At 37.6% G+C, this 57,671-nt stretch carries 59 protein-coding genes, 1 pseudogene and 2 other annotated features (2 of these 62 running past the window's edge); of the genes and pseudogenes, 54 read left to right on the forward strand and 6 right to left on the reverse strand.

All coding sequences use genetic code 11. The features are described from left to right. The 6 genes in view from hemA to hemL are tightly spaced (at most 24 nt apart) and all read left to right on the forward strand, a layout consistent with a single transcriptional unit that may run on beyond the window. Positions 1–430, forward strand: partial view of a glutamyl-tRNA reductase gene (hemA, locus tag B9N79_RS01240; RefSeq protein WP_040056869.1) — the 3' portion only. 911 nt of this gene lie to the left of the window's left edge; the window shows 430 of its 1,341 coding nt (coding positions 912–1,341); the start codon falls outside the window, past its left edge; it ends in the stop codon at positions 428–430. A 14-nt stretch (positions 431–444) separates the two neighbouring features. Continuing rightward, on the forward strand, positions 445–1,278 hold the full coding sequence (locus tag B9N79_RS01245; protein ID WP_040056868.1) for a cytochrome C assembly family protein: 834 nt from the start codon (positions 445–447) through the stop codon (positions 1,276–1,278). Between the two features lie 12 nt (positions 1,279–1,290). Continuing rightward, a complete protein-coding gene (gene hemC / locus B9N79_RS01250; protein ID WP_019391307.1) occupies positions 1,291–2,223 on the forward strand; it encodes a hydroxymethylbilane synthase in 933 nt (310 codons plus the stop codon). After that, positions 2,223–3,014, forward strand: a complete 792-nt coding sequence (locus tag B9N79_RS01255; protein ID WP_040056867.1) for a uroporphyrinogen-III synthase — start codon at positions 2,223–2,225, stop codon at positions 3,012–3,014. Before hemC ends, B9N79_RS01255 begins: the two co-directional genes overlap by 1 nt. A gap of 14 nt (positions 3,015–3,028) precedes the next feature. Next, positions 3,029–4,000, forward strand: a complete 972-nt coding sequence (gene hemB, locus B9N79_RS01260) for a porphobilinogen synthase (protein ID WP_040057067.1) — start codon at positions 3,029–3,031, stop codon at positions 3,998–4,000. A gap of 24 nt (positions 4,001–4,024) precedes the next feature. Next, positions 4,025–5,314: a glutamate-1-semialdehyde 2,1-aminomutase gene (gene hemL / locus B9N79_RS01265; RefSeq protein ID WP_046217888.1), complete on the forward strand. Its 1,290-nt coding sequence runs from the start codon at positions 4,025–4,027 to the stop codon at positions 5,312–5,314. Positions 5,315–5,331: 17 nt separating this feature from the next. Here the strand turns inward: hemL and mscL are convergent, their stop codons facing one another. Further along, on the reverse strand, positions 5,332–5,721 hold the full coding sequence (gene mscL / locus B9N79_RS01270; protein WP_046217992.1) for a large conductance mechanosensitive channel protein MscL: 390 nt from the start codon (positions 5,719–5,721) through the stop codon (positions 5,332–5,334). 212 nt (positions 5,722–5,933) lie between these two features. Here mscL and B9N79_RS01275 point away from each other — a divergent pair, with 212 nt between their 5' ends. The 3 genes from B9N79_RS01275 to ysxE all read left to right on the forward strand — a co-directional run bounded on the left by B9N79_RS01275 (position 5,934) and on the right by ysxE (position 8,770). Then, positions 5,934–6,116: a hypothetical protein gene (locus B9N79_RS01275; RefSeq protein ID WP_040056866.1), complete on the forward strand. Its 183-nt coding sequence runs from the start codon at positions 5,934–5,936 to the stop codon at positions 6,114–6,116. 299 nt (positions 6,117–6,415) lie between these two features. After that, positions 6,416–7,705, forward strand: coding sequence for a LysM peptidoglycan-binding domain-containing protein (locus tag B9N79_RS01280; RefSeq protein ID WP_046217887.1), 1,290 nt, complete (start codon positions 6,416–6,418; stop codon positions 7,703–7,705). Between the two features lie 33 nt (positions 7,706–7,738). Beyond that, positions 7,739–8,770, forward strand: coding sequence for a spore coat protein YsxE (ysxE, locus tag B9N79_RS01285; RefSeq protein WP_040056864.1), 1,032 nt, complete (start codon positions 7,739–7,741; stop codon positions 8,768–8,770). 7 nt (positions 8,771–8,777) lie between these two features. On the opposite strand, the gene B9N79_RS01290 is transcribed toward ysxE, so the two are convergent. Continuing rightward, complete coding sequence (locus tag B9N79_RS01290; protein WP_019391315.1) at positions 8,778–8,969, reverse strand: hypothetical protein; 192 nt, start codon at positions 8,967–8,969, stop codon at positions 8,778–8,780. Between the two features lie 171 nt (positions 8,970–9,140). Continuing rightward, positions 9,141–9,380 (forward strand) — a binding site (T-box leader). A 68-nt stretch (positions 9,381–9,448) separates the two neighbouring features. Between B9N79_RS01290 and B9N79_RS01295 the strand changes: the two genes are divergently transcribed. From B9N79_RS01295 to pheA, 27 genes are all read left to right on the forward strand, one after another. Further along, the gene (locus tag B9N79_RS01295; protein ID WP_046217886.1) at positions 9,449–12,088 is read left to right on the forward strand and encodes a valine--tRNA ligase; all 2,640 of its coding nucleotides are present in this window, start codon (positions 9,449–9,451) and stop codon (positions 12,086–12,088) included. Between the two features lie 58 nt (positions 12,089–12,146). Then, positions 12,147–13,445 (forward strand): bifunctional folylpolyglutamate synthase/dihydrofolate synthase, encoded by a 1,299-nt coding sequence (locus B9N79_RS01300; RefSeq protein WP_019391317.1) that lies wholly within the window; start codon positions 12,147–12,149, stop codon positions 13,443–13,445. Between the two features lie 220 nt (positions 13,446–13,665). Continuing rightward, on the forward strand, positions 13,666–14,907 hold the full coding sequence (locus tag B9N79_RS01305) for a VanW family protein (RefSeq protein ID WP_040056860.1): 1,242 nt from the start codon (positions 13,666–13,668) through the stop codon (positions 14,905–14,907). A 69-nt stretch (positions 14,908–14,976) separates the two neighbouring features. Continuing rightward, positions 14,977–15,114 (forward strand): pilus assembly FimT family protein, encoded by a 138-nt coding sequence (locus B9N79_RS25955; RefSeq protein WP_019391319.1) that lies wholly within the window; start codon positions 14,977–14,979, stop codon positions 15,112–15,114. Positions 15,115–15,173: 59 nt separating this feature from the next. Then, positions 15,174–15,926, forward strand: a complete 753-nt coding sequence (locus B9N79_RS01310; protein ID WP_046217990.1) for a prepilin peptidase — start codon at positions 15,174–15,176, stop codon at positions 15,924–15,926. A gap of 100 nt (positions 15,927–16,026) precedes the next feature. Further along, positions 16,027–16,989 (forward strand): type IV pilus biogenesis protein PilM, encoded by a 963-nt coding sequence (pilM, locus tag B9N79_RS01315; RefSeq protein ID WP_040056859.1) that lies wholly within the window; start codon positions 16,027–16,029, stop codon positions 16,987–16,989. Continuing rightward, entirely contained in the window at positions 16,986–17,570 is a 585-nt protein-coding gene (locus B9N79_RS01320; RefSeq protein WP_046217885.1) for a hypothetical protein, read from the forward strand. Before pilM ends, B9N79_RS01320 begins: the two co-directional genes overlap by 4 nt. Then, positions 17,571–18,314 carry a hypothetical protein gene (locus B9N79_RS01325; RefSeq protein WP_046217884.1) on the forward strand — a complete coding sequence of 248 codons (744 nt, stop codon included), beginning with the start codon at positions 17,571–17,573 and terminating at the stop codon, positions 18,312–18,314. Positions 18,315–18,469: 155 nt separating this feature from the next. After that, complete coding sequence (locus tag B9N79_RS01330; RefSeq protein ID WP_040056856.1) at positions 18,470–19,444, forward strand: SPOR domain-containing protein; 975 nt, start codon at positions 18,470–18,472, stop codon at positions 19,442–19,444. 118 nt (positions 19,445–19,562) lie between these two features. After that, positions 19,563–20,132: a Maf family protein gene (locus tag B9N79_RS01335; RefSeq protein ID WP_019391325.1), complete on the forward strand. Its 570-nt coding sequence runs from the start codon at positions 19,563–19,565 to the stop codon at positions 20,130–20,132. Positions 20,133–20,169: 37 nt separating this feature from the next. Then, positions 20,170–20,841 (forward strand): RadC family protein, encoded by a 672-nt coding sequence (radC, locus tag B9N79_RS01340; RefSeq protein ID WP_040057064.1) that lies wholly within the window; start codon positions 20,170–20,172, stop codon positions 20,839–20,841. Positions 20,842–21,220: 379 nt separating this feature from the next. Further along, entirely contained in the window at positions 21,221–22,243 is a 1,023-nt protein-coding gene (locus B9N79_RS01345) for a rod shape-determining protein (RefSeq protein ID WP_019391327.1), read from the forward strand. A gap of 18 nt (positions 22,244–22,261) precedes the next feature. Then, complete coding sequence (gene mreC / locus B9N79_RS01350) at positions 22,262–23,134, forward strand: rod shape-determining protein MreC (protein ID WP_019391328.1); 873 nt, start codon at positions 22,262–22,264, stop codon at positions 23,132–23,134. Continuing rightward, positions 23,131–23,646, forward strand: a complete 516-nt coding sequence (gene mreD / locus B9N79_RS01355; RefSeq protein ID WP_040056855.1) for a rod shape-determining protein MreD — start codon at positions 23,131–23,133, stop codon at positions 23,644–23,646. Before mreC ends, mreD begins: the two co-directional genes overlap by 4 nt. A 56-nt stretch (positions 23,647–23,702) precedes the next feature. Further along, the gene (minC, locus tag B9N79_RS01360) at positions 23,703–24,383 is read left to right on the forward strand and encodes a septum site-determining protein MinC (protein ID WP_040056854.1); all 681 of its coding nucleotides are present in this window, start codon (positions 23,703–23,705) and stop codon (positions 24,381–24,383) included. A 2-nt stretch (positions 24,384–24,385) separates the two neighbouring features. Next, complete coding sequence (gene minD, locus B9N79_RS01365) at positions 24,386–25,183, forward strand: septum site-determining protein MinD (RefSeq protein WP_019391331.1); 798 nt, start codon at positions 24,386–24,388, stop codon at positions 25,181–25,183. Positions 25,184–25,307: 124 nt separating this feature from the next. Beyond that, positions 25,308–26,087, forward strand: a complete 780-nt coding sequence (locus B9N79_RS01370; protein ID WP_019391332.1) for a M23 family metallopeptidase — start codon at positions 25,308–25,310, stop codon at positions 26,085–26,087. Continuing rightward, positions 26,080–26,943: a site-2 protease family protein gene (locus B9N79_RS01375; protein WP_040056853.1), complete on the forward strand. Its 864-nt coding sequence runs from the start codon at positions 26,080–26,082 to the stop codon at positions 26,941–26,943. The genes B9N79_RS01370 and B9N79_RS01375 overlap by 8 nt, the downstream gene beginning before the upstream one ends. A gap of 99 nt (positions 26,944–27,042) precedes the next feature. Continuing rightward, positions 27,043–28,476, forward strand: coding sequence for an Rne/Rng family ribonuclease (locus tag B9N79_RS01380; protein WP_048896881.1), 1,434 nt, complete (start codon positions 27,043–27,045; stop codon positions 28,474–28,476). Between the two features lie 192 nt (positions 28,477–28,668). Beyond that, positions 28,669–29,982: a CitMHS family transporter gene (locus B9N79_RS01385; protein WP_040056852.1), complete on the forward strand. Its 1,314-nt coding sequence runs from the start codon at positions 28,669–28,671 to the stop codon at positions 29,980–29,982. Between the two features lie 120 nt (positions 29,983–30,102). After that, positions 30,103–30,175, forward strand: a sequence feature (ribosomal protein L21 leader region). Positions 30,176–30,189: 14 nt separating this feature from the next. Continuing rightward, positions 30,190–30,498 carry a 50S ribosomal protein L21 gene (rplU, locus tag B9N79_RS01390; protein WP_019391336.1) on the forward strand — a complete coding sequence of 103 codons (309 nt, stop codon included), beginning with the start codon at positions 30,190–30,192 and terminating at the stop codon, positions 30,496–30,498. Positions 30,499–30,509: 11 nt separating this feature from the next. Continuing rightward, positions 30,510–30,842, forward strand: a complete 333-nt coding sequence (locus tag B9N79_RS01395) for a ribosomal-processing cysteine protease Prp (protein ID WP_019391337.1) — start codon at positions 30,510–30,512, stop codon at positions 30,840–30,842. Positions 30,843–30,858: 16 nt separating this feature from the next. Then, positions 30,859–31,149: a 50S ribosomal protein L27 gene (rpmA, locus tag B9N79_RS01400; protein WP_019391338.1), complete on the forward strand. Its 291-nt coding sequence runs from the start codon at positions 30,859–30,861 to the stop codon at positions 31,147–31,149. Positions 31,150–31,338: 189 nt separating this feature from the next. After that, the gene (locus B9N79_RS01405; RefSeq protein ID WP_019391339.1) at positions 31,339–31,890 is read left to right on the forward strand and encodes a Spo0B C-terminal domain-containing protein; all 552 of its coding nucleotides are present in this window, start codon (positions 31,339–31,341) and stop codon (positions 31,888–31,890) included. 39 nt (positions 31,891–31,929) lie between these two features. After that, entirely contained in the window at positions 31,930–33,216 is a 1,287-nt protein-coding gene (obgE, locus tag B9N79_RS01410) for a GTPase ObgE (RefSeq protein WP_019391340.1), read from the forward strand. A 32-nt stretch (positions 33,217–33,248) separates the two neighbouring features. Further along, positions 33,249–33,698, forward strand: coding sequence for an ACT domain-containing protein (locus B9N79_RS01415; protein WP_019391341.1), 450 nt, complete (start codon positions 33,249–33,251; stop codon positions 33,696–33,698). 87 nt (positions 33,699–33,785) lie between these two features. Beyond that, a complete protein-coding gene (gene pheA / locus B9N79_RS01420) occupies positions 33,786–34,640 on the forward strand; it encodes a prephenate dehydratase (protein ID WP_046217882.1) in 855 nt (284 codons plus the stop codon). An 88-nt stretch (positions 34,641–34,728) separates the two neighbouring features. On the opposite strand, the gene B9N79_RS01425 is transcribed toward pheA, so the two are convergent. Together B9N79_RS01425 and B9N79_RS01430 are read right to left on the reverse strand one after the other, a co-directional pair. Further along, complete coding sequence (locus tag B9N79_RS01425) at positions 34,729–35,271, reverse strand: transcription repressor NadR (RefSeq protein ID WP_019391343.1); 543 nt, start codon at positions 35,269–35,271, stop codon at positions 34,729–34,731. Positions 35,272–35,283: 12 nt separating this feature from the next. Further along, on the reverse strand, positions 35,284–36,363 hold the full coding sequence (locus tag B9N79_RS01430; protein ID WP_046217881.1) for an IscS subfamily cysteine desulfurase: 1,080 nt from the start codon (positions 36,361–36,363) through the stop codon (positions 35,284–35,286). Positions 36,364–36,460: 97 nt separating this feature from the next. Here B9N79_RS01430 and nadB point away from each other — a divergent pair, with 97 nt between their 5' ends. The 12 genes and pseudogenes from nadB (at position 36,461) to yajC (ending at position 47,672) form a co-directional block, all read left to right on the forward strand. Continuing rightward, positions 36,461–37,945 carry an L-aspartate oxidase gene (gene nadB, locus B9N79_RS01435; protein WP_040056848.1) on the forward strand — a complete coding sequence of 495 codons (1,485 nt, stop codon included), beginning with the start codon at positions 36,461–36,463 and terminating at the stop codon, positions 37,943–37,945. 11 nt (positions 37,946–37,956) lie between these two features. Next, entirely contained in the window at positions 37,957–38,811 is an 855-nt protein-coding gene (nadC, locus tag B9N79_RS01440; RefSeq protein WP_085117684.1) for a carboxylating nicotinate-nucleotide diphosphorylase, read from the forward strand. Continuing rightward, positions 38,808–39,905, forward strand: coding sequence for a quinolinate synthase NadA (nadA, locus tag B9N79_RS01445; protein ID WP_046217880.1), 1,098 nt, complete (start codon positions 38,808–38,810; stop codon positions 39,903–39,905). Before nadC ends, nadA begins: the two co-directional genes overlap by 4 nt. Positions 39,906–40,077: 172 nt before the next feature. Next, positions 40,078–40,228: pseudogene (gene safA, locus B9N79_RS26915) on the forward strand (SafA/ExsA family spore coat assembly protein); the annotation flags it as partial. 1,359 nt (positions 40,229–41,587) lie between these two features. Beyond that, positions 41,588–42,529, forward strand: a complete 942-nt coding sequence (locus tag B9N79_RS01455; RefSeq protein WP_046217879.1) for a phosphotransferase — start codon at positions 41,588–41,590, stop codon at positions 42,527–42,529. Between the two features lie 84 nt (positions 42,530–42,613). Continuing rightward, a complete protein-coding gene (locus tag B9N79_RS01460; protein WP_040056844.1) occupies positions 42,614–43,132 on the forward strand; it encodes a BofC C-terminal domain-containing protein in 519 nt (172 codons plus the stop codon). A gap of 131 nt (positions 43,133–43,263) precedes the next feature. Next, entirely contained in the window at positions 43,264–43,872 is a 609-nt protein-coding gene (ruvA, locus tag B9N79_RS01465; protein WP_019391351.1) for a Holliday junction branch migration protein RuvA, read from the forward strand. An 11-nt stretch (positions 43,873–43,883) separates the two neighbouring features. Further along, a complete protein-coding gene (gene ruvB, locus B9N79_RS01470) occupies positions 43,884–44,882 on the forward strand; it encodes a Holliday junction branch migration DNA helicase RuvB (protein ID WP_019391352.1) in 999 nt (332 codons plus the stop codon). Beyond that, positions 44,882–45,082: a DUF2905 domain-containing protein gene (locus tag B9N79_RS01475; protein ID WP_019391353.1), complete on the forward strand. Its 201-nt coding sequence runs from the start codon at positions 44,882–44,884 to the stop codon at positions 45,080–45,082. The genes ruvB and B9N79_RS01475 overlap by 1 nt, the downstream gene beginning before the upstream one ends. A 31-nt stretch (positions 45,083–45,113) precedes the next feature. Then, positions 45,114–46,142, forward strand: a complete 1,029-nt coding sequence (gene queA / locus B9N79_RS01480; RefSeq protein ID WP_046217878.1) for a tRNA preQ1(34) S-adenosylmethionine ribosyltransferase-isomerase QueA — start codon at positions 45,114–45,116, stop codon at positions 46,140–46,142. A 40-nt stretch (positions 46,143–46,182) separates the two neighbouring features. Further along, entirely contained in the window at positions 46,183–47,322 is a 1,140-nt protein-coding gene (gene tgt / locus B9N79_RS01485) for a tRNA guanosine(34) transglycosylase Tgt (protein ID WP_085117687.1), read from the forward strand. A gap of 68 nt (positions 47,323–47,390) precedes the next feature. Next, positions 47,391–47,672, forward strand: a complete 282-nt coding sequence (yajC, locus tag B9N79_RS01490) for a preprotein translocase subunit YajC (RefSeq protein ID WP_019391356.1) — start codon at positions 47,391–47,393, stop codon at positions 47,670–47,672. 28 nt (positions 47,673–47,700) lie between these two features. Here yajC and B9N79_RS01495 read toward each other — a convergent pair whose 3' ends face one another. Beyond that, a complete protein-coding gene (locus B9N79_RS01495) occupies positions 47,701–48,081 on the reverse strand; it encodes a TIGR04086 family membrane protein (protein ID WP_019391357.1) in 381 nt (126 codons plus the stop codon). Positions 48,082–48,202: 121 nt separating this feature from the next. On the opposite strand from B9N79_RS01495, the gene B9N79_RS01500 reads away from it, so the two are divergent. Continuing rightward, positions 48,203–48,850 carry a DUF421 domain-containing protein gene (locus B9N79_RS01500; RefSeq protein ID WP_019391358.1) on the forward strand — a complete coding sequence of 216 codons (648 nt, stop codon included), beginning with the start codon at positions 48,203–48,205 and terminating at the stop codon, positions 48,848–48,850. 4 nt (positions 48,851–48,854) lie between these two features. On the opposite strand, the gene spoVB is transcribed toward B9N79_RS01500, so the two are convergent. Continuing rightward, positions 48,855–50,414, reverse strand: coding sequence for a stage V sporulation protein B (gene spoVB / locus B9N79_RS01505; protein WP_019391359.1), 1,560 nt, complete (start codon positions 50,412–50,414; stop codon positions 48,855–48,857). Positions 50,415–50,547: 133 nt separating this feature from the next. Between spoVB and B9N79_RS01510 the strand changes: the two genes are divergently transcribed. The 5 genes from B9N79_RS01510 to B9N79_RS01530 all read left to right on the forward strand — a co-directional run. Continuing rightward, positions 50,548–50,838: a post-transcriptional regulator gene (locus tag B9N79_RS01510; protein WP_019391360.1), complete on the forward strand. Its 291-nt coding sequence runs from the start codon at positions 50,548–50,550 to the stop codon at positions 50,836–50,838. A gap of 147 nt (positions 50,839–50,985) precedes the next feature. Next, positions 50,986–53,223 (forward strand): protein translocase subunit SecDF, encoded by a 2,238-nt coding sequence (gene secDF / locus B9N79_RS01515; protein ID WP_019391361.1) that lies wholly within the window; start codon positions 50,986–50,988, stop codon positions 53,221–53,223. Between the two features lie 111 nt (positions 53,224–53,334). Then, positions 53,335–55,692 (forward strand): single-stranded-DNA-specific exonuclease RecJ, encoded by a 2,358-nt coding sequence (gene recJ, locus B9N79_RS01520; RefSeq protein ID WP_046217876.1) that lies wholly within the window; start codon positions 53,335–53,337, stop codon positions 55,690–55,692. After that, a complete protein-coding gene (locus B9N79_RS01525) occupies positions 55,692–56,213 on the forward strand; it encodes an adenine phosphoribosyltransferase (RefSeq protein ID WP_019391363.1) in 522 nt (173 codons plus the stop codon). Before recJ ends, B9N79_RS01525 begins: the two co-directional genes overlap by 1 nt. Before the next feature lie 187 nt (positions 56,214–56,400). Beyond that, a protein-coding gene (locus B9N79_RS01530; protein ID WP_046217875.1) for a RelA/SpoT family protein crosses the window boundary here: on the forward strand, positions 56,401–57,671 show its 5' portion. It continues 937 nt past the right edge of the window; the window shows 1,271 of its 2,208 coding nt (coding positions 1–1,271); it begins with the start codon at positions 56,401–56,403; its stop codon lies beyond the right edge, outside the window.

The raw sequence follows: 57,671 nt of genomic DNA on the forward strand, positions 1-57,671 counted from the left end.
GGGTATTGTGGAAGCAAACCTGCAAGAACGTCAGAAGGCAGCTGAGACAATTGAAATTATGATTGAAGCAGCTGTTGTAGAATTTAAAACATGGATTGGAACGCTTGGTGTTGTGCCTGTCATTTCAGCACTTCGTCAAAAAGCGCTCAATATCCAAAGTGAAACAATGAAAAGCATTGAGCGAAAGCTTCCAAATTTGACAGAACGTGAGCGGAAAGTATTAAATAAACATACAAAAAGCATTATTAATCAGCTACTGAAAGATCCAATTTTAAGTGCGAAAGAGCTTGCTGGTCAAAAAGGTGCAGAAGAGTCACTTCAGTTATTTATGAAGATTTTTGATATCGAACATATGGTACAAGATGAACGTACTATTGAAAAGAAGGTAGAAAAAGCGCCCCTTGCTCATGAAATTGTACATCCGTCATAAGAAAGGATTGTTAAATGGTAGAAATCAATTTAACAAGAATTTATGAGCTTGTTGTCGTACTTTATGCTATAAGTGTGCTATTATATTTTATCGATTTTTTACTTAACAACCGGAAGGCGAATCGAACAGCCTTCTGGTTGCTTGCTATTGTCTGGGTATTACAAACATTTTTTCTCCTGTTCAGAATGATAGAAACAGGAAGATTTCCCATCTTAACGATATTTGAAGGGATCTATTTTTATGCATGGGTACTTATTACACTCTCTCTTCTTATCAATCGCTTTTTGAGAGTGGATTTTCTTGTGTTCTTCACAAATGTAATTGGTTTTTTTGTGATGGCGTTACATACTTTTGTACCTATGCAAGACTATTCTACTGTTCAAGGAGAACGCCTAGTTTCAGAGTTATTAATTTTTCATATTACAATGGCAATTTTGTCGTATGGGGCATTCTCGATTTCTTTTGTTTTTTCATCACTTTATGTTCTGCAATATCATCTCTTGAAAAAGAAAAAGTGGGGGAAACGGCTGATAAGGCTTGGAGATTTATCAAGACTTGATTATCTCTCTTATCTTTTAAATGTTGTTGCTCTTCCGCTCTTGCTCCTCTCTCTTCTTTTAGGCGTTATGTGGGCTTATATGAAACTTGATCATTTTCATTGGTATGACGTAAAAGTACTTGGTTCTTTTCTTGTACTTATTGTCTATAGTGTCTATCTTTATGTAAGAATAAGTAGGGGACAGCAAGGAAAATCAATGGCCTTTTGGAATATGGCTTCGTTTTTAATTTTACTAATAAACTTCTTTTTATTTGGAAGTTTATCTAACTTTCATTTTTGGAACTCGTAGTAGGAGGATTTTATGCGGAAAATTGTTGTTGGTTCAAGAAAAAGTAAATTAGCATTAACACAAACAAAATGGGTGATTGAACAGCTGAAAAAGCTTGGTGGAAACTATGACTTTGAAATTAAAGAGATTGTAACACGAGGCGACCAAATTTTAGATGTAACATTATCTAAAGTAGGAGGAAAAGGTCTTTTTGTGAAAGAAATTGAGCAATCAATGTTAAATAAAGAAATTGATTTTGCTGTTCATAGCATGAAAGACATGCCAGCTGTTCTTCCAGATGGACTTACAATTGGCTGCATTCCGGTTCGTGAAGACCATCGTGATGCATTCATTTCAAAAACTGGCGAAGGACTAGCAAATATTAAAGAAAAAGCTATTATCGGTACAAGTAGCTTAAGACGCGGAGCCCAAATTTTATCCTATCGTCCAGATCTTGAAATTAAATGGATTCGCGGAAATATTGATACGCGGTTAGGAAAGCTAGAAAGTGAAGACTATGATGCAATTGTGCTTGCTGCAGCGGGGTTAAAGCGTATGGGCTGGTCTGATGATGTTGTAAGCGAATATATGAATGAGGAAGTTTGTGTTCCTGCAATTGGTCAAGGTGCTTTAGCGATTGAATGTCGTGAAGATGATCAAGAACTAATGGATCTCCTTCACAAGTTAGATGATTATAAAACAAGTATAACTGTTACAGCGGAGCGTGCTTTTCTTCATAAGATGGAAGGCGGCTGTCAAGTTCCGATTGCAGGTTACGCTACACTTGAAGGCGAAGAAGTTGTATTAACAGCTCTTGTTGCTTCACCAGACGGAAAACAAATGTATAAAGAGCGTGTTGTCGGTAATAATCCAACAGAGGTAGGACATGAAGCTGCTCGCATTTTATCAAGTCAAGGTGCAAAAAAGTTAATTGATAAAGTCAAAGAGGAGCTTGGTGAGTCGTGATGGACTCAGCTCCTCTTTTTGGTAAACGCATTTTGATTACGCGTCCAAAAGAGCAGAGTGCTCCATTTGTTCGGTTAATTGAACAATATGGAGGAACGCCGCTTGTAGTGCCTCTTTTAAAAATTCGCCATGTGAAAAATAAAGAAAAAGTAAAAGAAACGCTGAGACATGTACATGAATATCAATGGCTTGTTTTTACAAGCCAAAATGGAGTCTCCATTTTTTTTGATTTGTTAAAAGGTCCATCTGTTAATCAAAAAATAAAGAGTACAGCAAAGATAGCGGTAGTTGGAGACAAGACAGAAAAGGTACTAAAAGAACATGGATATTCTTCTATTTTAAAACCTTCTGTGTTTACAGGAGAAGCTCTTTTAGGAGAACTTTTAAAAGTTGTGCCAAAGGAAGAGAAAATTCTCTTTGTTCGTGGAAATCTAGCGAAAGACACTATCCCTAAAGGTCTAAGAGAGCAAGGATTAGAAGTAGAGACCATAACAGTATATGAAACAGTGGCTGACAAGGACAAGCAGAAAGAGCTTGATTTTCTTGTGAAAGAGGAGCAAATGGATGCTATTACTTTTATGAGCCCATCAGCCGTCAACGCGTTTTGTGAATTGGTTCCATACTCACAAAAGGAAAACGGACGGAACCTGCCGCTTGTGTGTGTTGGAGATGTAACAGGAAAAAGAGCAGAAGCATGCGGTTTTTCTGAGCGCCATATTGCGCACAGTGCTTCTGTAGATGGTATGATGAAAGTATTAATACATTATTTTTCAAAAAAAGGGAGTGACTAGACGTGGAACATCTTATGTTTGATCGTCATCGTCGTTTACGTAGTTCAGAAAATATGCGAGCTTTAGTTCGTGAAAATCATCTTCGTCCAGAAGATTTTATTTATCCAATTTTTGTTGTAGAAGGAGAAAACATTAGAAGTGAAGTTTCTTCAATGCCTGACGTGTATCATGTTTCTCTTGATTATTTGAACAAAGAAATAGAGGAACTTGTTGAACTTGGTGTTTTATCTGTAATGGTTTTTGGAGTTCCAGCTCATAAAGATGAAGTTGGCTCACAAGCATATGATGAGCACGGAATTGTTCAAAAAGCTATCTCTCAAATTAAAGAGAACTTCCCTGAAATGGTTGTTATTGCAGATACTTGTCTTTGTCAATATACAGATCACGGACATTGTGGCGTTATTGAAGGCGGGAAAATCTTAAACGATCCAACGCTTGATCTTTTAGCAAGAACGGCTGTTAGCCAAGCAAAAGCAGGAGCAGATATTATTGCACCATCAAATATGATGGACGGATTTGTAGCTGCAATCCGCCATGGCCTTGATGAAGAAGGATTCGAAGATGTGCCAATCATGTCATATGCTGTGAAATACTCTTCTGCTTTTTACGGTCCGTTCCGTGATGCAGCTCATTCTACACCACAATTTGGTGACCGTAAAACATATCAAATGGATCCAGCAAATCGTACAGAAGCTATTCGTGAAGCTCAGTCAGATGTTGATGAGGATGCAGATTTCCTTATCGTTAAGCCAGCGTTATCTTACTTAGATATTGTCCGTGATGTAAGAGACAGATTTAACGTACCTGTTGTAGCATACAATGTAAGCGGTGAGTACTCAATGGTCAAAGCTGCTGCTGCAAACGGCTGGGTAAATGAACGCGATATTGTGCTTGAAAAGTTGATTAGTATGAAGCGAGCAGGAGCAGACTTAATTGTTACGTATCATGCAAAAGATGCATCAAGATGGTTGCGTGAAAAAAACTAGTGAATTGAAGGGAGAGAACATTAAATGAGAAGTTATGAAAAATCAAAAGCTGCATTTTTAGAAGCCCAGCAACTTATGCCTGGCGGGGTGAACAGTCCTGTCCGTGCGTTTAAATCAGTAAACATGGATCCGATTTTTATAGAACGTGGAAAAGGCTCGAAAATTTATGATATTGATGGTAACGAATATATTGATTATGTGTTATCATGGGGGCCTTTAATTCATGGTCATTCAAACGATCGTGTTATTGCAGCTTTAAAGAAAGTAACTGAAGCAGGGACAAGCTTTGGTGCACCAACGCTTGTGGAAAATGAGCTTGCAAAAGTTGTAATTGAGCGCGTGCCATCAATTGAAATTGTGCGCATGGTGAGTTCAGGAACAGAAGCAACGATGAGTGCACTTCGTCTAGCGCGTGGTTACACAAATCGAAATAAGATTTTAAAGTTTGAAGGTTGTTATCATGGACACGGAGACTCTCTTTTAATTAAAGCAGGCTCAGGTGTAGCAACATTAGGTTTACCAGACAGTCCTGGTGTGCCAGAAGGTATTGCCCAAAATACAATCACTGTTCCATATAATGATATAGAGAGCGTTCGTTATGCATTTGAACAGTTTGGAGAGGATATTGCAGGGGTAATTGTTGAACCTGTAGCAGGAAATATGGGCGTTGTTCCTCCTGTTGAAGGCTTTTTAGAAGGGCTTCGTAATATTACAAATGAATATGGCTCCCTTTTAATTTTTGATGAAGTTATGACAGGATTCCGGGTTGATTATAATTGTGCTCAAGGATATTATGGTGTGACACCTGATTTGACTTGTCTTGGAAAAGTAATTGGCGGAGGTCTGCCTGTTGGTGCATATGGTGGGAAAGCTGAAATTATGGAAAGAGTCGCTCCGAGCGGTCCAATCTATCAAGCAGGAACACTTTCAGGAAATCCCTTAGCTATGACAGGTGGTTATGAAACTTTAACACAACTTACTCCTCTTTCATATGAACAATTTAATCGCAAAGCAGATCGTCTTGAAGAAGGTCTTGTGAGCGCTGCTAAAAAGCATGACATTCCTTTTACAGCAAACCGTGCAGGCTCAATGATTGGCTTTTTCTTCACAAATGAAGAAGTTATTAACTATGAAACGGCTAAAACGTCTAATCTTGAGTATTTTGCAACATATTATAGAGAAATGGCAAATGAAGGTGTCTTCCTTCCTCCTTCTCAGTTTGAAGGAATGTTTTTATCAACAGCACATAGCGATGGAGACATTGAAAAAACAATCGAAGCAGCAGAAAAAGCATTTTCACGGATTCGTGGATAAAAGAAAAAAGGACGGCCTTATAGGCTGTCCTTTTGTTTTGACTTTTGCAGTGTAACAAGAATTTCTTGTAAGAGTTCTTCTTTTCTGTCAGGCTCTGGAGGAGCAGGCTCTTCCTCCTTTTTCTTTTTAAACCGCTCAATACCTTTAACAAAAAGAAAAATAGCAAACGCAACAATAAAGAAATCTACAATATTTTGAATAAATACCCCATAGGCTACAGTGGCATCACCAATCTGTACATTTAACCCTTTAAAGTCATATCCGCCCAAGATGATTCCTACAAGTGGCATAATAATGCTATCTACAAGAGAAGAAACAATCTTCCCAAAAGCAGCTCCAATTACAACAGCAACAGCTAGGTCTAATACATTTCCTTTTAAAGCGAACTTTTTAAATTCTGCCCACATCATAAAACACTCCCTTCTTTTTTAGGTTAGTTTCTCCCGATAAGGGTAAATTTACTAAGATCAAAGGAGTATTCTAAACGGATACATCCAGTGATAATTATCGTTTTCTTAATTTTAAATTATGTAATTAAAAGAAAACGTCATGAGAATGTTAAACAAAAGTAAAGGATAAATCAAGTCTATACGTAAATTCTTTATAAAGGGTGATTGAAATGGACAAACAAAAGTTAGAAAATATAATAATTGAATTGAAGAAAGAATTTAACATAAAAAACAATGAACTAACTGAAAGAGAAAAGGATTTGATTCATGCTAAAATGATAGGATTGATTACGGAAAAAGAAATGAAAAAGAGAGTTTTGAAAATATATGGGATTCCAATTCATGATGTTTAGAAAGAGGACAAGCGGGAACAGTTATGATGCACAACCTATTTCTTAAAACCTTCCATGAACTTAACTAGAGCCGTTTTCATTACGAAAAGGGCTTCTTTTTATGCGAAAAAAGAGCAGTGGAAGGGTTAGGGGTATCTTTTAGTCATAAATATACCTTTTACTCATACATCTATAAAGACAAATGATTTTCATCTTATGCGCTAAGAAGCGTGAAATAGCAACAAGGAAAGTATCAAATGGTGAAACGAGCCGTATGGCTTTTATCTTATTGAATGGGGAATTGAAAGGAGGAACAGACATTGTCAAAGGACAATCTGTCTTGCCTACGTTTTTCTGTAGAGGAATCTATTTATTTTCGTTCTGAACAGGAAGTAGATCAGCTTTTATCTATTTCTTTATCTCCTGATGTAGCAACTAATGAACTTGGAGATCAAGTATCCATTTATGGAGCACTAATGCTTGTAGGAGAATATGTACAAAAAGAAGGGGAAAGCTCTATTCGTGACCAAGCAGAAGGGCGAATGATTGAAGCCATTGAGTTAAGAGAAGATGGCATTACAACATTCGCTCATCGTTTTCCAATTGACATTACGATTCCACGAGATAGAATATCGAGCTTAGAAGAGCTTTATGTTGATGTTGAAAGTTTTGATTATGATTTGTTTGATCAACGTTCTTTAAAGCTAACAGCCGATATTTGCATTATAGGCATTGAGGATGCCACAGCAGAACCACAGCAGTCAGCTCCGCAAGATGAGGGTAGTTTGGAGGAAGAAAGCAAATTAGATGATGAGCTTGTATATCAGCCATTGTACCGTTCTGCTCCAAGCGAAGAGAAAGTAGAAAAAGAAGAGGGTGAATGGACAGAAAGAATTACAAATAGCTCACGATCTATTCAGAATCCTTATCAATTTCCAGAAGATGAACGAGAAGAAGAAGAAGAAGAAGATATAAGTGAAATTGAGGAACCATTTGAAGTAGAAGTAAAGAGAGAAAAAACAGAGGAAAAAGAAGAAGATCCTGTATTTGAGCCTTTGCAGTTGAGCAAAGAAGATTCTCCTTCTGAAGAAAACAACATTGCAGAACCCCATCAAGAAAGACCGGTTTCCTCTGAAAATGTGGAAGAGAAGAAGGAAACTGTTGAAAGCAGTTCACCAGCGGTTGTTACATCTGTAAGGGAAGAAGTTGAGACGAAAGAGTCGGAAACTCATCGTAAGGACAATGCGTTGTACTTAGCAGACCTAGATGAGGAAAGACCACTTTCAGAGGCTGACCTCCTTGAGAAAGTGGAAGAGAAGGAAGAGGTTGAAAGCAGTTCACCAACGGTTGTTACATCTACAAGGGAAGAAGATGAGACAAAAGAACCGAAAGCTCACCGTAAAGAAAATACACTTTATTTAACAGAGCTGTTTGATAGAGATGAGCAGGAAACGAAAACGTGCGTTAAAATGTGTATTGTTCAAGAAGGAGATTCACTTGAGCAAATTGCAGGGCGTTATGATCTGCCTGTTCATCAGCTTGTACAGGCAAACAATCTAGAAGATGAACAAGATGTAACAGAAGGTCAGGTTTTAACAATTCCTGTCTGAGTGAATTAAAGGAAGAAAGAGAGTGGGGCAAGAATGGAAAATAGTCTAAGAGCATATGGGCCCCTTCTACAGCAATATGGCTTACAGGCAGACTATATTGAAGACTATGGCAAAGTGAAAAAAGTATTTACGTCAAAAGGAGTGTTTGCGCTTAAAAGGCTATCCTCCTCTTGGCGTAATCCCCATTTTGTTCAGAAGATGACAAAGTTACACAAAAATGGGTTTACAAAGCTTGTGCCTGTTTATCCAACGTTAGAAGGCCAGTACTTTTCCAAAGGAGTGTCAGAACAGTTTTATTTGACACATTGGTTTCTGAACGAACGGAGAGAAGAACAGGATTCATTGCCATATAAGCTGTTTCGAGAACTTGCAGAGCTTCATGCCTTTTCATCTTATGAAGAGAAAATTGATGTAAAAGAAAAAGAAAAACATTATGAAGAGCTTGTCTCACGTTGGAACGAAAGAGAAACAGCTATGGCAACATATGTAGAACAAAGTGAAAAAGAGGTATATATGTCTCCTTTTCAGCTATATTTTTGTACCTTTTACTACGAAATGACAAGGTCCCTTACATTTGCAAAAGAACAATTTGAAAAATGGTATGAGACCGCAAAAGAGGAAGAAAAAACCCGTTTAGTAATTAATCATGGTAAGGTTTCTACAAAACATTTTGTTTATGATGAGAATGAAAATGGATATTTTATTAACTTTGAAGAAGCGAGAGAAGGTTCCCCTGTATATGATTTAGCAGATTTCTATTATCGTTCTTTAAAAACATATCCTCTTCAAAATCTAGATGTGTATGAGTGGTTTGAGAACTATGAAAGTCACTTTCCTTTAAACGAGACAGAGAAAAGGCTATTTTGTGCATATTTAGCTTTCCCTGAACGTTTCTACAAAGCATTTGAAAGATATCAGAAGAACAGTAGTAATGAGCAATATCACGTCAAGATGCTTATGGAAAGCTACTGGCATATGAAAAACGTTGAAGCACTTGTCACAAAAATTGTAGAAGTTGAAAAACAAAAAGAAATGGCAGAACTAGCCTCTGAACAAGAGGGCTAGTTCTTTTTTAAATCCATTCAAAATAAATTGATAATAGAATAGCTATGAAAATCAACAGAAGAAAAACGTCTAGGATAGATGGGAAAACAATTGTACGTACCGCTTGAAAAACAGTGAGCGGGATAATAAATTGAGAGCAAACAGCTCCTGCGTTCTGGGCCCATTTCTTTAATGAATAAGAATTGAAACGCTGCTTCAAATTTCTCATCTCCTTACGATAACAGATGTTTTTACATTATATGTTGAACACTTAGGCAATGTGCCTAAAGAAGAAAAGTGAAAAATGAGGAATAAAAGTGAAAAAAGATGGAGAAGCTTATTGACGATTTATAATTTTTTTGTATAGTATATAGAAGTAAACGAAATTAATGCTAATACAGTGCGCAGGAAGAGTATAACGAAAGATGCTTCAAGAGAGAGAGACTATATGCTGAGAAGTTTCTTAAGCAATCGCGTTAGAAAGTCACCTGCAAGTTGCTTTTTTGAACGGCTCAGTCCTATTAGAAAAAGTCGGCGAAAAGCCGTTATCTTTTCAAGTGCAAAAGCGCCCAAAGTGTGGCGTTTTTTGAAAAAAGGTGGTACCGCGAACTTCACTCCTTTCGTCCTTTTCAAGATGGAAGGAGTTTTTTGTATGCATTTTTGCATACTATTTATTTTACTTTAGCTGGAGGGAATAAGATGTCAGAACAAGAAAACACGATGCCGACAAAGTATGATCCGCAAAAGATCGAAGAAGGGCGTTATCAATACTGGTTAGAAGGAAAGTTTTTTGAAGCAAAAGATGACAAAAATAAGCCACCATACACAATTGTCATTCCACCGCCAAACGTAACAGGAAAGCTACATTTAGGTCATGCATGGGATACAACATTACAAGATATTTTAACACGTATGAAAAGAATGCAAGGGTATGATGTGCTATGGCTTCCAGGGATGGACCATGCTGGAATTGCGACACAAGCTAAAGTGGAAGCGAAGCTACGTGAAGAAGGCAAGTCTCGCTATGATTTAGGGCGTGAGAGATTTGTAGAAGAAACCTGGAAATGGAAAGAAGAATACGCAGCACATATTCGTACACAATGGTCAAAATTAGGGCTTGGTTTAGATTACTCTAAAGAGCGTTTTACATTAGATGAAGGTTTATCAAAAGCTGTTCGTCAAGTGTTTGTTAGCCTTTATAATAAAGGACTTATTTACCGCGGGGAATATATTATCAACTGGGATCCTGCAACAAAAACGGCTCTTTCAGATATCGAAGTTATTTATAAAGATGTACAAGGTGCTTTTTATCATATGCGTTATCCTCTTGCAGATGGTTCTGGGTATATCGAAATTGCAACAACTCGTCCGGAAACAATGCTTGGTGACACAGCAATTGCTGTTCATCCTGAAGACGAACGCTATAAGCATCTTATTGGTAAAAAAGCAATTCTACCAATTGTAGGCCGTGAGATTGAAATTGTTGGCGATGACTATGTTGACATGGAGTTTGGTTCAGGAGCTGTTAAAATTACACCTGCACACGATCCGAATGACTTTGAAATTGGAAACCGTCATAATCTTGAACGTATTCTTGTTATGAATCAAGATGGTACGATGAATGAGAAAGCTTTGAAGTATGAAGGAATGGACCGCTTTGAGTGTCGGAAAGCAATCGTAAAAGATCTGCAAGAAGAAGGCGTTCTATTTGAAATTGAAGAGCATCTTCACTCTGTAGGTCATAGTGAAAGAAGTGGAGCAGTTGTTGAACCATATCTTTCAACACAATGGTTTGTAAAAATGCAGCCTTTAGCAGATGCTGCTGTAGAACTTCAAGAGAAAGAAAACAAAGTAAACTTTGTGCCAAACCGTTTTGAAAAAACATATTTACGTTGGATGGAAAATATTCGTGATTGGTGTATTTCGCGTCAGCTTTGGTGGGGACACCGCATTCCAGCTTGGTATCATAAAGAAACAGGTGAAGTATATGTTGGAGAAGAAGCTCCAGCAGATATTGAAAACTGGGAACAAGATAATGACGTATTAGATACATGGTTTTCTTCTGCTCTTTGGCCTTTCTCAACAATGGGTTGGCCAGAAGAAACAGAAGATTTTAAGCGTTACTATCCAACAGCAGCGCTTGTAACAGGTTATGATATTATTTTCTTCTGGGTATCTCGTATGATTTTCCAAGGTGTAGAGTTCACAGGAGAACGCCCATTTAAAGATGTTCTTATTCACGGTCTTGTACGTGATGCTGAAGGACGAAAAATGAGTAAGTCATTAGGTAATGGCGTTGATCCAATGGACGTTATTGCGAAATACGGAGCAGATTCACTTCGCTTCTTCCTTTCAACAGGAAGTTCCCCTGGCCAAGACTTACGTTTTAGCTTTGAAAAAGTAGAGTCAACGTGGAACTTTGCAAATAAAATTTGGAATGCATCACGTTTTGCTCTAATGAATATGAACGGAATTAAATATGAAGAACTGGATTTATCAGGTGAAAAATCTGTAGCGGATAAATGGATCTTAACACGCTTAAATGAAACAATTGAGAGTGTGACAAACCTTGCTGATCGCTACGAATTTGGTGAAGTTGGTCGTGCACTATATAACTTCATTTGGGATGATTTCTGTGATTGGTATATTGAAATGGCGAAGCTTCCGCTTTATGGAGAAGATGAAGAGGCTAAGAAAACAACTCGTTCTGTTTTAGCATATATATTAGATCAAACAATGCGCCTTCTTCATCCGTTTATGCCGTTTATTACCGAGGAAATTTGGCAGAACTTGCCGCATGAAGGCGAATCAATTACAACAGCAAGCTGGCCTACAGTAAAAGAGGAGTTAACAAACAAAGAAGCTGCTGGGGAAATGAACCTTCTTGTTGATATTATTCGTTCTGTTCGTAATATTCGTGCTGAAGTAAATACGCCAATGAGCAAACAAATTAAGCTGATGATTAAAGCAAATAGTGCAGACATTAAAGAAAAACTTTCAAAAAATAAAGCGTATATTGAGCGTTTCTGTAATCCAAGTGAGCTTACAATCGATGTAGACTTAACAGCTCCTGATAAAGCAATGACAGCCGTTGTAACAGGGGCAGAGCTTATTTTACCGCTTGAAGGGCTTATTAACATTGAAGAAGAAATTGCTCGTTTAGAAAAAGAGCTAGAAAAGCTTAATCAAGAAGTAGATCGTGTTCAAAAGAAATTAAGCAATGAACGTTTCGTGAGCAAGGCGCCAGAACAAGTTGTAGAAGAAGAACGCCAAAAAGAGAAAGACTATGTAGAGAAAAGAGAAATTGTGAAAAAACGTATTGAAGAAATTAAGGGATAATCAGAAGACGAATCTTTTTTAAGATTCGTCTTTCCTATACATGAAAGGACAGAAGAGAATGATTTCTACATATAATGAAGCACGGAGCTGGATTCATGGAAGACTTCAGTTTGGCATTAAGCCTGGCTTAGAGAGAATGAGCTGGATGTTAGAAAAGCTAGGAAGCCCTCATAAGCAGCTGAAGGCAATTCATATTGCAGGTACAAATGGAAAAGGCTCTACGCTTTCTTATTTGCGTGAGATGCTTTGTGCAGGGGGATATACTGTTGGAACATTCACTTCTCCATACATTGAGACCTTCAATGAACGGATTAGCGTAAACGGCAAGCCAATACGAGACGAAGAGCTTGTTCATCTTGTAAATGAGGTAAAAGGTGTAGTAGAGAGCTTAAATGAGACAAATTTTGGAGAAGCTACAGAATTTGAAGTTATTACAGTGATGGCTTTTTACTATTTTGGAAAAGTGAATAAACAAGACTTTGTTATTTTTGAAGCAGGTCTTGGGGGTCGGCTTGATTCTACAAATGTATTGAATCCAATTGCTACTATTATTACAAACATTGGATTCGATCATATGAATATTTTAGGAAATACAATCAAAGAAATTGCAGGAGAAAAAGCAGGCATTATTAAAAGAAATATTCCGCTTTTTACTGCTGTTGAGCAAAAAGACGCACTTGATGTCATCCAACAGAAGGCCAAAGCTGAAAATGCATCTGTTTACGTGCTTGAAAGAGATTTTTACACTTCTTCTCTAGAAGCTGAAGAGTTAAGTGAAAGATTTCAATTTTCCGGATTTGATATTGTTCTTTCAGACGTTAAGCTGTCAATGCTTGGTGCTCATCAAGTGAAAAATGCAGCTTTAGCTCTTGCAGCACTTCTATATTTAAAGAAAACAGGACTTTTAAATATAGAAGGTAACAAGATATATGAAGGATTAAAACGAACAGCATGGCTTGGACGTTTTGAACAAATAAGCCAAAATCCACTCATTTTTCTAGATGGTGCTCATAACATTCAAGGGATTGAGAGTCTTGTTTCAACGGTGAAACGTCATTATAAGGAATATAGTATTCACGTTGTGTTTTCATGTTTAAAAGATAAAGAAGCTACAGAACTTGTTACAAGACTTGAGGAAATCGCAACAAGCATTATATTTACGACCTTTGATTTTCCAAGAGCAGACAATCCAGAACATATAGCGGCTGTAAGTCAACATAGTTCAAAAGTGATAGAAATGGATTTTAAAAAAGCGATTGAAAAAGGGAAACAAAATCTCACAAAAGGGAAAGATCTTCTTCTTATAACAGGTTCCCTTTATTTTATTTCAGAAGTTCGAAACTATCTTCTATCGTAAGGAAAAGAAAAAGAGAGCTCTAAAAAGAGTTCTCTTTTTTTATGTATTAACTTACAGCGGAGTCTTTCAAAATTTACTAGCTTAGTATAAAATAGGAGGTGTAAAGCCTTGGTTATAAAGGAAAAAAACAAGTTATATAGAACTAGGTCCAAAGACCTTTTGATGTGAGGGTATGGTTAGTTTACATGCATGTTGTTAGATATGTATAAAGAGCAACATAGTGAATGTGAAAAAAACTAATGATTCTGAAAAAGAAAGAGATAGAACAGAGGTAGGTGTTCTAGTGAGATTCACTAAAAAGGGAAGGGAAATCTTTTTATTTTTATTACTTTTTGTTCTTTCATGCATTGTTATTTCACAGGGAAGCGTATGGGCTTATGAAAAAATCATTGGTTCAAACACATCATTTGCAAAAGGAACAAAAATAGCAGGCATCTCAATTGGTGGTCTTTCTTATGAGAAAGCATATGAAAAGGTTAATAATAAAGTTAAGGAGTGGCAACAAAGTGGCCATCTTACTTTTTCATATGATAAAGAAGAAGTGCTCCTCGACCGATCAGTCGTTGTTTTTCATCTTAAAGAATCACTGAAACATGCTGAAACCCAAAAGAATGAGTCTTTAATTGTTGATATCAACAAGGATAAGTTATATGGAGATCTTTATAATCATGTCAAAGCTGAAGATCAAAAGAAAGTAAATAAAAAAAGTCTTGAAAAAACGATAGTGAACCAAAGCCAACGTTTAGCTACAAAGACGTTATTTGTGTTGCAATCCTATATAAAAGAACCAGAACCTTTAGAAGAGACCGTAGTAGCTGAAGTTGAACGACCATTATCAAAAGAAAGTAAAGAAAATCTTTCACAACTATTTGGATCTTCTTCTTCATGGACAGTTGGCAGCAAGGACGAATTTTCATTTAATTATGCAGTTCTGACTCAATATGAGGAAAGTTTTTTCCAAGAAAGTAGGGAAGTGCTCACTTCCTCTCTCTACGAAGCTATGTTACATACCGATTTTGCAATCACAGAGCGACATATAAGTACTACAAGGCAGTATCATGTTCCTCTTGGATATGAAGCTTATGTTTCACTTGGAAAAGAAGATTTAACCTTCGAAAATCCGCATTTAACTTCCTATGTTATCACTGTTAAGGTTGTGGGTAATAAGCTTATTACGACAGTAAGTGGAAAAGAATTGAAAAAGAAAATTGTAGTAAAAGAGAGAAGGAAAGAGACATATCCTCCTCGAACAATTGTAGAGTATGACCCGATTTTGAATGTTAATGAAACCCGTATTGAACGAACAGGAAAACAGGGGGAGAGTATTGAAGTTGTGCGATACATAACAAATGGCAAAGAAGATCAGGTTGTTGAAGTGATGAATGATGATTATTACCCTCCTGTTTTTTCTAAAGAAGTTAGAGGTCCAAAAGAAGAAAGGGAGGTAAACCATCCTGAATAAAATTTCTCCTTTTTGTGAATTCTCGCTGTAGACAAGAGCATACTAGAAAGAAAAAGGAGTATGCCTTTTATGAATAAATTTAAGCATTTGACTTTAAAAACAGAGCAAGGTTTTTCTCTTTTCGGGATTATTGTGATTGTTTTCATTCTTGCAGTACTTGCATCATTTCTAATTCCGAGCATTGGAGAATGGTTTTCAAATCAATAGAAAAACGGATGAGGTTTCCATTTGAAAGATTAAAAATCTTTAGATGGGATGATCGAAAAATGACAATCATTACGATTTATCTATTTTGTTCAGGTTTAGTTTTAGGCTCTTTTTTTAATGTGGTTGGATTAAGACTTCCGATTGGAAAATCTTTAATTTATCCATCATCAAGATGTCCTTCATGCAACTCAAGGCTGCAGGTAATAGAGCTTATTCCCGTTATTTCATACATATGGCAAAAAGGAAGATGCAGAGTATGTGAATATAAGATATCAGCTCTTTATCCAACTATTGAGCTCAGTACTGCTGTGCTTTTTTCCCTTGCTCCTTTTATAACAAATGGATTCGGAGAAGGTTTGTTATATATAACGCTCTCTTCTTTATTAATAATGGTCATTGTATCAGACCTTTCTTATATGGTTATACCGAATTCACTTCTTTTATTTTTCTTACCTATCCTCATTTTGGAACAATGGTATTTTTCTCTTGCTTCTTTTTCACATATGGCAATAGGAGGAACACTTGGTTATCTTGCTCTGCTTGCTATTCTTCTCCTTAGCAGAGGTGGTATGGGAGGAGGGGATGTGAAATTATTTGGTGTTATCGGCCTTGTTCTAGGGATAAAAGGGGTATTTCTTTCTTTATTTCTTGCTGTCTTGTTTGGAGCATGTGGTGCAGTTATTGGGATGATAATTGGAAGAGTTCAAAAGGGTAAGCCATTTCCTTTTGGCCCCTATATTGCGTTTGGAACATTTATTGTATATATGAAAGGTGATCAGTTATTTAGTTGGTATATGGGATTTTTCATTTAATGATAGATTGCGTGATAATTGTTTAATATACAAGGGGCTAGAATCATATTACTCTAGGTCTTTGCATGATGACTTTTGTAGGAATAGGTGTGTGAACAGCATGAAATTTCGTTTTTTTCAAAAAAACAAGCTGGTTAACATTGTAATCAAGGATTATGAAATAAGAGTGCTTCAGACAAATAAAGAAAATGCCTTTGAACAGCCAATCTATCATACGATTGCTTTGAAAAGGGGAATTGTAGAAAAAGGCAGAATTAAGGATTATGTAAAACTACAAGCAATTTTACAAAAACATTTAAAAGAGTGGAAAATGCAAAAACAGCTTGTTCATTTTACAGTACCAGATGATCTTGTTGCCCTAAAGGAAGTTATCCTTCCCTTTGAGATGGATAAGAATGAAGAAAAAGAGTACATATTGCAAGAATTAAAAGACGATATCCCGTTTGAAGATCCTATGATTGACTATTTTTATAAAGAAGAAATGGAAGAAGAAAAAAAAGCTATTGTTTTTGCAACACCTGAAAAAGAGCTTATTGATTATGTAGCGCTCTTAGAAGAAACAAATTTAAAACCAATTGGAGCTAGCGTTTCATCCATTGCTTTGTACAGGCTTTTTTATCATCTCGATTTAGCAGGTGATGGGGTTTTTATGCTAATGAATATTGATTTAGAAGGGGTACAAATTGCGACTTTCGAAAAACATCAACCTGTATTTCTAAAGTTTTTATCTTTTTATGAGTGGATGGAGTACTGGAAGAACGAAGAGGACGCTTTTATTTGGAAAGGCGCTGACACTGAGTTTAACGACTATATGAATCACTTAATAGAAGGATTGATTAGTGTGTATACATCAAGTGAAATAACGCTTGGGAAGAAAATAAATGGTGTACTTGTTAGTGGGCATCATCCAGCTTTTAGCTCCCTTCACAAAAGGCTTCAGCAATCATTACATGTGAAGGTATCTCATATTCAAAAAGACGCTTTATTTCTTCATGACCGAGTTGGTGTGCCTGAAAGTGGCTATGTTCCATTTGGTCTTGCACTTAGAGAGGTGCACTTATGATAGGAGATGTGAATTTCTTACCTGAGAAAGAACCGCGTAATATAGCTCCATTGCTTCTTTTTCTAATCCTTATCGTTTTTGCTATTGGAGTTCTTCTTTATGGGTATATTCAATATCAAGATAAGAAAGAAAATATTAGCCGTACAGAAGCGCAAATCACAAAAGTAAAAGAAACGAGAGAAACTTTAAATGTGCCAAGCTGGATCGGAGAGTATCATGATTTGAAAAATGCAGTGGATTGGAGTGAAAGTAGAAAAGGAGACCTTAACCTTCTATTAACAAGTTTAGTTGAAGAGCTTCCTCAAAATGGTTATATCGAGCAATTTTATCTAGACGACTATAATGTGCTTTCATTAGAAATTCAGCTTGAAAATCATCGTGATGCAGCTTTTTATTTACAAAACTTAAAAGATTCATCACTTGTTGAGAAAGCGAGCCTTTTGTCTATTGATACATCTCATGTTACAGAAGAAGTGGAGACGCAAGATGGGGAACTATCAACATATCAAGCAACATATTCTCTCATCATAGACTTAGAGCAGCTTAAAACACAGAGTGAAAAGCAAGAGGAGACAGAATAAATGATATGGTCTGTAAAGAAAAAACACGTATTGATATTAAGTATTTGTTTCCTTGTTTTATTCTTTCTCATTTTTTGGCTTTATCATCACTACTATGCTCCTCTTGAACTTAAAGAAGAAGTAAAGGCAGAGACGTTAAAGAAAGAGCAAGCATATACTAACAAGCTGAAAATAGAAAGTGAAGGAAAAGAAGTTACCGCAAAAGATGCCTATAATTTACAAAAAACTATTCCGATTGACGTGAACTTACAAGACATTTTACTTTCGATAGAAAAAGCAGAGCTAAAAGCGAACATAACAATCGTTGATATGGCTTTTGGAAAAGATGAAATCATAAAGAAACAGCGCGAGAAAAATCAAAGCTTAGAAGAATATGAAAGATGGAATGAGCATAAGCGAGAGGTTGGAAATATGCCTCTGCATATGCCAGGCAACCTAAAGGGGCAAAGCATTGAAGTGACATTCGAAGCTTCAACATATGAAGAAGCGCTAGGCTTTCTAAATGATTTTAATAAAAGTGAGCGTGGAGTTGCAATTGAAGGGCTATCAATTCAGCCTGCTAAAAGTGAGGAGAACGTCGAGCCTTCAGATGAGGAAAGCGAAAGTACAACAGAGCAGTTGCCACAGTATGTGCTTAGCTTTACAGTTTTTTATTATCCATCATTAACTAATATGCCAACTAAACCGAATGAACTCAGTACTCCTGATGGTGAAGGAAAAACAACGCCTTTTAAAAATGAATAATACAAAGAAGAACAACACATATTGTCGAAAGAAACTACGAGCAAGGCGACAAATGTCTTGTTCTTTTTTTATTTTAATGTGATAGGGTTGGTGTAGGTTTTAAGGAGACGGTACTATTCTAACGTACAATCATGGACTAACAGGGTGGTGAAATGGTGGACAAGCAATCCTCAGATAAAATATTAGTTAAAATTAATGGAAAGAAACAAGAAGCAACATTAAGCAAAAAACAGAACAATAAAAAGACGTTTTCATGGGTGCTTCCAGAAACAGAAAAGGAAATATCAGCAACTGCGGAGGAATCAAACATTGTTCCGCTCAAAAAGGTAGATCGCTATAAACAGGAAAGAAACAAGAAGCTTATTAAAAGGAAATCTTCTCTTCCACCAGGGAAAAAACCGTTTTGGTTTAAGATAGTAGGCATTGTAGCATGTGCTTGTCTAGTAGGAATAGGTCTTGGGTTGTTTAGCGTAAACATGCTGACAGCAACGGAAGAGAAGACGCCTAAACAAGAGAAAATAGCACAAGCAAAAGAAGGAAAAGATTCTGAACCAAAAGAATCGGTCAGTTCAAATAGTGAGGGAAAAAAGACAGAACAGAAAGAGCAAAAGAAATCTTCTTTTACAATTAAGCTAGATGCTTTTATTGTGCAGGCAGGTGTTTTCTCTACAAAAGAGGCCGCTGAAAAAGAAGGGAGAAAGCTATCTGTACCTGTTGAAGTTATAAAGCAAAATGATAAATTCACTCTTATAGCAGGAATTTCACCAACTTTGAGTGAAGCGAGAGCTCTTGGTAAAAGAATAGAGGAACAGGGCGTATCTGTATATGCTAAAAAGTACGAAGGAGATTTGCAAGCGAAAGATATTGCTGATAAAGATGGAGAGCATCTTGCAATGCTTCTTCAGACGGCTATTGTTCAATCTTCAAAAGCAGTTGAGGGAGAGGAAGTGGAACAAGAAGCTTTAAAGGAACTTAAAACACAGCTTGGTACGCTTTCAAAGAAAGATGACTTGAAAGAATATATAACTTCTCTTAGCAGCCTTGAAAAAAGTATTGAAGTACCGTTAACAAAAGAAGGTGGAGAAGGGATGCAAAAAAACCTTTTAAAAGTAATTGCTAAACTTTCGTAAAGATCTCTTTGAATGAAAAGGGGTCTTTTTATTATGAACAAATTGTGATTGCTCCCTCTCTTTGTTAAAATGAGAATGTATCTCTCTACTCAATCATAAACGCAAAGGAGTTTCCATAATGAAAACAGCATTGGTATTAGCTTCTAATTCTCCACGTCGTCGTCAGCTTCTACAAGAAGCAGGCCTTACATTTACTATTCGCCCAAGTACAATTGAAGAGCATATGGATCAAAAGCTTCCTCCTTCACAGGTTGTTACAGATCTTGCAACTCAAAAAGCTGAATCTGTTCCAAAGAATGATGAGGAAGTTGTTCTTGGTGCAGATACAATTGTAACTGTAGACGGAAAAATTCTCGGTAAGCCGTCTGATGAAGAAGAAGCTTTTAAGACACTTCGCTTTCTCTCTGGAAGAACTCATGAAGTTTTTACAGGAGTTGCGCTTGTAAAAGGAAAAGAGACATCAACCTTTTATAGTCGTACAGAGGTAACTTTTTATGAGTTAACAGATGAAGAAATAATGCGCTACATTGGGACAGGAGAACCAATGGACAAAGCAGGGGCGTATGGTATTCAAGGAAAAGGAGCTTTGTTTGTTAAAGAAATTAGCGGTGATTATTATGCTGTAGTTGGTCTGCCGCTCTCAAAGACGGTGCGAGAATTAAAGAAACTTGGGGTTTCCCTTCCATAATAAAAAGGAGGGAATACAAGTGAAAAAAGAATGGGTTATGATTCAAGACTTTCCTGATGATGAAAGGCCTAGAGAACGCCTTTTATCGTTTGGTGCAAGTCATTTATCTAACAACGAACTTTTGGCAATCTTGCTTCGCACAGGAACAAAAGAGGAATCTGTGCTTCAACTTGCCAATCGAATTTTACACAAATATGACGGATTGCATCTTATGAATCAAGCTACTGTTGAAGAACTTACAAGTATTAAAGGTATTGGGATGGCTAAAGCCATTCAGATTATAGCAGCACTTGAAATTGGAAGAAGAGTAGCGAATCTACATGTGACAGATCGATATGTTGTAAGAAGTCCTGAAGATGGCGCAAACTACGTTATGGAAGAGATGCGTCATTTATCACAGGAACATTTTGTTTGCCTCTTTTTAAATACAAAAAATCAAGTTCTTCTAAAAAAGACCATCTTCATTGGTAGTTTGAACTCCTCAATTGTTCATCCACGTGACATCTTCAGAGAGGCGTTACGCCGCTCAGCAGCTTCAATTATTTGTATTCATAATCATCCATCAGGAAGTCCTGAACCAAGTAAAGAAGATATAGAAGTAACCAAAAGGCTTAAAGAATGCGGAATTTTAATGGGAATCGACATTCTTGATCATATTATTATCGGTGATCGTAAATTTGTTAGTTTAAGAGAGAAAGGTTATGTGTAACAAAATTCTGTTTCATACGTTAATAGTAAGGAAGCAGGGTTTTTTTGTTATTATTAGCAATCAAAACTAGAAAAACAGGGACAAGATTACTCTACCTTTTTTATTATGATTACGTTATAATAAAAGGCATGGATTTTTTGAGAAAGTCTTGAAAAAATACTGTTTTTGTCGAAGATTACCTTTTGATGACAGAATCCATTTTTACATTGACATATGCTCTTGGACTCGACACAATAAAGATTGTTGGTTTTTTATAACATTCTTTGTATGAGTAACAATAGAACTAGACTTTTAGTGAATAAAAACAAAAAGTCCTATATCAATTAAAAATAATAGATAAAACTTTGTGATATTTGAGAGAGAAAGGGAGATACACATTATGTTTGGAATTGGTACACGTGACCTTGGAATCGATTTAGGTACGGCTAACACATTAGTATATGTAAAAGGAAAAGGAATTGTTGTTCGTGAACCATCGGTTGTAGCGCTACAAACAGATTCAAGAGACATCGTTGCAGTGGGTAACGATGCTAAAAATATGATTGGACGTACACCCGGAAATGTCATTGCTCTTCGTCCAATGAAAGACGGCGTTATTGCTGATTATGAAACAACAGCAACAATGATGAAGTATTATATCAAACAAGCACAGAAAAATAAGAGCGTCTTTTCAGGTAAGCCATATGTCATGATTTGTGTTCCTTCTGGGATTACAGCAGTTGAAAAACGAGCGGTTATTGATGCAACTCGTCAAGCGGGTGCACGTGATGCTTACACAATTGAAGAACCATTTGCTGCTGCAATTGGAGCGAATTTACCAGTATGGGAGCCAACTGGTAGTATGGTAGTAGATATCGGTGGAGGTACAACAGAAGTTGCTATCATTTCACTTGGTGGGATTGTAACAAGTCAATCTATTCGCATTGCTGGTGATGAGATGGACGAAGCTATTATTCAGTATATTCGCAAAAACTACAATCTTATGATTGGAGAACGTACAGCAGAAGCAATGAAAGTAGAAATCGGTTCTGCAAGTACACCAGAAGATGTAGAAAATATGGAAATTCGCGGTCGAGATCTTTTAACAGGATTACCAAAAACAATTGAGATTTCTGCCGACGAAATTGCAGACGCTCTTAAAGATACTGTGCAAGCAATTATTGATTCTGTAAAAAGCACGCTTGAGCAAACGCCTCCAGAGCTTGCAGCAGATATCATGGATCGTGGAATTGTTCTAACAGGTGGTGGAGCGCTTCTTCGTAACCTAGATAAAATGATTAGTGATGAAACAAGCATGCCTGTTGTTATTGCAGAAGATCCACTTGACTGTGTAGCTATCGGAACAGGAAAAGCTTTAGAACATATTGATCTATTTAAAAACAGAGCAGAGTCCAAGCGATAAGATTAGAGGTGTAACGTCATGCCACAATTTTTCTTCAATAAAAGATTGATTGTGTTACTAGTAAGTATCATTATTCTCGTGGCATTGATTGGTTTTTCTTTAAACGGACGTAAAACGATCACATGGCCAGAGCAATTTGTTAAGGATACAGTTGGACTGGTACAGTCAACGGCCCATAAGCCGGCTCAGTATGTTGCCGATTTCTTTGGAAACATTGAAGATCTCAAAAATACATATGAGGAAAACAAAGTACTAAAAAAGAATCTTGATAAATATATGCAGCTCGAAGCAGATGTGAAAGATTTAGAGCGGAAGAACAAAGAGCTTAATGAGCGACTTGATAAAGATTCAACACTACGTGATTACGATCCAATTAATGCTACGGTCATTGCAAGAAGTCCTGATCGATGGAATGAAGCGATTTCTATTGATCGCGGAAAAGTTCATGGAGTCGAAAATGATATGGCTGTTATGACATCAAGCGGTTTAATTGGACGTGTCGTAGACGCATCACAGTTTACATCAACAGTGCAACTACTAAGCTCTCAAGATCGAACAAACCGCGCTTCTGTTACAATCCAAGGATCTAAAAATGTAAATGGTCTTATTTCAGGCTACGATCAAAAACGTGAAGCATTGATTCTAACAGGTATTCCTCATAGCGCGAAGATAAAAGAAAAGCAAAAAGTCATTACGTCTGGGTATTCAGGTGTTTTCCCTCAAGGACGTATTGTTGGAGAAATTAGCGATATTGAATCAGATAACTATGGGCTAACAAAAACAGCATATGTAAAACCTGCAGCTGATTTTAAAGATATCCAAGATGTGACAGTATTAAAACGAGTAGAACCTTCTCCACAGAAATCACTTGATGAGGAGGAAGAAGAGTGATTCGTTACTTCCTTCCCATCATTGTTTCTGTAGTGTTTATTGCTGATAGTTTATTCGTGAACTTTTTTGCTAATCAATCTTGGTTTCATCAGTGGATTTTATCACCGAAACTGACGCTTATTGTGTTGCTTTTAGCGACGATTTACATAAATCCGAAAAAAGGAATTCAGTATGCGTTCTTTTTCGGTCTTTTGTATGACATCGTGTATACAGACTTGTTAGGTGTTTATATGTTCGGGATGCCTGCAATTTGCTATATTGTATCCAAGCTGTTAAAAGTTCTTCAAACAAATGTTGTCATCATTACGATTTTAACAATTGTGGGGATTACGCTGTTAGAGTTTTACGTTTATGAGATTAACAGTATGATTGGTTTGACGCATATGTCTATGGACCGCTTCCTAACATATCGCCTTTATCCGACACTAATCTTAAACCTTGTTTTTGTGGTTCTTCTAGCGTACCCATTAAAAAAACAGTTTGAAAAAGTAGCTTATAAGCTAACAGATTAACAGTTGCGTATAAAGAGGAATTTAACTAGCCCTTGTCGAAATAAACATTCGTTGAGGTGAACGTTGTGAAGAAACAAAATGTAATTATAAAAGGAACAAAAGATGGATTAACGTTGCATCTCGATGATACGTGTTCGTTTCACGATGTGCTAAATGAATTGGAGCGAAAATTGTCTTCAAATCAATATGGAGGACACAATCAACTTGTGTCTGTTCAATTAAGAGTAGGAAACAGATATTTAACGCCCGATCAAGAAGAACAAATAAAGTCACTCGTTCGGAGTAAAAATCATCTTGTAGTAGAGAGCATTGAGTCAAACGTCGTGTCAAAAGAAGAAGCATTAAAAATTAAGCAGCAAAATGAAATTGTTTCAGTAGCAAGAGTCGTACGCTCAGGACAAGTCTTGCACGTGGAAGGAGATCTTCTTTTAATTGGAGATGTTAATCCCGGTGGAACAGTCATTGCTGGAGGAAATATTTTTGTGCTTGGCGTATTAAAAGGCATTGCACATGCCGGCTATTATGGAAATGATCAAGCTGTTATTTCAGCTTCTAAAATGGAACCAACACAGCTCCGCATTTGTGAAGCTTTTAGTCGTGCAGAGGAAGCCGATAAAAATGAAGAACATGATATGGAGTGTGCGTATCTTGATGAAGACAAGCGCATTGTCATTGAACGCTCACAGCTTATGTCTCATCTTCGCCCTAATTTGACACGCTTAGAAAGGAGAAGTTGACATTGGGAGAGGCTATTGTTGTTACGTCAGGAAAAGGCGGCGTTGGAAAAACAACGACGTCTGCTAACTTAGGAACCGCACTCGCCCTAACTGGTAAGCGGGTTTGCCTAGTCGATACAGATATCGGTTTGCGCAATTTAGACGTTATTATGGGGTTAGAGAACCGCATCATCTATGATTTAGTAGATGTTGTGAACGGTCGCTGTACGCCTCAAAAGGCGCTTATTAAAGATAAGCGTTTTGAATGTTTATATTTGTTGCCTGCTGCTCAAACAAGTGATAAAACGGCCGTAACGCCGGAGCAGATGAAAGAACTTATTACAGAACTAAAGCAAGACTATGATTATATCATTATTGACTGTCCTGCTGGAATTGAACAAGGATATAAAAATGCCGTTTCTGGAGCAGATAAGGCTCTTGTTGTTACAACACCTGAAATTTCATCTGTTCGTGATGCGGATCGTATTATTGGATTGTTAGAGAAAGAAGACATCGAATCTCCAAAGCTTGTAATTAACCGTATTCGCAGTCATATGATGAAAAATGGAGATACGTTAGATGTTGATGAAATTGTATCATTGCTGGCTATTGATTTAATTGGCATTATTGCGGATGATGAAGATGTTATCAAAGCATCCAATAATGGTGAACCAATTGCCATGGACCCATCAAGCAAAGCAGCAATTTCTTATCGTAATATCGCAAGACGTATTTTAGGAGAGTCTGTACCGCTTCAATCTCTAGATGAAACCAAACAAGGTGTTTTTTCTAAAATTAAGAAATTCTTCGGCGTGCGTTAGTTTTTATAATATATGATTAAAAAGCTAGAGCTTTTCCAAAAGCTCTAGCTTTTTTATTTTGTCATAACCTCACAGGACAAGTCATACATTTGTTACAAATGACTTGAAGGATTGGTGAGAAGCGATGAATCGACGTGTCCAAGAAGTTCGTAAGCGAATAGCCGATCGGCGAAGAAATGGGGGGAAAGAAGAGAAGCCGCAAAGGAAGTTTTCATACGATGATTTAATTTCAGATGAGGAAAACTACAGTGGAGAACGATTTCCGACTTATGAATACAATCCAGAAAGTAAAGAACATCATCCATTATTCTCTCCTCAGTGGTTTCTATTTAAGCTGTTAACTTCTTTCTGTCTGGTTTTAATTGTTGCTATTCTTTTTAGAAATCCAGCAGTACAGCTCGACGGAGCAAGAACCTTTGTAGAAGATACGATGGAAGAAAGTTTTCAGTTTGCTAAAATGTCTGCTTGGTATGAAGAGAAGTTTGGTGAACCTCTTGCTCTCATTCCAAAATCTGTAGGAGAAGAGCCGACAGAGGAAGCAAACTCTCAGTATGTTGTGCCAGCATCGGGGAATGTTGTTGAAACATTTGCAAGCTCAAAAAAAGGGGTAACCGTTGAAACAGGAAGTCAAACAGCGGTGCAAGCTATGGATGCAGGGTTTGTTAAAAGCATTGAAGAGAAAAAAGATTTTGGAAATACAGTTTCAATTCAGCATGCTGACGGATCAGAGTCATGGTATAGCGGGCTTGCAAATATTGATGTAAAAACGTTTGATTTTATTGAAAAAGGACAGGTTATTGGAAAAGTGAAGACAGAAGGGGACGATAAAAAAGGAAGCTATGGATTTGCTCTTTATAAAGATGGTAAATTTATGGATCCTAGTAAGGTGATCTCCTTTGAATAACTTTTTTCATCTTTTTCGCTCAACACACATCCATCCGCTTCTTTGGGCTATCTTAGCAATAGGAATCATGACAGGCCATATCTATGACCTTATCCTCTTATTTTCATTAGTATTATTACATGAGCTTGGGCACGTTTTTGCCGCTAGCTTTTTTTCATGGAAAATCAAAAGAATTATGCTCTTTCCATTTGGAGGAGTAGCTGAAATTGATGAATATGGAAACAGACCGCTTTATCAAGAAGTGATTGTCATACTGAGCGGTCCGTTTGTTCACCTTGTTTTAATGTTAGGATCTTTTATTGCTCTTTCGTCTTCTCTTATTACACATGAATTTTATGAACAGTTTATGTTTCAAAACGTTCTTTTACTTTGTTTTAATTTGCTTCCGATTTATCCGCTTGACGGAGGAAAACTCATGTTTGTTTCGTTTAGTCTTTTTGATTCTTTTCAAAAGTCCTTTGAAAAAACGCTTCGAATTTCAGCTGTTTTTCTATCGTGCATTGCGGTAGTGGCTCTTTTTCTTTATTCTACTCATCTGCATCTTTGGATGGTGTTGTGCTATCTATGTTATAGCCTTTATTATGAATGGAAACAAAGGGACTATCTTTATATTCGCTTCCTTCTTGATCGATACTATGGCAAAGGGGAAACAATTCTTGATCTTTCCCCACTTGCCGTAAATGGGGGAGAAAAGATTTATCATATTATTCGTAGGTTTAAAAGAGGACAAAAACATATTATTATTGTAGAGGAAAAAGAAGGAAGAAAGCAACTAGATGAAAATGAACTTCTTCATGCTTACTTTGTAGATAAGCGCATTAATGATTCTATTGATGAGCTTGTTGCCTTTTATTAAAAAGAGGGTGAAAAGGAAAGTAACAGACAAACATGTTACTTTCCTTTTTGTTATGGTAAAATCCAACTACATAAGAGATAACGAAAGGGATTTGGACATATGACAGCAAAATTGATAATTGAAACTGCAACAAATCTTCATAAGATAGCTCATTTACAGGATAGCCAAGTACAGGCTTTTTATATTGAAGAACAAAAAGCTATCCACTATGTTGGCAATATTTATGTTGGGCGTGTGAAAAAAGTTGTGAAAGGGATGGACGCTGCTTTTGTAGATATCGGAGGAGACAAAAACGGGTATTTACATAAAAGTGAAGTGTTTCTTGATGAGCATGAAATGTTTGCAGAACGTATAAAAGAAGGACAAAAAATTCTCGTACAAGTAAGCAAAGAAGAAAGAGGAACAAAGGGACCTAAATTGACAACATTTATTGAATTTTCAAGCTCGTACGTTGTTTATTTTCCTTATAGCGGATACGTAGCTGTTTCAAAAAAGATAGCGGAAAAAGAAAAGTGGAAAAGCTTTGGGGAGAGCGTTGTAGAAGGAGCGGAAGGGCTTCTCTTACGAAGTGCCATTGAAGGAATGTCTCCTAGCAAAATAGAACAAGAAATTGTTACCCTTAGAAAAGAAGCGGAGGGAGTTATTGGGGAACTCCAAGCGGAAGGAACAGTACCTCGAGTTGTTTACCAAAGGGAAGATTTTATTACAAACATGATAAAAAAGGCAAAAGCGGACAAGCTTGAGCTTATTGTTGATTCATTTGAAACGAAAAAAAAGCTTCAAGCTTCTTTTCCAGAAGCAACAGTTATTTTTCAACGTGAGAAAGAGAGCCTTTTTGACATATATCACCTTCAAAAAGAGCTTGAAAAAGCACTGCAAAAAACGGTCTGGCTTCCAAGCGGTGGTTCATTAGTTATTGAAGAAACAGAAGCGATGACGGTTATTGATGTAAACACAAGCAGGTTTGTAGGCAAAACTTCTCAAGCTCAGACTATTTTAGAGACAAATCTTGAAGCAGCAAAAGAAGTGGCTCGACAACTGCGCCTTCGAAATCTTGGAGGCATTATTATGATTGATTTTATTAACATGAAAAACAAAGAAGATGGAGAAAAAGTGTTACAAAAGCTAAAAACAGAAACAGAACAAGATCCAGTAAGGACGCTTATTTTTGGTTTTACAAGACTTGGATTAGTAGAGGTGACACGTAAAAAAGAGCGAGACAGCTTGCAGCATCTACTCCTAAAAGATTGTGGTATTTGTAAAACAATAGGAAGATATAGAAATGAGAAAAAAACGTTGGATGATATAGAAGGGGAACTGCTTTCATATAAAGAAGAGGCAGCATGGATAGAACTTTCTCCTCTTCTTTCATTTAACAAGGAAGAGATAGAAAAATGGAAAGAAGAGCAGGAGATGGAACTTTACCTAACAGAAGGAGAAGAACTTACGCCATTTTACCGCCTTCGTCATATTGGTTCAAGAGAAGAAGTAGAGCAGAGAATAAAAGAAAATAAGGTTGAATTTCTATTTTAAAAAAGAAGGGTAAAACCTTCTTTTTTTTTACTTAGTATCTTCTCGTGAACAAAATGAACAAAAAGGATACTAAGAATTTAAAGCTCAATAATTTGGTAACGGTTACATTCAGAATTTTTTAATTTATACTATTATTAGTGAAAGACTATCGTTTTTAAGGGGAAATTTTTTAGAGACAAAGGGGGAGAAAATATGTTAGCTACGCTTGGATTCTTAATGATCGCGGTCTTTATGTATCTGATTATTACGAAACGAATGTCAGCTATGGTTGCACTTATTATTATTCCAATCTTGTTTGCCATAATTGGGGGATTTGCAGCAGGGTTAGGCGATATGATGCTTGCAGGGGTAGAGCAGGTAGCACCAACAGGTGTTATGCTGATGTTTGCTATTTTATACTTTGGAATTATGATTGATGCTGGTTTGTTTGATCCACTTGTATCTACAATCCTGAAAATTGTAAAGGGAGATCCAGTAAAGATTGTCATGGGAACGGCTATTCTTTCCATGCTCATTGCTTTAGATGGAGATGGAACAACAACATATATGATTACGGTTTCAGCAATGCTGCCGCTTTATACAAGACTTGGAATGAATCCGTTAATCCTAACCTGTGTTGCGATGCTTTCATTTAGCTTTATGAATATGTCTCCATGGGGTGGACCTACAGCCCGTGCAGTAAGTGCCCTTCAGCTTGATGTGGCAGACGTATTTTTACCGCTTGTTCCAGTCATGATTTCAGCAGCACTATGGACACTATTTACAGCTTATATTTTAGGAAAGAAAGAGAAAAAACGCTTAGGTGTTATCGACATTGACTATTCACAAAATTTGGCTTTTACCCAGCAGAGTGCTACTGTAGATATGGGGGCGGATGACACCTCTATTAAACGTCCAAAGCTTCTATATGTAAACTTAGCTCTAACAATTGCTCTATTAGTATGTTTAGTGATGGGAGTACTTCCACTTGCAACTTTATTTATGATTGCTTTTGTTGTTGCCCTTATGATTAACTATCCAAAATTTGAAGATCAAAAAGAGCGAATTTCCAATCATGCAGGAAACGTCCTTGCAGTTGTTGGCTTAGTATTTGCTTCAGGGATTTTTACAGGAATTCTTTCAGGAACAGAGATGGTTGATGCAATGGCAAATGCACTTGTTTCTGTTATTCCTGAATCATTAGGTTCATTTTTCCCTGTCATTACAGCATTAACTAGTTTGCCGTTTACGTATTTTATGGCAAACGATCCGTACTACTACGGAGTGTTACCGATTTTAGCAGAAACGGCTTCAGCTTACGGTGTAGATCCTGTTGAAATGGCTCGTGCTTCTGTTTTAGGGCAGCCAATTCACGCGATGAGTCCACTTATGGCTTCCGCATATTTATTAGTAGGAATGGCGAAAGTAGAATTTGGAGATCACCAAAAGTTTTACTTTAAATGGGCACTAGGTTGCTGTCTTGTGATGATTGCTGTAGCTATTGTTACAGGGATCATCACCTTCTAAAAAAACTGCAGCATCTGCTGCAGTTTTTTCTTGTGTAAAATTTGGAATGACTTCATTAGAGAATATGATTGACATGGGGAGAAGAAATATAGTATTATTTTCTATGTGATTATTGTAGCACCCGTGCTACAACCGCGCAGAACAGGTTTTAAAGTCCATTGTGACACCTGGGATGGCGAGTCTGAGTCTTACAGGGAGGTGCAGAGAATGTACGCTATTATTGAAACTGGTGGTAAACAAGTTAAAGTTGAAGAAGGTCAAGCTATCTACATTGAAAAACTTAACGTAGAGCAAGACGAAACAGTAACTTTCGACAAAGTACTATTAGTAGGTGGGGACAACGTTAAAGTTGGAGCTCCTTACGTTGATGGTGCAACAGTTAGCGCTAAAGTTGAAAAACAAGGTCGCGCTAAAAAGATTACTGTATTCAAATACAAAGCTAAGAAAAACTACAGCCGTAAACAAGGTCACCGTCAACCTTACACAAAAGTTGTTATTGATAAAATCAATGCATAAGGAATGGTTGCATGGTTAAAGTAGTTCTTTCTCGTAATGAAGCAGGTCATATTACTTCTTTTGAGATAAGTGGACACGCAGAATTTGCGGAACACGGTAAAGATTTAGTATGTGCCGCTGTTACAGCTGTGTCATTTGGGACAGTAAACGCGATTATTTCTTTATGTGATACAATGCCAGGCCTTGAACAAGGTGAGGACGGCGGTTATTTTAACTGCCTCATTCCTGAAGACTTAGAAGAGGATGTTGCTCGCAACGTTCAGCTCCTTCTTGAAGGAATGGTTGTTTCACTTGAAACAATCGAGCGTGATTATGGACAATATATAAACATTGTATCTCAATAAAGAGGAGGTGGAACATATGCTAAGATTAGATCTTCAGTTTTTCGCATCGAAAAAAGGGGTAGGTAGTACAAAGAACGGTCGTGACTCTATCTCTAAACGCCTTGGTGCTAAACGTGCAGATGGTCAATTTGTAACTGGTGGTTCTATCCTTTACCGTCAACGCGGTACAAAAATCTATCCAGGTGCAAACGTTTCTCGTGGTGGAGACGATACTCTTTTCGCGAAAATCGATGGTATCGTAAAATTCGAGCGTTATGGACGTGACCGTAAAAAAGTGAGCGTTTATCCAGTAGCGCAAGAAGCTTAAAACGTAATCGTACACAAAAAGAAAACTCTAACCAAGATTGGTTAGAGTTTTTCTTTTTGTTGAGACATATTGCTAGGGTTGTGCTCATAGACTAGATAATTTGCTATAATGCATATATGGTCTGTTTTGTTTTCTTTTCTTTGCTGGTGAAAGAAGAACAAAGCATGTTTTAAGGTTAGGGGTTGGAAAATGAGTAAAGAGTGGGATGTTGTTGAACTTTTAAAGCATGCACGCCATGATTGGCTAAATAGGCTGCAGCTCATTAAGGGAAATTTATCATTGAATCGTCTTGACCGTGTCCAACAAACGATTGAAGAGATTATTGCCATCTCTAAAAATGAATCAAAGCTAACGAGTACAGGGGCACATAAGCTGACTGCGCTTCTTTTAACATATGGGTTTAGAGAAACGGTTTTAAAGCTCGATATCGAAGTGAACGGCAAAGTGTGTGATTTATCTCCTTATGATGAAGAGCTTGCAGATTGGTGTGAATCGCTTTTTTATGTACTAGAAAATGTAGCAAATAAAGAAAGTAATCATCACCTTGATGTTTCTTTTTATCTTGAAGAAGGTCCATCATTGTTTTTTGATTTCAGTGGCATAATAGAGAATGAAAAAAAGATAGAAGAATGGTTATCAAAAGAAACGTTAACCATGTTTAATATAGCTTGCTACAAAATAGCAAAAGATGAATTGACGGTTCAGCTTGTTATGAATGAAAAGCAACACAGCAATTCATAAAAAGTAAGAACGTGATATAGGGAACGGAGTGAAAATGAAATGTTTGTCGATCAGGTCAAAGTCTACGTAAGAGGTGGAGACGGCGGAAATGGAATGGTTGCTTTCCGTCGTGAGAAGTATGTACCAAATGGAGGACCAGCAGGTGGTGACGGTGGTAAAGGAGCAGACGTTGTCTTTGAAGTTGAAGAAGGACTTCGTACACTAATGGATTTCCGTTATAAGCGCCATTTTAAAGCAAAACATGGTGAAAACGGAATGCCTAAAAACCAACACGGTCGTAATGCAGAGCCCCTTGTTGTAAAGGTCCCGCCTGGCACTGTTGTAAAAGATGATGATACAGGTGAAGTTATCGCTGATTTAACAGAGCATGGTCAGCGTGCTGTCATTGCAAAAGGTGGCCGTAGCGGACGCGGAAATACGCGATTCGCAACACCAGCAAACCCAGCACCAGAGCTTTCTGAGAAAGGAGAACCAGGTCAAGAGCGCTATATTGTGATGGAGCTTAAAGTGCTAGCAGATGTCGGTCTTGTAGGCTTCCCAAGCGTTGGGAAATCAACCCTTCTTTCTATTGTATCTGCGGCAAAGCCTAAAATTGCTGCTTATCATTTTACAACAATTGCGCCTAATTTAGGTGTTGTAGAAACAGAAGATAATCGCAGCTTTGTTATGGCTGACTTGCCAGGACTTATTGAAGGGGCACATGAGGGAGTAGGACTTGGTCATCAGTTCCTTCGCCATATTGAGCGTACAAGAGTTATTGTGCACGTGATTGATATGTCTGGCATGGAAGGCAGAGATCCTTATGAAGACTACGTTACAATTAACAAGGAGCTTAAGGAATATAATCTTCGTTTAACAGAGCGTCCTCAAGTTGTTGTAGCAAATAAAATGGACGTCCCTGAAGCAGAAGAGAACTTAAAAGCGTTTCAGGAGAAAGTTGGCGAAGAAGTAAAAGTTATTCCAATTTCAGCTATTGCACGTAAAGGACTTCGTGATCTTTTATTCATAGTTGCTGATCTTCTTGAAACAACACCAGAGTTTCCTCTTTATAGTGAAGAAGAGCTTGCAAATCAACATGTTATGTACAAGTTCCAAGAGGAAGATAAAGAGTTTCATCTTACACGTGATAGCGAAGGAGCTTATGTACTTTCAGGTGAGAAGATTGAGAAACTATTCAAGATGACAGACTTCTCGAGAGATGAATCTGTACGCCGTTTTGCTCGTCAGCTTAGAGGCATGGGTGTTGATGAAGCATTGCGTGAACGTGGAGCGCAAGATGGGGATATTGTAAAACTTCTTGAATATGAATTTGAATTCTTAGAGTAGATGGTAAAAGGGAACAGAGAGGGGAGTTCTCGTTGAAGAAAATCGATCAGAAATTTTATTTAGTTCGGGAGGATGTCTTACCAGAAGCAATGAAGAAGACGCTTGATGCAAAACTTCTGCTTGAACGGGGAAAGGCGGACTCAATTGCTGACGCTGTACAGCTTGTTGATTTAAGTCGCAGCGCTTACTACAAGTATAGAGAAACGGTATTTCCATTTCATACTATGGTGAAAGAACGTATCATCTCGCTTTTCTTCCACTTGGAAGACCGCTCTGGTACTCTTTCACATCTATTAGGTCTTGTTGCTTCAAGCGGATGTAATGTATTAACGATTCACCAGACTATTCCATTGCAAGGGCGTGCAAATGTAACCCTTTCACTAGATGTTTCTGGTTTAAAAACAGATCTAGAAGACCTTCTTTCGAGATTGCGGGCATTGGAATTTGTTGATAAAGTAGATGTATTAGGCTCGGGAGCTTAATCAAAACAGCTTGACGATCAATCAAGCTGTTTTCTTTACATATTAAATTTTGAAAAATAAAAAAATAAAGACATAGGAGAGAGAACTGTGAAGAAAGTTGGATATTTAGGACCAGAAGCAACATTTACACATATTGCCGTAGAATCTGTTTTCAAACAGATAACCTCACATCCGTATCGCACCATTCCTTCGTGCATTGATGGCGTAACAGATAGAGAAGTAGATTATGCGGTTGTTCCATTAGAGAATGCTCTTGAAGGCTCCGTAAACTTAACACTCGATTATTTAATCCATGAAAAACGTCTGCCAATTGTAGGAGAGATTGTGCTGCCGATTCGTCAACATTTTATGGTGCATCCCAAATATATAGAGGAGTGGCAAAATGTTGAAGGTGTGTATTCGCATCCACATGCAATTGCTCAATGTCATAAATTTCTTCATGATACATTTCGCAACACACCTTTACATGAAGTAACATCAACGGCCTATGCAGCACAACATGTTTATGAAAAAGAAGATGAGAAGATAGGGGCAATTGCAAACGAGTTTGCGGCGAAAAAATATGGATTACAAATTGTCAAAAAAGATGTGCACGACTATGATCATAATACAACGCGTTTTCTCATTTTAAATCAAGAAAATGCCCCCCTAGAACAAACGCTTTTAGAACATAACGGTTATAAAACAACGCTGATGATTACACTATCTGAAAACCCAGCAGGAGCCCTACACCGCGTGTTGTCTGCTTTTTCTTGGCGTAATCTTAACTTATCAAAAATTGAATCACGGCCAATGAAAACAGGACTTGGGAATTATTTCTTTATTATCGATATCGAGCAAAAGCTTGATGATGTATTAATCCCTGGAGCAATTGCTGAAATCGAAGCATTAGGGTGTAACGTAACCCTTTTAGGAAGCTATCCTTACTACATTATCAAATAGGAACCTAGTACAGCTTAGGAGCCTTTTAGCTACAAAGAAAAGAACGCTTGTAGTTCCAAGCGTTCTTTTTTCTGTAGCTAAAAGTATTCTATTCTTCAACTAAAATACCTGCCTCACGCAAAGCGTCACACGCTTCATCAAGCTGTTTTGAGGAATCAGCTTCAACTGTGTGAAGGTGACCGCCTTTTGTTAGTTCAAGCAAGAAAGCAGCTTTCGCTGAGCGGATTTTATCAATAAAGTTCGCGACATCTTTGCGATTGCGAAGACCAAGTGAAGCCGTAAGCTCTCCATAAACAGAATGTTCAACAATTACATCTTTTACTGTGACGCCATGGTCAACAAGGAGAAGCAGCTCGCGTTCCGATTCCTCTGGGCCGTGTTTACAAGCAATAATGCGCGTTTGTTTTTGCTCTGCTTGTGTTCTTGACATATAAAGATAGCCTTGACTTGTTGCCATAATAGGCTCGTTTCGCGCTTTTAATAGCGATATGTCTTGTACGATAACTTGTCTACTCACATTTGTACGTTTTGATAGGTCACTGCCTGTTAACGGAGCGTTCGAATCTTTTAACCATTGAAGCAAAAGATCTCGTCTTTTTTCCCCTAAAATCTTTTTTTGTTCATCCTTCATTTTTGAACTCCTTTATGAGGTTGTTAATAATTTTAAGCAGTCTGTAAAAGCTTTAATGTCTTTAATCGTTGTTGAAGTACCAAATGAAATACGAAAAAGCTGTTTACTTTCATGAACGTTTTTTCCCATTGCTATCATATATGGGGAAGGTTCCTGCTGTCCAACAAGACAAGCGCTTCCTGTTGAAATGGCAATATTGTACTTATTGCACCATAGCATAACATACTGACCTTCTAAGCTCTCCATCTTCATTGCAACGATAGAAGGAAGAGCATCAGGAGGGCTTATAATTTCAGCTGATACAGGAATATGATTGATAAGCTCTCTTCTTAAGTTTACATGACTGTTATAGGTATCCGCCAATATTTTCTTTTGTTCCTGTGCAGCAACAGTAAATGCAACAATACTTGGCACATCAATCGTCCCATGCTGCTTTACTTTAGAAATTTCTTTAGAAAGATAAAGAGCACCAATTCCTTTTGGTCCGTATATTTTATGACTTGCGATAGATAAGCTTGTAATGTGCATATCTCTTACATTAATAGGAAGCTTTAAGAAAGATTGAACTCCATCACAATGGAAAGGGATATTGTACATTTTGGCAATCTCTCCAATTTCTTTTATAGGATGAACCGTTCCAAGTTCATGATTGACGTGTTGAATTACGATAAGACATGTGGCATCTGTAATACATTCACGCAAGTTTTCAAGATTAATCGTTCCATCTTCCCTAATGGATACATAAGAGATATCGTATCCTTCTTCTTCTAGTGTATCCCAAAGACTCAGAAGTGACGAATGTTCGAGCTTTGAAGTAATAATATGGTTTTTAGAAGAGGGAGAACTCCCTAATATACTCCTAACAGCAAGCAAGTTACTATCAGACCCACCGTTTGTAAAATATATTTCTTCCTTGCTAGCTTGGATATAAGAAGCGAGTTCTCCCTGACACATTTTCATCATTTCTTTCGCTTTTGTTCCTTCGTCATGAAGGCTATTTGTATTTCCATAAAATTTTTTAGCACTTTCACAATAAGCCTGTAGTGCATTTTTACTTATGGGTGTTGTTGCAGCATAATCTAAATAAATCATTTTTGTTTCTCCTTTATAAAAATCAAAGTCTTGTATTTTATTAAATAATATGTAAATATAGGTGTCAAGACACATGTAAAGTTAAGGGGTAGTGATTATGATATATGATGTCATTTTGATTGGAAGTGGCCTTGCAACACTTGTGACAGCAGCGAAGCTATCAGATAACAAAAAGATCCTTGTCATCACAAAGGATGAATTGAAACAAAGCAGTTCTAGTCTTGCACAAGGTGGAATTGCTGCTGTTATGTCACCTGATGATCATTGGAAGTATCACTATGAAGATACTTTAAAAGCTGGTCATTATTATAATGATAGGAAAGCTATTTCTATGCTCGTTAGAAGAGCTCAAACCGAAATAAACATTTTAATAAATGAAGGAATGACCTTTGACAGAGAGGATGGCCAAATGGCTTTAGGTATGGAAGGCGCGCATAGTAAGCGACGTATTTTGCATGCTGGTGGGGATGCAACAGGGAGAGAGCTTGTCCGCCATTTTCAAAAAAAAGTATGTGGTCAATCAAATATAACAATCGTAGAACACGAGCCTGTTCATACATTACATATTGAGGATGGGTATTGTATTGGTGTGTTCACCGAAAAAAGTCATTATTACGGCCGCCATACTGTACTAGCTTCAGGTGGATGTGGAGGTCTTTATCGTTTTAGCTCAAATCCAGATGAAAACAGAGGAGACGGAATAGCTCTTGCTTACCGTGCAGGTGCTACATTAAAAGATCTTGAATTTATCCAATTTCATCCGACTCTTCTTCATAGAGATGGAAAAGCATTTGGACTAGTTTCAGAAGCTGTAAGAGGAGAAGGAGGAAAGCTAATAGATGAAAAAGGAAAGGCTGTTATGGATCATCATCCTCTAAAAGATTTAGCACCTCGTGATATTGTTGCACAAACCATTGATATGAAGTTGAAAAAGGGAAGCCAAGTATTTTTAGATATTACAAATATCTCAAACTTTTCAAAACGCTTTCCAACCATTCATCACAATTGTGTAAAAGCATTTGGATATCAGCCTTCTTTACTTCCTGTCGCTCCTGGGGCGCATTTTCAACTAGGTGGGGTTGCTGTAAATGAAAATAGTGAAACATCCATTCCTAATCTTTATGCAATTGGAGAAGTTGCATGTACAGGTGTTCACGGAGCAAATCGACTGGCAAGTAACTCTTTATTAGAAATTCTTGTTTATGGGAGTCGCTTAGCTGCTCATTTAAACAATGAAGGAGAAGGTAATATTCAAGGAGGATTTTTTCCACCATTCAAATCGAAAAAAACAATAAAAGTAACCTTGCCATCTATTCAAGAGATTCAAAGAAACCATGAAGAGGGAGCTGGGATTGTTCGGTGTAGGAAAGAACTGGAAAAATGCATGAATTGGTGTGCTCAATATTTAGAAAAAGTGTCAGAGGAAAAGCTGCACCTTTATGAGCGAGATACAATCGAAAAAATCAATATGCTTAGAACAAGCTTTCTTATTTTATCGGCTGCTTCGGAACGCCGAGAAAGTTTAGGAGTGCATATGCGGAGTGATACAAAAGAGATAGGTCAGCGAGAATTTATCGGATAGGAGATAGAGTCATGAATGAGCTAAAAGTGAAAGAAAAGTTAACAGAATTTTTAATTGAAGATATTGGATGTGAGGATCTAACGACTAGCTCTCTTCCAAATAAGGATCAGTGGATTCAAGGTTATTTTATTTCAAAAGAAGACGGGATTTTTGCAGGAGAAGAAATTATTAAGTTAGGTTTTTCATTGATTAGTAAGGATGTTGAAGTGGTTCTTTTTAAGCATGATGGTGATCGCGTCACGAAGGGAGATATTATCGCTTCTGTTGAAGGGACTTTTTCAACACTTATGGCTGGGGAGCGAGTAATTTTGAATCTTGTGCAGCGAATGAGTGGAATTGCGACAATGACAAATGAATTTGTCCATGTTCTTGATGGCTCAGGAATCCGGATTTGCGATACAAGAAAAGTTATGCCAGGTTTAAAAATATTTGATAAATATGCTGTGACATGTGGCGGGGGCTATAATCATCGCTTTGGCCTTTATGATGGAGTGATGTTAAAAGATAACCATGTAGCTGCCGTAGGATCAACTGGAGCTGCAATTAGAGAAGTTCGAGGGCGAGTTGGTCATATGATTCGTATAGAAGTAGAAATTGAAACAGAAGAAGCGCTTCTCCAAGCAGTAGAGGCGAAAGCAGATATCATTATGTTTGATAATCGTTCTCCAGAAGAAATTAAGAGCTGGATGAGGCACGTTCCAGACGATATTGTTACAGAGGTTTCGGGAGGCATTACGCTCGAAAATATTCATCAGTATAGAGAAACAGGTGTGAACTATATTTCAATCGGTGCATTAACACATTCTGTTTCAGGGCTTGATATTAGCTTTAATATTGCCTCACAGAAGGAAGGGGAAGGAAAATGAGCATTTTAGCGGGTTTTGAAGAAAAACTATCGATTATTCCACAAAAATATAAGGAACAAGATGAGAAAGAACTTATTGCAATTGTTGAGCGAGTAAAGAAAAACCTTGGCGATAGATTGTTTATTCTTGGTCACCACTATCAAAAAGATGAAGTTATCCAGTTTGCCGATGTGACAGGAGATTCTCTTGCTCTATCAAGGGTCGCTTCAGAACAGACAAAAGCAGATTACATCGTTTTTTGCGGTGTGCATTTTATGGCTGAAACCGCTGATATTCTAACAAGTCCTCACCAGCAGGTAATTTTACCTGATATGCAAGCAGGCTGTTCGATGGCCGATATGGCAAACCTTCAACAAACAGAAATAGCATGGTCATATCTTACTGAAAAGTTTGGAAACACGATTGTGCCGCTCACATATGTAAACTCAACAGCTGAGATTAAATCATTTGTTGGCGAAAATGATGGAGCAACGTTAACAAGTTCAAACGCGTCTAAAATCGTGCAGTGGGCGCTTGGTAAAAAAGAACGAATTTTATTTCTCCCTGATCAGCATCTCGGAAGAAATACAGCGTACGAGTTAGATATTTCACTAGAAGAGATGGCTGTATGGGATCCAATTCAAGAAAAGCTTGAATATGAAGGTGATTATGAAGACATCAAAATTATTTTATGGAAAGGGCACTGCTCTGTTCATCAAAACTTCACAGTGAAAAATATTGAAGCATTGCGAACAACACATAGCGATATTAATATTCTTGTTCATCCTGAATGTTGTTATGAGGTTGTTCAAGCCTCGGACTATGCGGGCTCAACTTCTTTTATTATTGATAAAATTAATGAAGCTGAAAAAGGATCGAAATGGGCGATTGGTACAGAAATGAACCTTGTTAAACGATTGATTGATAACAATCCTGATAAACAAATTATGTCCTTGAATCCTTATATGTGTCCATGTTTAACAATGAACCGAATTGACTTACCACACCTTGCATGGGCACTTGAGAGCATTGAGGATAACAAGCCAATAAATATTATAAAAGTTCCTGAAGAAGTGCAAAATGGAGCATTAGCAGCTATTGGAAGAATGCTCTAATATAAGAAAAGGATGAGCTCTTATGTGAGAAAGTGAGCTCATCCTTTTTAATGTTTTTCCACCTTATGAATAAATGTTTTTTTACAAGCATATGTTGTGAGGAAGTCTGAATTAGCAAGACACCCAGTCTGAATATACATTGTAAAGATATTGTTGCAGGAGGGGAAAAACGTTGAAAATCCATATCGTCCAAAAAGGGGATACCCTTTGGAAAATTGCAAAGAAATATGGAGTTGATTTTGAAGAAATTAAAGAAGTCAATTCACAGTTAAGCAACCCTGATATGATTATGCCAGGAATGAAGATTAAGGTGCCAACAAATAGTGTACAAATTAAAAATGAAATGCAAAATATGGACCATCCGTATAAAGAAATGCCGCAAAAACAACTTCCAATAACAGAGATTGATACAGATGAACAAATGCCACAGCAACCGCAGCAACAGATGCCGCAAATGCCGCAACAATCTTATAATGAACTTCCAATGATGCCGCAACAGCCTTATAATGGCCCTTATAATGAAGCACCAATGATGCCACAACAGCCGAATAATATGAACATGCCGCCTAAAAAAGAAATGCCAATGATGCCGCCAAAGGAGATGCCTTCTTCTCCTAAAAAAGAAATGCCAATGATGCCGCCGAAAGAGATGCCTTCTTCTCCTAAAAAGGAAATGCCAAAAATGCCGAAGATGCCAAAGATGAAACCAATGTTTCCTGAGATTGACGTCAACAATTATTACAATCTAAATGTTCAACTTCCGGCACAAGAAAAACCGAAAAAAGAAGAGCCAAAGAAAGAAATGCCTAAAAAGGAAGAGCCAAAGAAAAAAGAGTTAAAGAAAGAAATGCCTAAAAAAGAAGAGCCGATTGAAATTCCAAAAGTAGAGCCGATGCCAATACTAGATATTGAAGAATCTTATGAGGACAATGAAAGCTTTGAAATGCCGATGATGCACCAACAGATGCCGATGATGCACCAACAGATGCCAATGATGCCGCAAATACCGATGCAACATTGCATGCCAGTGCCGTTAACACCAGTAATGCCAGGATGCGGATTTAATTATATACCATGTTATAATCCATGCATGCCGCCGATGCCTGTTCACATGCCAATGAATGCTCCATATCCGAATACACCATATCCGTATGAACATCAAATGCCTAATATGGGAATGCATCATATGGAGGATGAAAATGACAGTGATGAATACGTAATGGGAGCAGAGCATGATTACATGCCGATGCCACAGCACTACAACCATCCTGTTCAAAATCCGTATATGCCAATGCACCAAATGCCTGTTCAAAATCCGTATATGCCAATGCACCAAATGCCTGTTCAAAATCCGTATATGCCAATGCACCAAATGCCTGTTCAAAATCCATATATGCCAATGCACCAAATGCCTGTTCAAAATCCATATATGCCAATGCCTCACTATGGAGAACAGATGGGAATGCCTTATCACGATCCAAATGAACAAATGCATCAATACGGCATGATGCACGGTCAACAGGAGGATTGTGGGTGTGGTGGTATGTCACAGCCTTATTATCCACAGCCGCAAAGTGAACAAGGATATTACCCACAACATTTTGCCAATATGGGATATGAGCAGCCAATGCCACAATCGCCAGACCATCAAATGTTCGGTATGCCTCGTTATGAGGAAGACGATGATTAATAATAGGAAAATAGAAAAAGGCGAGATCGTTTACGATCGCCTTTTTTTCTATCTTTTAAAAAAGAAGGGAATCGAAGTTAAAAAAGTAAATCGTATTAGGCCTCATGTTTTGAAATTAGAGTCCAAAACAGGAAGATATGTAATGAAAAGGTACAAAGAAAAGGAAAAGATTATTCACACTTATACCTTATTACAAGAAGCTTCAAAAAAGTCTTTCACAAAAAGTATAAATTTTATTCCTTATCCTGATGGAACGCTCACCTTTTCATATGAGGGAGCATATTGGGCACTTATGAACTATAGAGAAGGACGAGCGCTTAACTATTATAAGAGAAGCGAGCGAAAGGAAGCACTTAGCCTTTTAAGCTCTTTTCATAACAGTACTAAGGCAAACAATACGTCTAACCTTGCACCTTTATTACTTGAGGAAAGATGGGAAAAGAGACTCTCTTACTTCGAGCAGAACTCCGTTTTTCTTCATCAAAGAGAGCGAGAAGACATTCTATATGAGGGAGCTTTTCTTCTTGATAAAGTACGAGAAACTTCATTGATTCACCCTTCTCTACAAGCAATTAATCATGGTGATGTTGCTTCACATAACTTTTTAAAAAGTGCAGATATGGTGCGTTTAATTGATTTTGACCTTGTTCACTATGATTCTGTTTTCTATGATTATTTACAATTGACAAGGCGTTTTTTATGTTATACAAATGCTTCTCTAATCCCTTTATTCCTACATAATGAGCTTCATTCATGGTTTAGAGAGCCTCGCTTCCTATATGCTTTGCTCTATCAAGATGATCTTTTCAAAGCATGGCCAAAACTTCTTCAAGAAAGCAATCGAAATAAAATAGAAAAAGCTCTTATTTTAAATCAATTAAGGAAGAGAATGCTTATGCCACAAATTCAGTTTTTTCTTAGCGGGATTCGGTGAATTTGTACAAATGGATAAAGATATTAAAAGAGGAGAAGCTATAACTAGATTGTTTTCAAAAGTTTTTAAAGAGGTGAAGATACGATGAATCGAACCTATCAAAGCGCACTTTTTCTTTTAAGCTTGTTACTTTTTCTATTTGTAGGTCCACAAGCTTTAGCCCAAAATGAAGAAGATGAGAAAATGACCATTTTATTAGAACGCATCTATGTAGATGGAGTAACAGAAGAAGAGATTATAGAAGTTAATAGTGAAAATAGAGAAAGAATGTATGACAAATTCAAAAGCTGGGAGCTTATTGACGAGCAAGATGATCAAGTAGTTTTTCAAAAAGAAGTGGATGATATCTCACCGCTTTTAAAAGAGAACGGGTATATTGGGATGGACAGAGAAGGAATTCTCTCTATTTATGAAGGTGAACCACACCAGGAATCAACGCGGGTTATTCAATCGTTTTTTCAACTTGATGTAGAAATGATGCAAAGCTTTGATTACAAAAAGCTAGAAGATGGTATTCGGATTCAAACGAAAGAGCAATACACAGCATTGCTTAATTTTTATAAAACCTTCTCCAAAAAAACAACAGCAACGAAAACAGGGTAGTGAAAGACGCTGCCCTGTTTTTTGTTGTTTGAAACTACGCTAATATTATGAAGTTATGATAAAATAGAACACAGTGAATGTTAGCTCACACGGACGCACGAGCTCTCAATTTGTTAAAGGAGAGGAATTTTTTGTTTGACTATATTAAAGGATATGTAACATACCTTAATCCTGAATATGTAACGGTAGAAAACGGAGGGATAGGATATCAGATTTTCACCCCAAATCCGTTTTTATTCCAAATTAACGAGATGGAGGAAATTACGGTATATACGTACCATCACGTACGTGAAGATATAAGCGCGCTTTTTGGTTTTTTATCGCGCCAAGATAAAGATTTATTCAAGAAGCTCCTTAGCGTCTCAGGAATTGGGCCGAAGGGGGCGCTTGCTGTCCTTGCTTCAGGTGATACGACAGGGCTTATTCGAGCGGTAGAAGAAGAAAATGAAAAGTTTCTGGTGAAATTTCCTGGCGTTGGTAAGAAAACGGCTCGTCAGATGATTTTAGATTTAAAAGGAAAGCTAAATGATCTAGCTACAGATGAAACGTTTACACTGTTCACTCATGAAAAACATGAGCAAAGAACAGAAAATGAAAAAGCAATGGAAGAAGCAAAAGAAGCGCTTAAAGTACTTGGATATGCAGAACGTGAAATCAATAAAGTACTGCCAACACTTGCAGGAGAGAATTTAGCGACGGATCAATACATTAAGAAAGCATTGCAAAAGCTTTTAAAATAAAGGGTGATTAAATGGACGAAAGAATTGTGACAGGAGATGCTTTGAACGAAGAAGCGCTCGTGGAATATAGCTTACGCCCACAAACTTTACAGCAGTATATTGGACAAGATAAGGTGAAAAGTCATCTATCGGTTTTTATTAAAGCGGCGAAAATGAGGGAAGAAACACTCGATCATGTTTTGTTATATGGTCCACCTGGTCTCGGTAAAACGACACTTGCAGCCATTATTGCAAACGAGATGGGCGTAAATTTGCGGACAACTTCAGGTCCTGCAATTGAACGCCCAGGCGATCTTGCGGCTGTATTAACGAGTCTTGAGCCAGGAGATGTTTTGTTTATTGATGAAATTCATCGTCTTCATCGTTCAATTGAAGAAGTTCTCTACCCAGCGATGGAAGATTTCTGTTTAGACATCGTTATTGGAAAAGGGCCAAGCGCTCGTTCTGTAAGGCTTGATTTACCGCCGTTTACGCTCGTTGGCGCTACAACAAGAGCTGGGCTTCTTTCAGCACCTTTGCGTGATCGTTTTGGTGTATTAAGCAGATTAGAATATTATAAAGAAGAAGATTTACAAAATATTATTGTGCGTACAGCTCAAATCTTTGATGTGGAAATTGATCCACGGGCTGCTACAGAGATTGCGAGACGGTCAAGAGGAACACCCCGAATTGCTAACCGTCTATTAAGGCGTGTTCGAGACTTTGCCCAAGTTGAAGGGGAAGGTGTAATCACAAAAGAGCTGGCAGATACGTCTTTAGAGCTTCTGCAAGTAGACCGTTTAGGCCTCGATAATATTGACCATAAATTATTAATGGGGATTATTGAAAAATTCCGGGGAGGGCCTGTTGGGCTTGATACCATTTCTGCTACAATTGGAGAGGAAGCTCATACGATTGAAGATGTGTATGAGCCCTACTTGCTTCAAATTGGTTTTTTACAGCGAACTCCGCGCGGACGTATTGTAACAAACTTAGTTTACGAACATTTTGGAATTGAGGTTAATGAATAGTGGGCGAAATTGCAAAGTTATTAATGGGTGCTGGAGCAGTTTTACTTTTGCTTGGGATACTGATACAATTTATCGGCAAGCTTCCCGGAGATATCTTGATTAAAAAGGGAAATACAACATTTTATTTTCCGATTGTAACATGCATTATCGTCAGCGTTATTTTATCGCTCGTTTTTTTCGTAATTAATCGATTAAAATGAGTATGTAATATAATAGGAACAGGTGAAAGAGATGAAAGTAGATTTATTTGATTTCCACTTACCAGAAGAGCTAATTGCTCAAACTCCATTGAAAGAGCGCGATAAGTCACGCTTAATGGTATTAGATAAAAAAACAGGTGAGCTTGCTCATGATCACTTCTACAATATTGGAGACTACTTACAAGAGGGAGACTGTCTTGTTTTAAATGATACAAGAGTACTGCCTGCTCGGCTTTTCGGCACGAAGGCAGAAACAGGTGCAAATATCGAAGTTCTTCTTTTGAAACAGGAAGAAGGCGACGTATGGGAAACGCTTGTAAAACCAGCAAAACGTGTGAGAAAAGGGACAGTTATTACGTTTGGGGATGGTCGTTTGAAGGCCATTTGCCAAGAAGAAATGGATCAAGGCGGAAGAATGCTGGAGTTTCATTATGAAGGCATTTTTTATGAAGTATTAGAAAGCCTTGGAGAAATGCCACTTCCTCCATATATTAAAGAACGACTAGAAGACCGTGAACGATATCAAACTGTTTATGCTCGTGAGCAAGGTTCTGCGGCGGCTCCAACAGCTGGCTTGCATTTTACTGAAGAGTTGATTGAACAATTGAAAGAAAAAGGAGTTCATATTGCATTTATTACACTTCATGTTGGTCTTGGCACGTTCCGACCTGTAAGTGCTGAAGATTTAGAAGAACATGATATGCATGCTGAATTTTATCAGATGACAGAAGGAACAGCTGCTCTTTTAAACAATGTAAAAGAGCAGGGAGGACGCATTGTGTCTGTTGGTACGACGTCAACTCGTACACTTGAAACAATTGCTTCTAAACACGACGGTCAGTTTGTAGCTTCTTCTGGATGGACGAGCATTTTTATCTTTCCAGGCTATGAGTTTAAAGCAATTGATGGTATGATTACAAACTTCCATCTTCCAAAGTCAACGCTTATTATGCTTATTAGTGCGCTTGCAGGGAGAGAAAATGTTCTTCATGCTTACAATAAGGCAGTTGAAGAGAAATATCGTTTCTTTAGCTTTGGCGACGCAATGTTTATTCGATAAAACTTAAAAAGGGAACTTTTGATGAGAAAGGAAAACAGCAATGACAGCAATAAGATATGAACATATAAAAACATGTAAGCAAACAGGAGCGCGTCTTGGCCGTGTGCACACGCCACACGGAACTTTCGAGACGCCAACTTTTATGCCTGTTGGAACACTTGCAACTGTAAAAACAATGTCACCTGAAGAGTTAAAACAAATGGGAGCAGGTATCATTTTAAGTAACACATACCACCTTTGGCTTCGTCCAGGACACGAAATTGTCAAAAAAGCAGGTGGTCTTCATAAGTTCATGAACTGGGATCGTCCGATTTTGACAGATTCAGGTGGTTTCCAAGTATTTAGTTTAAGTGAATTCCGCAAAATTCAAGAAGAAGGCGTTCATTTCCGTAATCATCTAAGTGGTGAAAAGCTTTTCTTATCACCAGAAGGTGCGATGGAGATTCAAAATGCTTTAGGTTCGGATATTATGATGGCTTTTGATGAATGTCCTCCATACCCGGCTTCATATGAATATATGAAGAAGTCTGTTGGACGTACAAGCCGTTGGGCTGAGCGTTGCCTTGAGGCCCATGCTAGACCAAATGATCAAGGGTTATTTGGAATTGTTCAAGGTGGAGAATATGAAGAACTTCGTAAACAAAGTGCGAAAGATTTGATTTCTCTTGATTTCCCGGGTTACGCTATAGGAGGTTTGTCTGTTGGTGAACCAAAAGATGTAATGAATCGCGTACTTGAATTCACAACACCTCTTCTTCCAACTGATAAACCTCGTTACTTAATGGGAGTAGGGTCGCCTGATTCACTTGTAGACGGTGCTATTCGAGGCGTTGATATGTTTGATTGTGTTTTACCAACACGTATTGCCCGTAACGGAACTCTCATGACAAGCGAAGGTCGTCTTGTTGTGCGTAATGCGAAGTTTGCTGAGGATTTCAGACCAATTGATGAAAATTGTGATTGCTATACATGCCAAAATTACTCAAGAGCATATATTCGTCATCTAATTCGTGCGAATGAAACATTTGGTCTTCGATTAACCTCTTACCATAATCTCTATTTTCTGCTAAAATTAATGGAACAAGTTCGTCAAGCAATCCGCGAAGACAGACTTGGAGATTTCCGGGACGAATTCTTTGAACAATATGGATTTAATAAACCAAACGCTAAAAACTTCTAGGGAACAGCAGGTTACTTCTAAAACTAGAGATTGCCTGTTTAAGAATATACTTTCAAGGAGGAAACACCATGCAAATTCTAAATACCATTTGGCCCCTTTTATTGATGTTTGTTATCTTCTATTTCTTGCTGATTCGCCCTCAGCAAAAGCGCCAAAAATCTGTACAAAACATGCAGTCTGAACTTAAAAAAGGCGATCGTATTGTAACAATCGGAGGCCTTCACGGTTCAATTGATGCAATTGATGAGAACAAAATTGTTGTAAAAAGCCTAGACGGTTCAAAACTAACATTTGATCGTCAAGCGATTCGTGAAGTAACACAAGTTAAACAAGAAGTAACAAATTCATAAAAAAGCGCAGCCACAAGGCTGCGTTTTTTTATGTTTTATTTGTAGCAATATTTACTCCAATGATGCCACCAAAGCAAGCTGCAACGAGAAAGCCTCCATGATAAAGAAGTTGAAGAAGAGAAAACTGTTCATCATAGCCTAAGAACTGAAGAAGAAAGACGAGGCATGAAAATAAAAGGGCAGTAACGCCTCCTAAGAGCCAGCCTTTTTCTCCACCTGATTTTCCGGAAATGAAGCCGCCAATAAAAAAAGCGATAAACGACAGAGCGGTGATTACCCACTGAAGTGAATCTTCTGCAATCGTTGTAAATTTAAGGAGAAAAGCAAACACAATGCTTGTTAAAAAGGCAATCATAAAAATCGCAATAACCCCTTTTAAGATGGCTTGCGGTATTCCTGACCTCTCCATATAAAGCCTCCTTTAATAAAAGTATTCTAGTACGAGCATATTCAGGTGAAAGGGAATTTAGAATTCATGTTTCAGCAGAAAAGGTACAAACTATAAAAAACAGTTGGAAAGGATCGAAAAGATGGAACTTCTTTTACTTGTTGGTCGAACTGTTCTTCTTTACTTAGTCATTGTGCTTATCTTCAGGCTAATGGGAAAGAGAGAGATTGGTGAACTTAGCATTTTAGATTTAGTGGTCTTTCTAATGATTGCAGAAATAGCTGTTATGGCAATTGAAGACACAGAATCTCCACTCCTTAACAACTTTCTTCCAATGGCAACGTTAACAGTTCTTCAAATCGGATTTGCAGTCTGGGCTCTTAAAAATCAGCATATCCGGAGAATTCTAGATGGCAGAGCTTCTATTATTATTGAAAATGGTCAAATTAGGGAGAGAGAGATGAAAAAGCAGCGTTATAATTTTAACGATTTGCTTATTCAACTGCGTGAAAAAGATATTTCAAATATTGAAGATGTAGAATTTGCAATTCTAGAAACCTCAGGAAAACTCTCTGTAATTAAGAAAGATCAAGGTGTGAAATCACTTACTCTGCCCTTAATATTAGATGGGATTATTCAATTTGATCATTTAGAGCGATCAGGTAAAGACCTGCCATGGCTTCAGAAAGAGATGGGGAAAAGAGGATATAGCAGTTTTGAAAAAATTTCATACTGCAGTTTTAATCAGGGGAAGTTTTACATTGATGAAAAAGACATAGAAACACACTAAACATTTAGCGTTTAGTGTGTTTTTTAATGAACCGTAGCGGAGAAAATCGCCTTAGTTCTTCTTGACTTACAAGTTTAAAGCCTTTCAGAAGAATAATATAGATAAAACTAAGCACAATGATGGAAAAGATTGTTCGTAATGAAAGTGAAACAGATGAGGGAATAGTTTCGTATATATAGTGGCCTGCAACCCCTGTTATCACCATTACAATAAAGCTTTTTATATAATCTCTTATATATACAACAAAAGAGATTGCTTTTATAACAGTTGCAAGATGAAGAAATGTAACAATAGTCATTCCCGCCATAATGCCTAATGCTGCTCCTTTGATGCCAAAATGAGGCTGTGTTGCAAGCGCAAAAATAAGGCTAAGCTTAGCAATCGCTCCAATAAGGCTGTTAATCATGGCGGCTTGAGCTAAATTTAAGGCTTGAAGCGTTGCTTGAAGGGGCCCTTGCAAGTAATAGAAAATAAACAATGGGGCCATAATTTGAATAAAAAAGGCACCGTTTACTGTACCATACATAAGCAGCATAATTGGTTGGGCAAAAACGTATAAAACAACAACAGAAAGTCCACCAGTTAGAAAAGATAAGCGTAGTGCTTGATGAAGACGGTATTGAATAAGCCTGTTTTTATTTTCTGCTGCTGCTTCACTAATAGCAGGAACAAGTGATGTTGAGAGCGAGTTTGTAATAAAGGATGGAAGCATAAGAACAGGAAGAGCAAAACCTGCTAACATCCCATATTGTTTTGTAGCAAGAGCTGTTGCGACTCCTGCAATCGCAAGTGAATGCGTAACAACAATGGGCTCTAGAAACCAAGAAAGGGAGCCAATCATCCTACCACCTGTTGTAGGAAGTGCAATTTTCAATAAATCATAAAGAGGCTCTTTTCCACCTTTCAGAGTATGAAAGAAACGCTTTCGCACCTTTATTCGCTTTTTCTTCTTAAATGTGTATACCATATAGAGAAGGGATGCAAGTTCTCCAAATACCGAAGAAAGCATAGCTCCTGCTGCTGCGTATTCTACTCCATATGGGGCGAAGAGAGTAATGCAGAATGCTACGAGCGTAATGCGGACAACTTGCTCAATAATTTGTGAATAAGCAGCAGGTCGCATTTGCTGTCTTCCTTGAAAATAACCACGAATAACGGCTGAGACAGCAATAATAGGAATCACTGGAATAATGGCCATAAGTGGGTAATAGGTTCTTTCATCTGTTAAAAGGGTTTGAGCAATTGCTGGAGCAAAAAATAGCATAGCAGTTGTAAAAATAAGACTAATGCTAAGAGTAATGGAGAGCGAGACAACAAGTACTTTCTTGATTCGTGCTTTATCTCCCTTAATCTCTGCTTCTGCAACCAGTTTTGAAATCGCAACAGGTAGCCCAAGTTGTGTAATGGTGATGGCTAAGATAAATGTGGGTACTGCCATCATATATAAACCAACGCCTTCTTCACCGATGAGTCGAGCAATGACAATTCTGTTAACAAATCCTAATATTTTAGTTATAAATCCTGCGATGATAAGGATTATTGTGCCTTGTAAAAATTTTGACATATATTCGCCTGCCTTCTCAAACGAATTAATATTGTATACAATAAAACATATGCAATATAATAGGCCAAGCATGACAAGTATGAGGAAATCTTTTTAGATATTAAAGATAAAGTAAAGGTAGGAGAATGCGAGCATGGAACAAGCTGTTAGTAGAACGTCGCGAAGATTAGTAGAACCTGCTATGAGAAGCAAGATGGAAGAATTTCGACTTTTCGGATATGAAGAGGTAACAGAAGAAATTGTTTGGCAGTTTCTTCAGCAAAAGAAGTGGAAGAACCGAAAAATTGAAGAATTGAAGCTTTATGAACTTGTGAATGACATTCTTGCTGTGAAAATATCCGAAGTGATGAACTTTATGACAATCGAAGTATTCAAGAATGATCGTTCTAAAAAAGGACTTGAAGATATTTCAGACCTTTTGTAAATAAAGCTTGTTTGACACTTTATAATCTATCGAACATAATAGGAATGTTGAGTAAATTTTGCTTTAAATATTCATTTTTTGTAATGTTTGGTACTGATTAGAAAATCATCATGTTTTTTTTACATAACGAAGGAGGATTTTAAACTCATGGTAAAGAGAGGTCGGATTGTCGCTTTCTTTCTTTTGGTTATTTTGTTGTTTAGTACCATGGGATCGACAGTCAAAGGGATTGCCAACCGTATTAACTTAGGATTGGATTTACAAGGTGGTTTTGAAGTTCTCTATGATGTCAAGCCAATTGATGGTCAGAAACTGACAAAAGACACCTTAGAAAGTGCGGCAAGTGCGCTTGAGGAGCGCGTTAATGCACTCGGTGTTAACGAACCTAATATTCAAATTGAAGGCGATCATCGCATACGTGTTCAGCTTGCGGGTGTAAAAGATCAAAATGAAGCACGGGATTTGCTTTCAACGCAGGCGAACTTAACATTTCGGGATGTGAATGATAAAGTTCTTCTTAACGGTTCTGAAATTGAAGGTGCCAAGCAAGCATATACGCAAAACAATCAGCCTAACGTAGTGCTGACACTGAAGAATCCGAAGAAGTTTGGAGAAATTACGCAAGAGCTTTCTAAAAAAGCTGCGACCCGTGAAAACTTACTTGTGATTTGGCTTGATTATGAAAAGGGAAAAAATTCTTATAAAGCTGAGAGCCAAAAACAAGATCCAAAATATTTATCAGCAGCAAGTGTAAATCAGAAGCTAAGTCAAAAAGAAGTAACGATTGAAGGCGGCTTTGATATTAAGGAAGCTCAAAACTTAGCAAAACTCATCAATGCTGGGGCTCTTCCAGTTCAGCTTAAAGAAGTATATTCGACATCAGTTGGAGCTCAGTTTGGTCAAACAGCTCTTGAAACAACGATGTACGCTGGGATAATTGGTATTGGGCTTGTGTTCTTATTCATGCTAGCGTTCTATCGCTTCCCAGGATTTATCGCTTGTATTACATTAGCGATTTACGTTTTCCTTATTCTACTCGTATATGATTGGATGGGGGCTGTTTTAACGCTGCCAGGAATCGCTGCGCTTGTTCTGAACGTTGGGATGGCCGTTGATGCAAACATTATTACGTATGAGCGGATTAAAGATGAAATTAAACGTGGCCGTTCAATACCTTCTGCTTACAAAGCAGGTAATCGACGCTCGCTTGTAACCATTTTTGATGCAAACATTACGACTCTTTTAGCAGGAGCAGTTCTTTTCTATTTTGGGACAAGTTCTGTTCAAGGTTTTGCAACAATGCTTATTGTCGGGATTTTAATTAGTTTTATTACATGCGTATATGGTACACGTTTATTCCTAGGGTTATGGGTGAACAGCCGCGCATTAAATAAAAAACCAAGAATTTTTGGTGTTAATCCAAAAGATATTGAAGATTTATCTGAGGATAAAGGAAATCATTTTCCGAAGACAAAGTTTGATAAAGTGGACTTTGTTAAGCATAGTAAAAAGTTTTTCACGCTCTCTATTGTGATTACTATTGCTGGGATTATTCTGCTTTCAACAATGAAATTAAATCTCGGAATTGATTTTGCAAGCGGTACGCGTGTTGATATTAAAGCTGATTCTGCTTTAACACAGCAAGAAATCACAAAAGAATTAGCTGAGATTCATATGGAAACAGAGGATATTACTCTTTCAGGTCAAAATAATGAACGTGCCACAGCGCAGTTCAAAGGAGCTTTAAGTAAAGACGAAATTGCTAAGATTAAAGACCATTTTGATGATAAATACGGAACAGAGCCGAGCGTTAGTACCGTTTCTCCAACAATTGGTCGAGAGCTTGCTAAAAATGCTCTTTATGCTGTTTTGATTGCATCAATTGGGATCATTATTTATGTATCAATTCGTTTCGAGTGGAAGATGGCACTTGCCGCTGTCATTGCGTTGCTCCATGATGCATTTGTTATCATTACGCTCTTTAGCTTATTCCAGCTAGAGGTTGATGTAACATTCATCGCTGCTGTTCTAACTATTATTGGATATTCAATCAATGATACAATCGTGTCGTTTGACAGAATACGAGAAAATATGGGGATTTTCAAACCGAAAACAAGTAAAGAGCTTACAAATATCGTGAACTTAAGTTTACGAGAAACGTTTACTCGTTCTATTAACACAATCGTAACAGTTGTGATTACTGTTATTGCTCTTCTTATTTTTGGAAGTGAATCAATTCAAAACTTCTCTATTGCTCTTTTAATTGGGTTAATCATTGGAGCATATTCTTCACTATTTATTGCTTCTCAGCTGTGGTTAGTGTGGAAGAAAAAAGAGATGAAAAAAGGTCCGAAAAAGAGTATAGAAAAAGAAGATACGCTTTAATAGAAAAAGAGCTAAGGGATTTTCCTTAGCTCTTTTTATGCTTTTGAAGTCGTTCATTGCCGGACTCTCTTTCCTCTAGTATAATGTATGAGGTTAAGGGGTGAAAAGGAAATGTTACATTCAAAAAAGCGATGGAGAGTACAGGAAACAGACGCTGCAAAGGCAGAGGAGTTAGCAAGTCAGCTCTCTGTTTCACCACTTGTTGCCTCTCTTTTGATGAATAGAGATATTACAACAGTAGATGAAGCAAGACACTTTTTATATTTAACAGATGAAAATATGCATGATCCATATCTTTTAAAAGATATGGACATTGTTGTTGAACGCATTCAGCGCGCTATTCGGGATGAAGAGAAGATTATGATTTATGGAGATTACGATGCGGACGGAGTAAGCAGTACCTCTGTTATGTTAACAGCGCTTAGAACGCTTGGAGCTCACGTTGATTTTTATATTCCAAATCGTTTTACAGAAGGATATGGTCCAAATGAAGGAGCTTTCCGTCATATTGGTGAGCAAGGATATACGCTCGTTATCACGGTTGATACAGGAATCTCAGGTGTAAACGAAGCTGATGTTGCCGAAGAGTGCGGCTTTGATCTTATTATTACAGATCATCATGAACCAGGCCCAGAGCTTCCAAAAGCTTTTGCTATCATTCACCCAAAACTTTCTGAACGGTATCCTTTTAAAGAGCTAGCAGGAGTAGGCGTTGCCTTGAAAATTGGTCAAGCTCTTTTAGGTGAAATAAGCCCTGCCCTTGTAGAACTTGCAGCAATTGGAACTGTAGCAGATTTAGTTCCTTTGCAAGATGAAAATCGCTACATCGTTCAAAAGGGACTTCACTATCTAAGGCATACAAACCGCCCCGGAATGAAAGCTCTTTTGAACGTTTGTGGGGTGAATCAGAAGGAAATTACAGAAGAAACGATTGGATTTGCCATTGGTCCTCGTATTAATGCTATTGGACGTCTAGAGCAAGCAGATCCAGCTGTGCATCTTTTAATGACGACAGATCAAGAAGAAGCAGAAAGCCTCGCAGAAGAAATTGATCAATGCAATCAAGAACGGAGAAATATTGTAAAAGAGATTACAGATCAAGCGATTGAAATGGTGAAAACACAGTTTCCTCCAGAAGAGAATGCAGTTCTTGTACTTGCAAAAGAAGGATGGAACCCTGGCGTTATTGGTATTGTTGCTTCAAGGCTTGTAAATGAGTTTTATCGCCCAACAATTGTGCTTGGTATAGATGAAGAGGGGAAAATTGCTAAAGGCTCTGCACGAAGCATCGAAGGATTCGATCTTTTTGCTAACTTATCAAAGTGCCGTGATATTTTACCGCATTTTGGAGGACATCCGATGGCAGCTGGAATGACCTTAGCGCTAGAGAATGTCTCCCTTTTACGCGAAAAAATGAACAAATTCGGTCACGAGCTTCTCAGTGAAGAAGACTTTATTCCAGCAGTAAATATTGATGTGAAGGCTTCCCTTGACGAAATTACAACAGATTCTATTGAGGAATTAAATAAGCTTGCCCCCTTTGGTGTTAACAACCCCAAACCAAAAGTTCTTATTAAGGATGTTCCGATTTCTTCAATGCGCAAAATTGGAGCGGATAAAACTCATCTGAAAGTTGTTGTAGGAGATGCAGATTGCTCGCTTGACGGAGTTGGATTTGGACTTGGCTATCTTCATGACAGAATATCGCCGCTTGCTCATGTTTCTCTAGTAGGAGAGCTTACCATCAACGAATGGAACAATCGTCGCAAACCACAAATCATGCTTGAAGATGCTTCAGTGGAGGAATGGCAGCTTTTTGACGTAAGAGGAGTTCGGAAAGTGTCAACGTTTTTAGCTGACTATATTACAAGTGATATGCTTCTTGTTGCATTTAACGAAAAGACGGTTCAAAAAGAAGAGTTTGCTTCATATATTGATCAAGTGAGACTTATAAACTCAGAAAAGTCTACCAACGAGCTACAAGGTTATGAAGGAGATATTGTTTTATTGGATGTTCCTCCTTCATTAGAGACTTTAAAAACATTAATGAGCGGATGTAAACCAGCTCGAGTGTATATGCTATTTTTAACAGAGGAAGATCATTTCTTAAATACAGTCCCAACCCGAGACCATTTTAAATGGTATTATGGCTTCCTTTTAAAAAAAGGACCGTTTGATCTTAAACGATATAAACAAGATCTTGCCCTCCATAAAGGGTGGACAAAGGAAACGATTGACTTTATGTCACAGGTGTTTTTTGAGCTGGAATTTGCTACAATAGAAAATGGTGTGATTTCTTTAGTGCAACATACACCAAAACGTGATTTAATAGAGTCTGTCACTTATAAGACAAAACAAGAACAGCTACAAGTGGAAAAAGAGTTAATTTACCGTTCCTACGGTGAATTGAAGGAGCTTTTTGAGCATTTTAGAAAAAGCTCTGTGATCAATGAGGAGGAAATAAGCTAATGGATTTCAAAAAATATATTACCATTGTCCCTGATTACCCAAAGAAAGGTATTCAGTTTAAGGATATTACAACACTTATGGACAATGGCGACGTGTATCGTGCAGCAACAGACGAGATCGTCAAATATGCAAAAGAGAAAGAAATTGATGTAATCGTGGGGCCTGAAGCTCGCGGTTTTATCATTGGATGCCCTGTGTCATATGCAATGGGCAAAGGATTTGTTCCTGTTCGTAAAGAAGGAAAACTTCCTCGTGAAGTTGTTAAAGTTGATTATGGCTTAGAATACGGAAACGACGTTTTAACAATGCATAAAGATGCGATTAAACCTGGACAGCGTGTCCTAATTACAGATGACCTTTTAGCAACAGGAGGTACAATCGAGGCAACAATCAAACTTATTGAGCAACTAGGTGGGGTTGTAGCAGGGATTGCTTTCTTAATTGAGTTAACGTACTTAGATGGCCGTAAGAAGTTAGACGGTTATGATGTATTCACTTTAATGCAATATTCTGGTGAATAAATAAGAAAAGAGTGCCCCTTGGTGCTCTTTTTTTCTTTAATGACTTTACATCTTTGAAAATTTTGATGATAATAGTTACAATATTAATCAAATTGTCATTTTAGGTAGAAATGTGGCGCTCAAAAAGAGAGAAGGCGTAAAACATCTTCTAACCTTTGTCAAAAGTTTAAAATAAAAAGGTGATTGCATGGCAAATGAACAAGTGCTAACAGCGGAACAAGTCATTGACAATGCAGCAAAATATTTAGTAGGTGAAGACTTACTATTTGTTGAAAAAGCATACCAATTTGCAAAAGAGGCTCATCAGCATCAGTATCGAAAATCAGGTGAGCCTTATATTATTCATCCGATCCAAGTAGCGGGTATTCTCGTTGATTTAGACATGGATCCGTCAACAGTAGCGGCTGGCTTTTTACATGATGTTGTAGAAGATACAGAAGTTACTCTTGAAGAAATTGAAAAAGCTTTTACAGCAGAAGTTGCAATGCTTGTTGATGGCGTAACAAAGCTTGGGAAAATTAAATATAAATCGAAGGAAGAACAGCAAGCAGAGAATCATCGCAAAATGTTTGTAGCAATGGCGCAGGATATCCGCGTCATTTTAATTAAGCTTGCAGACCGTCTTCATAATATGAGAACGTTGAAGCACCTTCCACAAGAAAAACAGCGCCGCATTTCTAATGAAACGCTGGAGATTTTTGCACCGCTTGCTCATCGATTGGGGATTTCAAAAATTAAATGGGAGTTAGAAGATACGTCTCTTCGCTACCTAAATCCGCAACAGTACTATCGTATTGTAAACTTGATGAAAAAGAAACGTGCAGAACGTGAAGAATATTTAGAAGAAGTTATTGGTGAAGTTCGAGCACAAGTTGAAGATGTGAAGATTAAAGCTGAAATTTCTGGGCGTCCAAAGCATATTTACTCAATTTACCGAAAAATGGCGCTTCAAAATAAACAGTTTAACGAAATATATGATCTTTTAGCTGTCCGCATTATCGTCAACAGCATCAAAGACTGTTATGCTGTGTTAGGTATTATTCATACATGTTATAAACCAATGCCAGGACGGTTTAAAGATTATATTGCCATGCCAAAACCAAATATGTATCAGTCTTTGCATACAACTGTTATTGGACCAAAAGGTGATCCGCTTGAGGTTCAAATTCGTACGAGTGAAATGCATAATATTGCTGAGTATGGAATTGCCGCACACTGGGCGTATAAGGAAGGTAAAGCAGTTGGTGAAGGCTCTTCGTTTGAAGAGAAATTAACATGGTTTAGAGAAATCTTAGAGTTTCAAAATGAATCAACAAATGCAGAAGAATTCATGGAATCTCTAAAACTGGACCTTTTTGCTGATATGGTATACATTTTCACACCAAAAGGAGATGTCATTGAGCTTCCTTCAGGATCTGTTCCAATTGACTTTTCTTATCGAATTCATTCAGAGATCGG

It is taken from the genome of Priestia filamentosa (genome assembly GCF_900177535.1).
Taxonomy (GTDB): domain Bacteria; phylum Bacillota; class Bacilli; order Bacillales; family Bacillaceae_H; genus Bacillus_I; species Bacillus_I filamentosa.

Excerpts from the sequence above, each read along its gene's own strand:
- B9N79_RS01245 (WP_040056868.1), top strand. The coding sequence starts at position 445 with ATGGTAGAAATCAATTTAACAAGAATTTATGAGCTTGTTGTCGTACTT.
- hemC (WP_019391307.1), top strand. The coding sequence starts at position 1,291 with ATGCGGAAAATTGTTGTTGGTTCAAGAAAAAGTAAATTAGCATTAACA.
- B9N79_RS01255 (WP_040056867.1), top strand. The coding sequence starts at position 2,223 with ATGGACTCAGCTCCTCTTTTTGGTAAACGCATTTTGATTACGCGTCCA.
- hemB (WP_040057067.1), top strand. The coding sequence starts at position 3,029 with ATGTTTGATCGTCATCGTCGTTTACGTAGTTCAGAAAATATGCGAGCT.
- hemL (WP_046217888.1), top strand. The coding sequence starts at position 4,025 with ATGAGAAGTTATGAAAAATCAAAAGCTGCATTTTTAGAAGCCCAGCAA.
- mscL (WP_046217992.1), bottom strand. The coding sequence starts at position 5,721 with ATGTGGGCAGAATTTAAAAAGTTCGCTTTAAAAGGAAATGTATTAGAC.
- B9N79_RS01275 (WP_040056866.1), top strand. The coding sequence starts at position 5,934 with ATGGACAAACAAAAGTTAGAAAATATAATAATTGAATTGAAGAAAGAA.
- ysxE (WP_040056864.1), top strand. The coding sequence starts at position 7,739 with ATGGAAAATAGTCTAAGAGCATATGGGCCCCTTCTACAGCAATATGGC.
- B9N79_RS01295 (WP_046217886.1), top strand. The coding sequence starts at position 9,449 with ATGTCAGAACAAGAAAACACGATGCCGACAAAGTATGATCCGCAAAAG.
- B9N79_RS01300 (WP_019391317.1), top strand. The coding sequence starts at position 12,147 with ATGATTTCTACATATAATGAAGCACGGAGCTGGATTCATGGAAGACTT.
- B9N79_RS25955 (WP_019391319.1), top strand. The coding sequence starts at position 14,977 with ATGAATAAATTTAAGCATTTGACTTTAAAAACAGAGCAAGGTTTTTCT.
- B9N79_RS01310 (WP_046217990.1), top strand. The coding sequence starts at position 15,174 with ATGACAATCATTACGATTTATCTATTTTGTTCAGGTTTAGTTTTAGGC.
- pilM (WP_040056859.1), top strand. The coding sequence starts at position 16,027 with ATGAAATTTCGTTTTTTTCAAAAAAACAAGCTGGTTAACATTGTAATC.
- B9N79_RS01320 (WP_046217885.1), top strand. The coding sequence starts at position 16,986 with ATGATAGGAGATGTGAATTTCTTACCTGAGAAAGAACCGCGTAATATA.
- B9N79_RS01325 (WP_046217884.1), top strand. The coding sequence starts at position 17,571 with ATGATATGGTCTGTAAAGAAAAAACACGTATTGATATTAAGTATTTGT.
- B9N79_RS01335 (WP_019391325.1), top strand. The coding sequence starts at position 19,563 with ATGAAAACAGCATTGGTATTAGCTTCTAATTCTCCACGTCGTCGTCAG.
- radC (WP_040057064.1), top strand. The coding sequence starts at position 20,170 with ATGATTCAAGACTTTCCTGATGATGAAAGGCCTAGAGAACGCCTTTTA.
- B9N79_RS01345 (WP_019391327.1), top strand. The coding sequence starts at position 21,221 with ATGTTTGGAATTGGTACACGTGACCTTGGAATCGATTTAGGTACGGCT.
- mreC (WP_019391328.1), top strand. The coding sequence starts at position 22,262 with ATGCCACAATTTTTCTTCAATAAAAGATTGATTGTGTTACTAGTAAGT.
- B9N79_RS01370 (WP_019391332.1), top strand. The coding sequence starts at position 25,308 with ATGAATCGACGTGTCCAAGAAGTTCGTAAGCGAATAGCCGATCGGCGA.
- B9N79_RS01380 (WP_048896881.1), top strand. The coding sequence starts at position 27,043 with ATGACAGCAAAATTGATAATTGAAACTGCAACAAATCTTCATAAGATA.
- B9N79_RS01385 (WP_040056852.1), top strand. The coding sequence starts at position 28,669 with ATGTTAGCTACGCTTGGATTCTTAATGATCGCGGTCTTTATGTATCTG.
- rplU (WP_019391336.1), top strand. The coding sequence starts at position 30,190 with ATGTACGCTATTATTGAAACTGGTGGTAAACAAGTTAAAGTTGAAGAA.
- B9N79_RS01395 (WP_019391337.1), top strand. The coding sequence starts at position 30,510 with ATGGTTAAAGTAGTTCTTTCTCGTAATGAAGCAGGTCATATTACTTCT.
- rpmA (WP_019391338.1), top strand. The coding sequence starts at position 30,859 with ATGCTAAGATTAGATCTTCAGTTTTTCGCATCGAAAAAAGGGGTAGGT.
- B9N79_RS01405 (WP_019391339.1), top strand. The coding sequence starts at position 31,339 with ATGAGTAAAGAGTGGGATGTTGTTGAACTTTTAAAGCATGCACGCCAT.
- obgE (WP_019391340.1), top strand. The coding sequence starts at position 31,930 with ATGTTTGTCGATCAGGTCAAAGTCTACGTAAGAGGTGGAGACGGCGGA.
- B9N79_RS01425 (WP_019391343.1), bottom strand. The coding sequence starts at position 35,271 with ATGAAGGATGAACAAAAAAAGATTTTAGGGGAAAAAAGACGAGATCTT.
- B9N79_RS01430 (WP_046217881.1), bottom strand. The coding sequence starts at position 36,363 with ATGATTTATTTAGATTATGCTGCAACAACACCCATAAGTAAAAATGCA.
- nadB (WP_040056848.1), top strand. The coding sequence starts at position 36,461 with ATGATATATGATGTCATTTTGATTGGAAGTGGCCTTGCAACACTTGTG.
- nadC (WP_085117684.1), top strand. The coding sequence starts at position 37,957 with ATGAATGAGCTAAAAGTGAAAGAAAAGTTAACAGAATTTTTAATTGAA.
- nadA (WP_046217880.1), top strand. The coding sequence starts at position 38,808 with ATGAGCATTTTAGCGGGTTTTGAAGAAAAACTATCGATTATTCCACAA.
- B9N79_RS01455 (WP_046217879.1), top strand. The coding sequence starts at position 41,588 with ATGATTAATAATAGGAAAATAGAAAAAGGCGAGATCGTTTACGATCGC.
- B9N79_RS01460 (WP_040056844.1), top strand. The coding sequence starts at position 42,614 with ATGAATCGAACCTATCAAAGCGCACTTTTTCTTTTAAGCTTGTTACTT.
- ruvB (WP_019391352.1), top strand. The coding sequence starts at position 43,884 with ATGGACGAAAGAATTGTGACAGGAGATGCTTTGAACGAAGAAGCGCTC.
- queA (WP_046217878.1), top strand. The coding sequence starts at position 45,114 with ATGAAAGTAGATTTATTTGATTTCCACTTACCAGAAGAGCTAATTGCT.
- tgt (WP_085117687.1), top strand. The coding sequence starts at position 46,183 with ATGACAGCAATAAGATATGAACATATAAAAACATGTAAGCAAACAGGA.
- yajC (WP_019391356.1), top strand. The coding sequence starts at position 47,391 with ATGCAAATTCTAAATACCATTTGGCCCCTTTTATTGATGTTTGTTATC.
- B9N79_RS01495 (WP_019391357.1), bottom strand. The coding sequence starts at position 48,081 with ATGGAGAGGTCAGGAATACCGCAAGCCATCTTAAAAGGGGTTATTGCG.
- B9N79_RS01500 (WP_019391358.1), top strand. The coding sequence starts at position 48,203 with ATGGAACTTCTTTTACTTGTTGGTCGAACTGTTCTTCTTTACTTAGTC.
- spoVB (WP_019391359.1), bottom strand. The coding sequence starts at position 50,414 with ATGTCAAAATTTTTACAAGGCACAATAATCCTTATCATCGCAGGATTT.
- B9N79_RS01510 (WP_019391360.1), top strand. The coding sequence starts at position 50,548 with ATGGAACAAGCTGTTAGTAGAACGTCGCGAAGATTAGTAGAACCTGCT.
- secDF (WP_019391361.1), top strand. The coding sequence starts at position 50,986 with ATGGTAAAGAGAGGTCGGATTGTCGCTTTCTTTCTTTTGGTTATTTTG.
- recJ (WP_046217876.1), top strand. The coding sequence starts at position 53,335 with ATGTTACATTCAAAAAAGCGATGGAGAGTACAGGAAACAGACGCTGCA.
- B9N79_RS01525 (WP_019391363.1), top strand. The coding sequence starts at position 55,692 with ATGGATTTCAAAAAATATATTACCATTGTCCCTGATTACCCAAAGAAA.